General features: G+C 66.9%; 54 protein-coding genes, 1 tRNA gene and 2 pseudogenes (1 of these 57 only partly in view). 16 read left to right on the top strand and 41 right to left on the bottom strand.

Going from position 1 to position 56,585, the window contains the following annotated elements:
• Positions 1 to 52: 52 nt before the first annotated feature.
• A tRNA-Leu gene (locus tag ACH49N_RS18475) sits at positions 53 to 126 on the top strand.
• A 117-nt stretch (positions 127 to 243) separates the two neighbouring features.
• On the opposite strand, the gene ACH49N_RS18480 is transcribed toward ACH49N_RS18475, so the two are convergent.
• Positions 244 to 1,056: a DUF427 domain-containing protein gene (locus ACH49N_RS18480; RefSeq protein WP_358273904.1), complete on the bottom strand. Its 813-nt coding sequence runs from the start codon at positions 1,054 to 1,056 to the stop codon at positions 244 to 246.
• A gap of 148 nt (positions 1,057 to 1,204) precedes the next feature.
• Between ACH49N_RS18480 and ACH49N_RS18485 the strand changes: the two genes are divergently transcribed.
• Complete coding sequence (locus tag ACH49N_RS18485) at positions 1,205 to 1,708, top strand: SRPBCC family protein (RefSeq protein ID WP_159921845.1); 504 nt, start codon at positions 1,205 to 1,207, stop codon at positions 1,706 to 1,708.
• Positions 1,709 to 1,801: 93 nt separating this feature from the next.
• Here ACH49N_RS18485 and ACH49N_RS18490 read toward each other — a convergent pair whose 3' ends face one another.
• The 13 genes from ACH49N_RS18490 to ACH49N_RS18550 all read right to left on the bottom strand — a co-directional run bounded on the left by ACH49N_RS18490 (position 1,802) and on the right by ACH49N_RS18550 (position 20,066).
• Positions 1,802 to 3,589 (bottom strand): ABC transporter ATP-binding protein/permease, encoded by a 1,788-nt coding sequence (locus ACH49N_RS18490; protein WP_358273902.1) that lies wholly within the window; start codon positions 3,587 to 3,589, stop codon positions 1,802 to 1,804.
• A gap of 116 nt (positions 3,590 to 3,705) precedes the next feature.
• A complete protein-coding gene (locus tag ACH49N_RS18495) occupies positions 3,706 to 3,990 on the bottom strand; it encodes a hypothetical protein (RefSeq protein ID WP_109329392.1) in 285 nt (94 codons plus the stop codon).
• A gap of 52 nt (positions 3,991 to 4,042) precedes the next feature.
• Positions 4,043 to 4,921 (bottom strand): acyl-CoA thioesterase II, encoded by an 879-nt coding sequence (locus ACH49N_RS18500; protein WP_159921841.1) that lies wholly within the window; start codon positions 4,919 to 4,921, stop codon positions 4,043 to 4,045.
• Complete coding sequence (gene pyk / locus ACH49N_RS18505; protein ID WP_159921839.1) at positions 4,922 to 6,340, bottom strand: pyruvate kinase; 1,419 nt, start codon at positions 6,338 to 6,340, stop codon at positions 4,922 to 4,924. It lies immediately after the preceding gene.
• Positions 6,341 to 6,377: 37 nt separating this feature from the next.
• Positions 6,378 to 7,880 (bottom strand): glutamate synthase subunit beta, encoded by a 1,503-nt coding sequence (locus tag ACH49N_RS18510; RefSeq protein ID WP_358273900.1) that lies wholly within the window; start codon positions 7,878 to 7,880, stop codon positions 6,378 to 6,380.
• Positions 7,873 to 12,456: a glutamate synthase large subunit gene (gene gltB, locus ACH49N_RS18515; protein ID WP_358273898.1), complete on the bottom strand. Its 4,584-nt coding sequence runs from the start codon at positions 12,454 to 12,456 to the stop codon at positions 7,873 to 7,875. Before gltB ends, ACH49N_RS18510 begins: the two co-directional genes overlap by 8 nt.
• 285 nt (positions 12,457 to 12,741) lie before the next feature.
• Positions 12,742 to 13,665: a TM2 domain-containing protein gene (locus tag ACH49N_RS18520; protein WP_358273896.1), complete on the bottom strand. Its 924-nt coding sequence runs from the start codon at positions 13,663 to 13,665 to the stop codon at positions 12,742 to 12,744.
• Complete coding sequence (lgt, locus tag ACH49N_RS18525; protein WP_317768170.1) at positions 13,658 to 14,695, bottom strand: prolipoprotein diacylglyceryl transferase; 1,038 nt, start codon at positions 14,693 to 14,695, stop codon at positions 13,658 to 13,660. Before lgt ends, ACH49N_RS18520 begins: the two co-directional genes overlap by 8 nt.
• Positions 14,692 to 15,495, bottom strand: coding sequence for a tryptophan synthase subunit alpha (gene trpA, locus ACH49N_RS18530; protein WP_159921834.1), 804 nt, complete (start codon positions 15,493 to 15,495; stop codon positions 14,692 to 14,694). Before trpA ends, lgt begins: the two co-directional genes overlap by 4 nt.
• Positions 15,492 to 16,814, bottom strand: coding sequence for a tryptophan synthase subunit beta (trpB, locus tag ACH49N_RS18535; protein ID WP_159921833.1), 1,323 nt, complete (start codon positions 16,812 to 16,814; stop codon positions 15,492 to 15,494). The genes trpA and trpB overlap by 4 nt, the downstream gene beginning before the upstream one ends.
• A 62-nt stretch (positions 16,815 to 16,876) precedes the next feature.
• A complete protein-coding gene (trpC, locus tag ACH49N_RS18540; RefSeq protein ID WP_109329383.1) occupies positions 16,877 to 17,686 on the bottom strand; it encodes an indole-3-glycerol phosphate synthase TrpC in 810 nt (269 codons plus the stop codon).
• An 86-nt stretch (positions 17,687 to 17,772) separates the two neighbouring features.
• Complete coding sequence (locus tag ACH49N_RS18545; RefSeq protein ID WP_159921832.1) at positions 17,773 to 18,483, bottom strand: TIGR02234 family membrane protein; 711 nt, start codon at positions 18,481 to 18,483, stop codon at positions 17,773 to 17,775.
• The gene (locus ACH49N_RS18550; protein ID WP_358273894.1) at positions 18,480 to 20,066 is read right to left on the bottom strand and encodes an anthranilate synthase component I; all 1,587 of its coding nucleotides are present in this window, start codon (positions 20,064 to 20,066) and stop codon (positions 18,480 to 18,482) included. The genes ACH49N_RS18545 and ACH49N_RS18550 overlap by 4 nt, the downstream gene beginning before the upstream one ends.
• A gap of 59 nt (positions 20,067 to 20,125) precedes the next feature.
• Between ACH49N_RS18550 and ACH49N_RS18555 the strand changes: the two genes are divergently transcribed.
• Entirely contained in the window at positions 20,126 to 20,590 is a 465-nt protein-coding gene (locus ACH49N_RS18555) for a peroxiredoxin (RefSeq protein ID WP_358273893.1), read from the top strand.
• On the opposite strand, the gene ACH49N_RS18560 is transcribed toward ACH49N_RS18555, so the two are convergent.
• Positions 20,578 to 21,357 carry a class III extradiol ring-cleavage dioxygenase gene (locus ACH49N_RS18560; RefSeq protein ID WP_358273891.1) on the bottom strand — a complete coding sequence of 260 codons (780 nt, stop codon included), beginning with the start codon at positions 21,355 to 21,357 and terminating at the stop codon, positions 20,578 to 20,580. The two genes, ACH49N_RS18555 and ACH49N_RS18560, sit on opposite strands and share 13 nt — an antisense overlap.
• Positions 21,358 to 21,528: 171 nt before the next feature.
• On the opposite strand from ACH49N_RS18560, the gene ACH49N_RS18565 reads away from it, so the two are divergent.
• Positions 21,529 to 22,038 (top strand): MarR family transcriptional regulator, encoded by a 510-nt coding sequence (locus ACH49N_RS18565; RefSeq protein ID WP_358273889.1) that lies wholly within the window; start codon positions 21,529 to 21,531, stop codon positions 22,036 to 22,038.
• 18 nt (positions 22,039 to 22,056) lie between these two features.
• Here the strand turns inward: ACH49N_RS18565 and ACH49N_RS18570 are convergent, their stop codons facing one another.
• From ACH49N_RS18570 to ACH49N_RS18630, 13 genes are all read right to left on the bottom strand, one after another.
• The gene (locus ACH49N_RS18570) at positions 22,057 to 22,236 is read right to left on the bottom strand and encodes a 4-oxalocrotonate tautomerase family protein (RefSeq protein WP_159921826.1); all 180 of its coding nucleotides are present in this window, start codon (positions 22,234 to 22,236) and stop codon (positions 22,057 to 22,059) included.
• A gap of 30 nt (positions 22,237 to 22,266) precedes the next feature.
• Complete coding sequence (gene hisI, locus ACH49N_RS18575) at positions 22,267 to 22,611, bottom strand: phosphoribosyl-AMP cyclohydrolase (protein WP_208961783.1); 345 nt, start codon at positions 22,609 to 22,611, stop codon at positions 22,267 to 22,269.
• On the bottom strand, positions 22,608 to 23,381 hold the full coding sequence (gene hisF / locus ACH49N_RS18580; RefSeq protein WP_159921822.1) for an imidazole glycerol phosphate synthase subunit HisF: 774 nt from the start codon (positions 23,379 to 23,381) through the stop codon (positions 22,608 to 22,610). Before hisF ends, hisI begins: the two co-directional genes overlap by 4 nt.
• A complete protein-coding gene (locus ACH49N_RS18585) occupies positions 23,381 to 24,211 on the bottom strand; it encodes an inositol monophosphatase family protein (RefSeq protein ID WP_358273887.1) in 831 nt (276 codons plus the stop codon). The genes hisF and ACH49N_RS18585 overlap by 1 nt, the downstream gene beginning before the upstream one ends.
• 7 nt (positions 24,212 to 24,218) lie before the next feature.
• Positions 24,219 to 24,953 carry a bifunctional 1-(5-phosphoribosyl)-5-((5-phosphoribosylamino)methylideneamino)imidazole-4-carboxamide isomerase/phosphoribosylanthranilate isomerase PriA gene (priA, locus tag ACH49N_RS18590; protein WP_109335048.1) on the bottom strand — a complete coding sequence of 245 codons (735 nt, stop codon included), beginning with the start codon at positions 24,951 to 24,953 and terminating at the stop codon, positions 24,219 to 24,221.
• A gap of 19 nt (positions 24,954 to 24,972) precedes the next feature.
• Positions 24,973 to 25,233, bottom strand: coding sequence for a hypothetical protein (locus tag ACH49N_RS18595; protein WP_358273885.1), 261 nt, complete (start codon positions 25,231 to 25,233; stop codon positions 24,973 to 24,975).
• Positions 25,230 to 25,865 (bottom strand): imidazole glycerol phosphate synthase subunit HisH, encoded by a 636-nt coding sequence (gene hisH / locus ACH49N_RS18600; protein ID WP_159921816.1) that lies wholly within the window; start codon positions 25,863 to 25,865, stop codon positions 25,230 to 25,232. The genes ACH49N_RS18595 and hisH overlap by 4 nt, the downstream gene beginning before the upstream one ends.
• A gap of 37 nt (positions 25,866 to 25,902) precedes the next feature.
• Complete coding sequence (locus ACH49N_RS18605; protein WP_358273960.1) at positions 25,903 to 27,018, bottom strand: MFS transporter; 1,116 nt, start codon at positions 27,016 to 27,018, stop codon at positions 25,903 to 25,905.
• A gap of 65 nt (positions 27,019 to 27,083) precedes the next feature.
• The gene (locus tag ACH49N_RS18610) at positions 27,084 to 27,236 is read right to left on the bottom strand and encodes a hypothetical protein (protein WP_201453564.1); all 153 of its coding nucleotides are present in this window, start codon (positions 27,234 to 27,236) and stop codon (positions 27,084 to 27,086) included.
• A gap of 13 nt (positions 27,237 to 27,249) precedes the next feature.
• Entirely contained in the window at positions 27,250 to 27,864 is a 615-nt protein-coding gene (hisB, locus tag ACH49N_RS18615; protein WP_109329368.1) for an imidazoleglycerol-phosphate dehydratase HisB, read from the bottom strand.
• A complete protein-coding gene (locus ACH49N_RS18620) occupies positions 27,861 to 29,003 on the bottom strand; it encodes a histidinol-phosphate transaminase (RefSeq protein WP_213572370.1) in 1,143 nt (380 codons plus the stop codon). Before ACH49N_RS18620 ends, hisB begins: the two co-directional genes overlap by 4 nt.
• On the bottom strand, positions 29,000 to 30,322 hold the full coding sequence (gene hisD, locus ACH49N_RS18625; RefSeq protein ID WP_358273882.1) for a histidinol dehydrogenase: 1,323 nt from the start codon (positions 30,320 to 30,322) through the stop codon (positions 29,000 to 29,002). The genes ACH49N_RS18620 and hisD overlap by 4 nt, the downstream gene beginning before the upstream one ends.
• Positions 30,323 to 30,879: 557 nt before the next feature.
• The gene (locus ACH49N_RS18630; protein ID WP_358273881.1) at positions 30,880 to 32,823 is read right to left on the bottom strand and encodes an acyl-CoA dehydrogenase family protein; all 1,944 of its coding nucleotides are present in this window, start codon (positions 32,821 to 32,823) and stop codon (positions 30,880 to 30,882) included.
• Positions 32,824 to 32,911: 88 nt separating this feature from the next.
• On the opposite strand from ACH49N_RS18630, the gene ACH49N_RS18635 reads away from it, so the two are divergent.
• A complete protein-coding gene (locus tag ACH49N_RS18635; RefSeq protein ID WP_358273880.1) occupies positions 32,912 to 34,189 on the top strand; it encodes a family 1 glycosylhydrolase in 1,278 nt (425 codons plus the stop codon).
• A gap of 49 nt (positions 34,190 to 34,238) precedes the next feature.
• Here ACH49N_RS18635 and nadC read toward each other — a convergent pair whose 3' ends face one another.
• The 3 genes from nadC to nadA are packed head-to-tail and all read right to left on the bottom strand — an operon-like array spanning position 34,239 to position 37,710.
• Complete coding sequence (nadC, locus tag ACH49N_RS18640; protein ID WP_250774302.1) at positions 34,239 to 35,108, bottom strand: carboxylating nicotinate-nucleotide diphosphorylase; 870 nt, start codon at positions 35,106 to 35,108, stop codon at positions 34,239 to 34,241.
• Positions 35,108 to 36,676, bottom strand: coding sequence for an L-aspartate oxidase (locus tag ACH49N_RS18645; RefSeq protein ID WP_250774301.1), 1,569 nt, complete (start codon positions 36,674 to 36,676; stop codon positions 35,108 to 35,110). Before ACH49N_RS18645 ends, nadC begins: the two co-directional genes overlap by 1 nt.
• Positions 36,673 to 37,710, bottom strand: coding sequence for a quinolinate synthase NadA (nadA, locus tag ACH49N_RS18650; protein WP_358273879.1), 1,038 nt, complete (start codon positions 37,708 to 37,710; stop codon positions 36,673 to 36,675). The genes ACH49N_RS18645 and nadA overlap by 4 nt, the downstream gene beginning before the upstream one ends.
• 76 nt (positions 37,711 to 37,786) lie before the next feature.
• Here nadA and ACH49N_RS18655 point away from each other — a divergent pair, with 76 nt between their 5' ends.
• Positions 37,787 to 38,521, top strand: a complete 735-nt coding sequence (locus tag ACH49N_RS18655; RefSeq protein WP_358273877.1) for an NUDIX domain-containing protein — start codon at positions 37,787 to 37,789, stop codon at positions 38,519 to 38,521.
• Between the two features lie 84 nt (positions 38,522 to 38,605).
• Here ACH49N_RS18655 and ACH49N_RS18660 read toward each other — a convergent pair.
• Positions 38,606 to 38,698: pseudogene (locus ACH49N_RS18660) on the bottom strand (TetR/AcrR family transcriptional regulator); the annotation flags it as partial.
• Here ACH49N_RS18660 and ACH49N_RS18665 point away from each other — a divergent pair.
• A pseudogene (locus ACH49N_RS18665) lies at positions 38,692 to 39,109 on the top strand (SDR family NAD(P)-dependent oxidoreductase); the annotation flags it as partial. The pseudogenes ACH49N_RS18660 and ACH49N_RS18665 sit on opposite strands and share 7 nt — an antisense overlap.
• Here ACH49N_RS18665 and ACH49N_RS18670 read toward each other — a convergent pair.
• The 3 genes from ACH49N_RS18670 to bioB are packed head-to-tail and all read right to left on the bottom strand — an operon-like array spanning position 39,099 to position 40,937.
• Complete coding sequence (locus ACH49N_RS18670; RefSeq protein WP_159921799.1) at positions 39,099 to 39,656, bottom strand: DUF2567 domain-containing protein; 558 nt, start codon at positions 39,654 to 39,656, stop codon at positions 39,099 to 39,101. The pseudogene ACH49N_RS18665 and the gene ACH49N_RS18670 overlap by 11 nt on opposite strands.
• A gap of 10 nt (positions 39,657 to 39,666) precedes the next feature.
• Entirely contained in the window at positions 39,667 to 39,924 is a 258-nt protein-coding gene (locus tag ACH49N_RS18675; protein WP_358273875.1) for a hypothetical protein, read from the bottom strand.
• On the bottom strand, positions 39,924 to 40,937 hold the full coding sequence (bioB, locus tag ACH49N_RS18680) for a biotin synthase BioB (protein ID WP_109329346.1): 1,014 nt from the start codon (positions 40,935 to 40,937) through the stop codon (positions 39,924 to 39,926). Before bioB ends, ACH49N_RS18675 begins: the two co-directional genes overlap by 1 nt.
• A 144-nt stretch (positions 40,938 to 41,081) precedes the next feature.
• Between bioB and ACH49N_RS18685 the strand changes: the two genes are divergently transcribed.
• The 4 genes from ACH49N_RS18685 (at position 41,082) to ACH49N_RS18700 (ending at position 44,428) form a co-directional block, all read left to right on the top strand.
• Complete coding sequence (locus ACH49N_RS18685; protein WP_358273873.1) at positions 41,082 to 41,711, top strand: TetR/AcrR family transcriptional regulator C-terminal domain-containing protein; 630 nt, start codon at positions 41,082 to 41,084, stop codon at positions 41,709 to 41,711.
• A 94-nt stretch (positions 41,712 to 41,805) separates the two neighbouring features.
• Entirely contained in the window at positions 41,806 to 42,933 is a 1,128-nt protein-coding gene (locus ACH49N_RS18690; RefSeq protein WP_358273871.1) for a lipase family protein, read from the top strand.
• Between the two features lie 95 nt (positions 42,934 to 43,028).
• Entirely contained in the window at positions 43,029 to 43,760 is a 732-nt protein-coding gene (locus ACH49N_RS18695) for a GntR family transcriptional regulator (protein ID WP_358273869.1), read from the top strand.
• The gene (locus ACH49N_RS18700; RefSeq protein WP_358273868.1) at positions 43,757 to 44,428 is read left to right on the top strand and encodes a sterol desaturase family protein; all 672 of its coding nucleotides are present in this window, start codon (positions 43,757 to 43,759) and stop codon (positions 44,426 to 44,428) included. The genes ACH49N_RS18695 and ACH49N_RS18700 overlap by 4 nt, the downstream gene beginning before the upstream one ends.
• A 61-nt stretch (positions 44,429 to 44,489) precedes the next feature.
• Here the strand turns inward: ACH49N_RS18700 and ACH49N_RS18705 are convergent, their stop codons facing one another.
• Genes ACH49N_RS18705 through ACH49N_RS18720 form a run of 4 tightly spaced genes read right to left on the bottom strand, consistent with a single transcriptional unit; the run spans position 44,490 to position 48,314 of the window.
• Positions 44,490 to 45,239: a succinate dehydrogenase/fumarate reductase iron-sulfur subunit gene (locus ACH49N_RS18705; protein ID WP_109329337.1), complete on the bottom strand. Its 750-nt coding sequence runs from the start codon at positions 45,237 to 45,239 to the stop codon at positions 44,490 to 44,492.
• A 1-nt stretch (position 45,240) separates the two neighbouring features.
• Positions 45,241 to 47,172: a fumarate reductase/succinate dehydrogenase flavoprotein subunit gene (locus ACH49N_RS18710; protein ID WP_358273866.1), complete on the bottom strand. Its 1,932-nt coding sequence runs from the start codon at positions 47,170 to 47,172 to the stop codon at positions 45,241 to 45,243.
• A gap of 36 nt (positions 47,173 to 47,208) precedes the next feature.
• Positions 47,209 to 48,033 carry a hypothetical protein gene (locus ACH49N_RS18715; RefSeq protein ID WP_159921783.1) on the bottom strand — a complete coding sequence of 275 codons (825 nt, stop codon included), beginning with the start codon at positions 48,031 to 48,033 and terminating at the stop codon, positions 47,209 to 47,211.
• On the bottom strand, positions 48,030 to 48,314 hold the full coding sequence (locus ACH49N_RS18720) for a hypothetical protein (RefSeq protein WP_109329332.1): 285 nt from the start codon (positions 48,312 to 48,314) through the stop codon (positions 48,030 to 48,032). The genes ACH49N_RS18715 and ACH49N_RS18720 overlap by 4 nt, the downstream gene beginning before the upstream one ends.
• A 173-nt stretch (positions 48,315 to 48,487) precedes the next feature.
• On the opposite strand from ACH49N_RS18720, the gene ACH49N_RS18725 reads away from it, so the two are divergent.
• Together ACH49N_RS18725 and ACH49N_RS18730 are read left to right on the top strand one after the other, a co-directional pair.
• On the top strand, positions 48,488 to 48,874 hold the full coding sequence (locus ACH49N_RS18725; RefSeq protein WP_159921781.1) for a VOC family protein: 387 nt from the start codon (positions 48,488 to 48,490) through the stop codon (positions 48,872 to 48,874).
• Positions 48,871 to 49,278 carry a VOC family protein gene (locus ACH49N_RS18730; protein WP_397504740.1) on the top strand — a complete coding sequence of 136 codons (408 nt, stop codon included), beginning with the start codon at positions 48,871 to 48,873 and terminating at the stop codon, positions 49,276 to 49,278. Before ACH49N_RS18725 ends, ACH49N_RS18730 begins: the two co-directional genes overlap by 4 nt.
• A 36-nt stretch (positions 49,279 to 49,314) precedes the next feature.
• Here the strand turns inward: ACH49N_RS18730 and bioD are convergent, their stop codons facing one another.
• Together bioD and ACH49N_RS18740 are read right to left on the bottom strand one after the other, a co-directional pair.
• Positions 49,315 to 50,025, bottom strand: a complete 711-nt coding sequence (bioD, locus tag ACH49N_RS18735; protein WP_358273863.1) for a dethiobiotin synthase — start codon at positions 50,023 to 50,025, stop codon at positions 49,315 to 49,317.
• Entirely contained in the window at positions 50,022 to 51,164 is a 1,143-nt protein-coding gene (locus ACH49N_RS18740; protein WP_358273862.1) for an 8-amino-7-oxononanoate synthase, read from the bottom strand. The genes bioD and ACH49N_RS18740 overlap by 4 nt, the downstream gene beginning before the upstream one ends.
• A 77-nt stretch (positions 51,165 to 51,241) precedes the next feature.
• Between ACH49N_RS18740 and ACH49N_RS18745 the strand changes: the two genes are divergently transcribed.
• The 3 genes in view from ACH49N_RS18745 to treY are tightly spaced (at most 32 nt apart) and all read left to right on the top strand, a layout consistent with a single transcriptional unit that may run on beyond the window.
• Positions 51,242 to 52,555: an adenosylmethionine--8-amino-7-oxononanoate transaminase gene (locus ACH49N_RS18745; protein WP_358273860.1), complete on the top strand. Its 1,314-nt coding sequence runs from the start codon at positions 51,242 to 51,244 to the stop codon at positions 52,553 to 52,555.
• A 32-nt stretch (positions 52,556 to 52,587) separates the two neighbouring features.
• On the top strand, positions 52,588 to 54,849 hold the full coding sequence (gene glgX, locus ACH49N_RS18750) for a glycogen debranching protein GlgX (RefSeq protein WP_358273858.1): 2,262 nt from the start codon (positions 52,588 to 52,590) through the stop codon (positions 54,847 to 54,849).
• A gap of 12 nt (positions 54,850 to 54,861) precedes the next feature.
• Positions 54,862 to 56,585 carry the 5' portion of a malto-oligosyltrehalose synthase gene (treY, locus tag ACH49N_RS18755; protein ID WP_358273857.1) on the top strand. 664 nt of this gene lie beyond the right edge of the window, so 1,724 of the gene's 2,388 nt are visible here — the first part of the coding sequence; the start codon lies at positions 54,862 to 54,864; its stop codon lies off the right edge, out of view.

Genomic DNA, 56,585 nt, shown 5'->3' on the forward strand with positions numbered 1-56,585 from the left:
TACCGGTGGTTGACTCCCGACGACGATCTTCTACAGTGGTACAGCGCAACACGCCCTCGTATCCCAATTGGCAGAGGAAACGGATTCAAAACCCGTCCAGTGTGAGTTCGAGTCTCACCGAGGGCACTGCCGGACAGTCGCATCAAGTGCAGGTCAGGGTCATCCCTGACCTGCACTTCGCGCAATGGACTGCTATCGCACCGTCCGCACCACTGCCTGCGGGCTGCGTATCGCCGCGGACGGCTACGACCACGGGGTGACGGGTCTTATCTGTGCCTTGCCGTCGAGGACGACGTCGACACGTTCCTGATAGAAGCACACCATCCCCGCGATCTGGGCGAGCTCGAGCGGGGGATGTTCATAACTCCACGCGATGTCGACGCCCTTGTCACCGCCTCCCACCAGCGACCAATGTGACGCGTGGCCTTTGTACGCACAGACCGTCGAGGTCGGACTCGGTTCGAGCGCCGCGACGACGTCGGCGCGGGGCAGGTAGTAGCGCGCAGGGAGCACGAATTCGAAGAGGATCAGCGGGCGGGCCGACTCTGCGACGAGTCGGCCGTCGAGTTCGATGCGGATGGGCGTCGAACTCCGCCGCACATCGATTCGGGAGAACGGGTCGTGGGGGTGCCCGAAGATCGATTCGTCCTCCTCGAGCCAGTCGAAGCCGTCGAAGTCGAGGATGACCATCGAGTCGAGTTCGGCCGGCCGGAACGCCTGCCCGGTGGCGGCACCGGCAGTGACCGTCATCGGCGTCCCTGCGGTCGTGTGGAACCCGAAGGCCGTCCGCGGGTCGATGACCGGTGGGCCGCCCTCTTCCAGCGATACCGGCAGCTCCGAGGCGGCATCGTCGGACGCCTCCGCCAGGGTGCCCGTCACGTCGGAGATCGGTACCGCATAGGACGGGACGACGCGTCGTGGCTCCCACACCAGCACGGCGTCACGCGTGTCGACGACCGTGGCGCCGCCGAGACGCGCACGCACACGCTTGGGAGTCGGCTGGTATCGGAGCTCCTGCCGAGCCTGCATCAAGTGGTCGATCATTCTGACGGCCATCCGCTGTACCTCCTTGTCGACCTGCGTACGCGCGAAGAGAACTGAGCCGCAGGTAGTGGCGGCTTTGTTGTGCCGGAACCCTGTGGTTCGGCGTGTGCCTGCCAGTACCATGGTGGCACGGTTCCGCCCTCGAGCACGGAGGTCACCCATGGATCTCGGCACCGTCAACTTCACGTACGACGGGCGCGTAGCTCTTCGATTCCAGCAAGCGTTGTCGCATTCGCCGGAGAAGGTGTGGCGGGTACTGACGGACCCCCAGTATTTGAAAGTCTGGTTCCCCGCCGACGTCGATTTCGACCTCACTCCCGGCGCGGAACTGGTGTTCCGCGTAACCCCGGAGCAGGTCCGCCGGTTCGGATTACCCGAAGACCACACGACCACCGGCACGGTCATTTCGGTGCACCCGGGCCACATCCTCGAGTATCTGTGGGACGCGGAGACCCTGCATTGGGAGCTGAGTCCCGACGGAAGCGGCGGTTGCTGGTTGACGCTCACGCACACGGTGGAAGAGGAAGACTCCGCCTATGCACACGCCGCGGGCTGGCACGCCGGCCTCGAGGTGGTGGAAGCGCAACTCGACGGCCGCGAGGTGAACTGGTCACCGTGGGATCGGGCCGACGAACTCGCATCGGCCTACCGCAAGGCCAACTGACAGTCCGCCCGGGTGCCGCCGAGACACCCGGGCGGAGCCGTTCAACCCAGCACCCGGGCGGAGCCGTTCAACCCAGCACCCGGGCAAGGCCGCTCAACCCACGAGCGAAGTTTCGGTCCACTGCCCCTCGCCTTCCAGTTCCACTCCGAGCGAGTGGAATTGGTTGAGCGTGCTGCGGTGCCCGACACTGACCACGATGCTGTCCGGCAATTCGGACCGCAGGAGTGTGTAGAGCGTGTGCTCGAGCCCCTCGTCGATCGCCGAGGTGGCCTCGTCGAGGAAGATGACGGCCGGCCGCGCGGTCAGGACCCGCGCGAAAGCCAGCCGCTGCTGCTCCCCCGGGGACAGGATGCGGGTCCAGTCGGCTGTCTCGTCGAGTCGGTCGCCGAGATTGCCGAGCGATACCTTCGACAGCGCCTCACGGAGAGTGCCGTCCGCTGCTGTCGGTTCGCTGGGGTACGCCAGCGCTGTCCGGAGCGAACCGAGCGGCAGATACGGCCGCTGGGACAGGAAGATGGCATCCCCGGATGGTCGCGACACCGTGCCGTCCGCGTAGGGCCATAGATCGGCGAGGGTCCGGAGCAGCGTCGTCTTGCCGGAACCGGACGGGCCCTTGACCAACAGCGACTGACCGGGGCCGACGGTGAGATCGAGACCCTCGATGAGGGTCGCTCCGGACGGAGTGCGCACGTCGAGCTTGTCGACGTCGAGTTCGTTCCCGGACTTGCCCGTCTTCAAGATCGGGAGTGCGGCGGCGTGCATGTTGTCGTTGGCCAGACCATTGAGTCGGATGAGGGTGGCGCGGAAACTCGCGAAGTCGTCGTACGACTCACGGAAGAAGGACAGTGAGTCGTGCACCTGTGAGAACGCCGTCGAGGTCTGCATGACGTCACCGAGTGAGACCTGACCGCTGAACAGCCGCGGCCCCTGAATCAGGAAGGGGAAGATGACCGCTGTCTGGTTCACCGAGAGGTTCCAGCCATTGAATTTGAGAGTCCGGAAGACGATGTGCCACATGTTGCGGATGACGTGCGCGAACCTGCCTGCCAGCGTTCGCCGCTCGACGTTCTCGCCGCGATAGAACGCGATGCTCTCGCCGTACTCACGGACCCGGATCAGTGCGTAGCGGAAGTTCGCATTGAGCTTCTCGTTGAGGAAGTTGAGCCTGATGAGCGGCTTACCGATCCAGAACGCCACGAGCGTGGTGACGAGAACGTAGACGAAGACGAGGAAGATCATCGCCCGCGGAATCTCGGTGCCGAAGATGGTCATCGGACCGGACAGGTCCCACAGGATTCCGGTGAACGACACGATCGACAGCACCGCGGTGACCGCGCCCATGGACAGCACCCGGGCCGTGGTCACGAAATTGGTGATGTCGGCCTGGATCCGCTGATCGGGGTTGTCGATCGCGTCGTCGAGGAAGCGGTCGCGGTAGTAGGCGCGACTGTCGAGCCAGTCGTCCGTGAGGTGGTGGGTGAGCCAGACACGCCAATCGATGTCGAGGGTCTGGCCGATGAGGAACTCGATCAGGGCGCGTACGACGTGGATGGCCGCGAGGAACGCGAATACCCGCAGAAAGTGCCAGAACGCGGTCTCGTCGAGGTTCTGGATCGAGTCGTAGAAGTCGTTGGACCAATAGGAGAACAGTACGTTCATCCGCACGGCGAACACGGTGAACAGCAGCAGGACCGCGAGGATCACCAGCGGCTTGGGACTACGCCGCGGATTGAAATACGCCGCCGCGAAACGCCAGAACTGCCTGCCCCACTTGGTGAATCGAGCGAGCAGCACGATGACGACGACAAAGACGACGGCAGTCATCACGTAGGCCTTCAACAGCCATACCGTGCTGTCCCACACCACGTTGTTCCAGTCCACGACCCAGGTCCCCGATCACGAGATGAAGCTCAGGAGAAAAGATGGCGAAGTCTAACCCTGGTTCGGCGTGATCGGCGAGAGAAACGTGAACGACACGTCCGTCGTCGCCCGGAAAGCTACCCGTCTTGTGCAGGTTCCTGCTTTTCTTCGGTGTCCGGATCTCGGTCTCGATACTCTTCCTTGAGGTTGCCCTCGTCGTCGACATAGTCGTCGAAGGCGGTGCCGGAGACCGTGCCCCCGGAGCCGGGGAGCACGACCGTCTCCCTGGCTCCCGGATCGTACCGAGCGTCGATTTCTTCGGCCTTCTTCTTGGCCTTCTCGATCGCTTCGTCGTCGGGACGGGGCACTTCGCCCTCGGTCTGCTCGCCGGTGTTCTTCTGCTCGGTGTCGTCTGCGCTCATGGTGCACGTCCGTTCCGTCGGAGATCCGGAATCGACGATACGCCCCGAACCGTCACTTCCTGGGCGGGAAATGACGAATCAGCCCTTCCTGCACCACGGTGGCGAGCAGTTCGCCCTCGAGCGAGAAGAAGCGCCCGGTCGCAAGCCCTCGTGAACCGGCGGCCACCGGCGACTCGGTGGCATAGAGCGCCCAGTCGTCGAACCGGAACGGGCGATGAAACCACATCGAATGATTGACCGTGGCCGCCACGATCCGGTCGAGGCCCCACGACAACCCGTGCGTGGTGATGATCGAATCGAGCACCGTGGTGTCCGACGAGTAACCCATGACGGCGACGTGGATCAGCGGATCGTCCGGAAGATCGCCGTCCGCCCTCATCCACACCCGGTTGTGGGTGAGCTTCTCCCCCGTACCCTTCATGATCCAGGACGGGTCGTTCGCATACCGCATGTCGATCGGCTTCAGGGCGTTGACGAACATCTTCAGCCGGTCCTCGTAACCGAGAAAATGATCACCCAGGGGCGGAAGTGTCTCCGGGAACGGAACATCGGGAACCGCGACCGCGTGTTCGAGTCCCTGGCCCCAGTCCTGGAACGCCGCAAGCATCACGAACAGTTCCTGACCGTTCTGCAGGGCGGTGACCTGCCGGTTGGCGAAGGCTCGGCCGTCGCGGTGACGATCGACGCGATACTCGATCGGTTCCTTCACGTCACCACCGCGAATGAAGTGGGCGTTGACCGCGTGCACCGCCCGTTCACCGGAGACGGTGCGGCCGGCGGCGACCAGAGCCTGCGAGATCAACTGGCCGCCGAACGTCCGGCTGCCCACCTGCGCGGGATGCCGACCTCGATAGGTGTCCTCCCCGATTTTCTCCAGATCGAGGAGTTCGAGAAGAGTCTCGAGATCGGTCTTCGCCGCGACTTCGCTCACCTAGTGGTCCTCTTCACCGATTCTGTGGACGTGGATCAGGTTGGTCGATCCTACGGTGCCGGGCGGCGAACCTGCCACGATGATGACCAGTTCACCCTTCTGGTAACGGCCGAGGCCCAGGAGTGCGTGGTCGACCTGACGGACCATCGCGTCGGTGCTCTCGACGGGGTCGACGAGGAACGTCTCCGTGCCCCAGGTCAGCGAGAGCTGGCTGCGCACCTCCGGGAGCGGGGTGAACGCGAGCAACGGCAGCGGGGTGTGCAAGCGAGCGAGTCGCCGCACCGTGTCGCCGGACTGGGTGAAGGCAACGAGCGCCTTCGCGTCGAGTCGCTCACCGATGTCGCGGGCGGCGTAGGAGATGACGCCCCGCTTGGTGCGCGGAACGTGGGTCAGCGGAGGCACCCGGGTCGATTCTCCCTCCACGGCCTCGACGATGCGGGCCATGGTGCGCACTGTCTCCATCACGTACTTGCCCACCGAGGTTTCCCCGGAGAGCATGACCGCGTCGGCACCGTCGAGAACCGCGTTGGCCACGTCGGACGCCTCGGCGCGCGTGGGGCGCGAGTTCTCGATCATCGACTCGAGCATCTGCGTGGCAACGATGACCGGCTTCGCGTTCTCGCGGGCGATCTGGATGGCCCGCTTCTGCACCAGCGGGACCTGCTCGAGCGGAAGTTCCACGCCCAGGTCACCACGCGCGACCATGACCGCGTCGAACGCGAGGACGACGGCCTCGAGGTTGTCGATGGCTTCCGGCTTCTCGAGCTTCGCGATGACCGGGATGCGGCGACCGACGCGATCCATGACCGCGTGCACCAACTCCACGTCGGCAGGCGAACGCACGAACGAGAGGGCGATGAAATCGACACCGAGGTTCAGCGCGAACTCGAGGTCGGCGATGTCCTTCTCCGACAGCGCGGGCACCGACACGTTCATCCCCGGCAGGGACACACCCTTGTTGTTGCTGACCGGGCCACCCTCGGTGACACGACACACCACGTCGTTGCCCTCGACACCAGTGACGACGAGACCGACCTTGCCGTCGTCGACGAGCAGCCGGTCACCCGCCTTGGCGTCCTCCGCGAGCTGCTTGTACGTGGTCGACACCCGGTCGTGCGTGCCGTCGACCTCGTCCACGGTGATCCGGACGAGCTCACCGTTGGCCCAGGTGGTGCGCTCTTCGGCGAACCGGCCGAGCCGAATCTTGGGCCCCTGGAGGTCGGCGAGGACTCCGACCGCCTTTCCCGTCGCATCCGATGCGGCTCGGACGCGGTTGTAATTTTCCTCGTGGTCGGAGTGTTCCCCGTGGCTGAAGTTAAGCCGGGCCACATCCATACCGCTTTCGACGAGTTCGCGAATACGGTCACCGGTGGCGGTAGCAGGTCCAAGAGTGCATACGATCTTCGTCCGTCGGTTCACGGCCTGAAGCCTAGTCGTCCCGCCCGCCCATCTCCATTTAGACTACGGCCAGCGGAAGCGCCGTCGGATGCACCGGCGAGGGGAGGTCGGACGCCCCTGTGAGGTACGTATCGACGGCATGCGCGGCGGACCTGCCCTCGGCGATCGCCCACACGATGAGCGAGGCACCACGATGCGCGTCGCCACATACGAACACTCCCGGTGCGGTGGTCTGCCAGTCGGGACCACAGGACAGCACGCCCCGACGGGTGGGGCTCAAACCGTAGTCGTCGAGCAGCGGACCGAGGTCGACGCCCTCGAAACCGATCGCGAAAAGCGCTAATTCACAAGGTAATTCGATTTCCTCCCCCACCGGGGTGATGATGCGCTTGCCGTCCTCCCTAGACACCCGGACCTCCGCGAGAACCATGGCCCTGACGTTTCCGTTCTCGTCACCGAGGAACCGTTGCACCGCAACCTGATACCGGCGGACGCCGCCTTCCGCGTGGGCCGGCGACGTGCGCAGCACCATCGGCGAGGCCGGCCACGGAGTCACGGACTCGTCCCGCTCGCTCGGCAACTCCGGGCGGTAGTCCAACTGGGTCACCGACAACGCTCCCTGCCGATGCGCAGTTCCGAGGCTATCCGCGCCGGTGTCACCGCCACCGATGATGACGACGTGCTTGCCCTTCGCGGTGATCGACGCAGGGCCGTCACCCTCGCACTCCTTGTTGGACGTCACCAGGTGCTCCATTGCGAGATGGATACCGCCCAGCTCCCGGCCCTCCACCGTCGTGTTGTCGCGGGCACGCAGGGCGCCGATGGCGAGGACCACCGCATCGAAGTTGGTCCGCAACTGGTCCACGGTGAGATCGACACCCGCCTCGCAATCGGTGACGAAATGTGTTCCCTCCGCGCGCATCTGGACCAGCCGCTGATCGAGAACCGACTTCTCCATCTTGAACTCGGGGATGCCGTAGCGAAGGAGTCCCCCGAGCCGGTCGTCGCGCTCGTAGACGGTGACATCGTGTCCGGCGCGGGTGAGCTGCTGGGCGGCCGCGAGCCCGGCCGGACCGGAACCGACCACCGCGACCTTCTTTCCCGTGGCGATCATCGGCGGTTTAGGCTCCACCGTTCCGGACTCCCAAGCGACGTCGGCGATCGTCTGCTCGATCCGCTTGATGGTGACGCTGCCCGTCGTGTGGGTGTCGGCGAGCGAGAGCACACACGCCGATTCACACGGCGCCGGGCACAACCTGCCGGTGAACTCCGGGAAGTTGTTGGTCGCATGCAGACGCTCGCTCGCCGCCGACCAGCGGCCGCGGCGCACGAGATCGTTCCATTCCGGAATCAGATTGCCCAGCGGGCAGCCCGCACTTCCCGAGTGGCAGAACGGGATACCGCAGTCCATGCAGCGGGTGGCCTGCTCGGCTACCTCGGCGTTGCGCTCCTCGGGACTGAGCGGACTGGTGACCTCGTGCCAGTCGTGCACCCTTTCCGCAATGGGTCGCTTGGGTGCTTCCTTCTTGGGGATGTGCAGGAAACCATGCGGATCAGCCACGAGCCGCCTCCATGATTGCGGTGTCCACGTCGAGCCCCTCGGCGCGGGCCAGCCGAGTGGCCTCGAGAACCCGCTGATAGTCCACCGGCATCACCTTGGTGAACAGCGCAGACCGCCGGGGCCAATCGGCGAGCATCGAAGCCGCGACGGTGGAGCCGGTCCAGTGCAGATGGTCGCTGACGGTACGGCACAGCCAGTCGAGGTCCTCGGGGTCGGGTGTCAGCAGGGTGACCATGGCCGGATTGACGTCGGCGGGATCGAGGTCGAGCACATATGCGATCCCGCCCGACATTCCGGCCGCCAGGTTCCGTCCGGTGGGACCGAGGACGACGACCCGTCCGCCCGTCATGTACTCGCACCCGTGATCGCCCACTCCCTCGACCACGGCGGTCGCTCCGGAATTGCGTACCGAGAACCGTTCGCCGGCCCGTCCGCGGAGGAACAGTTCACCGGAGGTCGCACCGTAGAGCAGTGTGTTGCCGGCGATCACCTGAGTCTCCGGGACGAACAGGACGTCGGCGGCCGGGCGCACCACGATTCGCCCGCCCGACAGCCCCTTTCCGACATAGTCGTTGGCGTCGCCGGTGAGGTCGATGGTGATGCCCGGCGGCAGGAACGCACCGAGTGATTGACCCGCCGACCCGGTGAAGGTGAGCCGGATGGTGTCGTCGGGGAGCCCGCCCGCACCGTAACGACGGGTGACCTCGGCCCCGAGCAGCGTCCCGACCGTCCGATTCACATTGCGCACGGGCATCTCGATCTCGACCGGATGCGCGTCTTCGAGGGCACCTTCAGCCAGCTGGATGAGCGTGCGGTCCAGCGCCCGGTCCAGCGCATGGTATTGGTCGGTCACCTTGCGCCGCTGGGTGAGCGGGGTCCCGTCGGGGCCCTTCGGTAACGCGAAGATCGGCGAGAGGTCGAGTCCGCGGCTCTTCCAGTGCGCGATTCCCTCGGCCGTCTCGAGCATGTCCGCGTGCCCCACCGCTTCATCGATGCTGCGGAAGCCGAGACGCGCCAGGTGCTGCCGGACGTCCTCGGCGATGAAGCGGAAGAACTCCTCGACGAACTGGGGCTTGCCGGTGTATCGCTTGCGCAATTCGGGGTTCTGAGTGGCCACTCCCACCGGGCAGGTGTCGAGGTGGCACACACGCATCATGATGCACCCTGCCACGATCAACGGCGCCGTCGAGAAGCCGAACTCCTCCGCCCCGAGCAGCGCAGCGACGACGACGTCCTTCGCGGTACGCATGCCGCCGTCGCACTGAACGGTGATCCGATCGCGCAGACCGTTGAGCACGAGTGTCTGCTGCGCATCGGCCAGTCCGATCTCCCACGGCGTACCCGCGTGCTTCATCGACGTGAGCGGAGTCGCGCCGGTGCCGCCGTCGTTGCCCGAGATGAGGACCACGTCCGCGTGCGCCTTGCTGACACCGGCCGCCACCGTCCCCACACCCACCGAACTGACCAGCTTCACATGGACACGGGCCTGGTCGTTGGCGTTCTTGAGGTCGTGGATCAGCTGTGCGAGGTCCTCGATCGAGTAGATGTCGTGGTGCGGCGGAGGTGAAATCAACCCCACGCCCGGAGTCGAGTGCCGGGTCTCCGCCACCCATGGGTACACCTTGTAGGCGGGCAACTGCCCGCCCTCGCCCGGCTTGGCGCCCTGGGCCATCTTGATCTGGATGTCGCTGGCGTTGACCAGGTAATCACTGGTGACGCCGAATCTTCCGCTCGCCACCTGCTTCACGGCGCTGCGACGGGACGGGTCGTAGAGGCGGTCGACGTTCTCCCCGCCCTCCCCGGAGTTGGATCGCCCACCGAGATTGTTCATGGCCACGGCCATCGTCTCGTGCGCCTCGGCGGAGATGGACCCATAGCTCATCGCGCCGGTGTTGAAACGAGTGACGATCCGCTCCGCCGGCTCCACCTCCTCGAGCGGCACCGGAGGCCGGAGGCCCTCCCGGAAGCTGAAGAGGCCGCGCAGTGCACCTCCCGCCGCGGCGAGCCTGTTCACCTCGTCGCTGTACTGGGCGAAAACCTCATGCCTGCCGGTGCGGGTGGCGTGCTGGAGGAGAAACACGGTCTCGGGCGTGAACAAGTGCAGTTCGCCGTCGCGGCGGAACTGGTACTCGCCGCCGTGGGCAAGCCGGCGGTGCGCGTACTCGGTGGGATTGTCGGGGTAGGCCTGCCGGTGCCGGAGCAGCACTTCCCGCGCGATCTCGTCGAGTCCCACGCCACCGAGTTTGCTGGTGGTCCCCCGGAAATACTCGTCGACGAGGCCGCGGTCGAGGCCGAGTGCCTCGAAAGCCTGGGCGGCGGTGTACGAACCAACTGTCGAGATGCCCATCTTCGACATCACCTTCAGCACACCCTTGCCGAGTGCCGTCAAATAGTTGCGCACCGCGATCGTGTGATCGACTCCCGTCAGCTCGCCCTCCGACACCAGATCCTCGATCGACTCCATCGCGAGGTATGGATTGACCGCGGCCGCTCCGTAGCCGATGAGCAGCGCCAAATGATGCACTTCGCGCGCGTCGCCGGACTCGACGACCAGCGCCACCTTCGTTCGTTCCTTGGTGCGGATCAGGTGGTGATGCACTGCGCCCACGGCCAGCAACGACGGGATGGGTGCGCGGGTGTGGTCGGAGTCGCGGTCCGAGATCACCAGTGTCCGGTATCCCTGCGCGATCGCAGCGCTCGCCTGGGTGCGCAGTTCTTCCAGCGCATCGGCCATGCCCGCACCGCCGCGCTCCACCTCGTAGAGACCGCGCAGAACGGTCGCCGCCAGACCGGAGTGGTTGCCGTCCGCGTTCACATTGATGATCTTGTTCAGGTCGTCGTTGTCGAGCACTGGCCACGGCAGCACTATCTGACGACACGACGCCGCAGTGGGCTCGAGCAGATTCTGTTCCGGACCCATGACCCGGGACAGCGACGTCACGATCTCTTCGCGGATGGCGTCGAGCGGCGGATTGGTCACCTGGGCGAACAGTTCGACGAAATAGTCGTACAGCAGCCGCGACCGGGCGGACAGCACAGCGATGGGGGTGTCGGTTCCCATCGAGCCGAGCGGCTCCCCGCCGGACGCCGCCATCGGCGACAACAGGATCCGCAGATCTTCCTCGGTGTAGCCGAACGCCACCTGTCGCCGGACCACCGACTCGTGGTTGTTCTGGGCGTGCGGTCGCTCGGGCAGCGTCCTCAGGTCGAGCAACCCTGCATAGAGCCACTCGGCGTACGGCTTCTCGGCTGCCAGCCGCGACTTGATCTCGTCGTCGGGAACGATACGTCCCTCCGACGTGTCGACCAGGAACATGCGCCCCGGCTCGAGGCGCCCCTTCGCCACGACCTCGTCCTGGGGCACGTCGAGGACTCCGCTCTCGCTCGCCAGGATCACCCGCCCGTCGACGGTCTGCCACCAGCGGCCGGGCCGCAGACCGTTACGGTCCAGCACTGCCCCTACGACGGTTCCGTCGGTGAACGTCACACACGCCGGCCCGTCCCAGGCCTCCATCAACGAAGCGTGGAACTGGTAGAAAGCGCGCCGGTCGGGACACATCCTCGTGTCGTTCTCCCACGCCTCGGGCACCATCATCATCACCGCATGGGGCACGCTGCGTCCCGCGAGATGCAGCAGCTCGAGCACCTCGTCGAACGAGGCAGAGTCCGACGCCTCGGGTGTGCAGATGGGGTACAACCGTCGGAGGTCGCCTGGGATGGCGGCACTCGACAGCATCGCCTCCCGCGCCCGCATCCGATTCCGGTTGCCTCGAACGGTGTTGATTTCCCCGTTGTGCGCCACGAAGCGGAACGGGTGCGCAAGCGGCCAGGACGGGAACGTGTTGGTGGAAAACCTGCTGTGCACCACCGCGAGCGCACTCATCGTGCGGGAATCCCGCAGGTCCACGTAGTAGAGAGGCAGCTGGGGAACGGTCAGCATGCCCTTGTAGACGATGGTGCGGCTCGACAGCGACGGGAAGTAGACGCCCGACCCGCTCGACTCGACCTCCGGAGTGATCTGCTCGGCGCGCTTGCGCAGCGGGTAGACGAGGCGATCGAGGTCGAGACCACTGGGCCGCCGTCCGCCGGTCGGCGGCGCCGCGACGAACAGCTGACTCATGTGGGGCTCGCATCCGCGTGCCGTAGCCCCGAGGTCGGCGCCCTGCGAATCGATCGGCACGTCCCGCCACCCGAGGATGTCGAGCCCCTCCTCGTCGGCGAGGTCCTCGATCCGCTTCCGGGCCGTCGATCGCGCCTCCGGGTCGCGAGGAAGGAAGCAGAAACCCGCGGCGTAGGTACTACTTCCGTCCGGGGCGGGCGAAGGAAGGTCGAAATCGACGACCTCCTCGAAGAGCTCGGTGGGCAGCTGCACCAGGATTCCGGCACCGTCTCCGCTGTTCGTCTCGGCGCCGGCAGCACCGCGATGCTCGAGGTTGTCCAGAGCGACGAGACCATCCGCGACGATGGAGTGCGAACGGCGGCCGTGCACGTCCACCACCATGGCGACACCGCACGAATCGACTTCGCGATCCGGGTCGTAGAGACCTTGCGGACCGGGCGACTGAGAGAACAGCACCGATATACCTCCACATCGGCCGAGGGGACCACCGGTGGCGCTTGCGCGTCCCTGCCGGCGGCCTCCGCTAGCGGGGTCGCCACGACGGGCGCTAACTGCATTTCGGGGGTCTACCGGGACAGCCTCGGCCCGTGAAGGTTGTTACCGGACATACATCCGGCGCGCTCAGCTTACCAGCACCGATAAGCGTCGGATATGCCGATTTCCGGACAGGACAGCGCTGTGGCCCCCGTCGCACGAGCAACAGGGGCCACAGCGGTGGAATCGAGCGGCGACGCTACGTCGTCACTGGTCCCGGAGGGGTCGTCCGTACTTGTCCTTCACGCTGCCCGTCAGCATCATGATGCCGTCGATCAGCGGCCAGAGCCCGCCTAATCCGCACGTCAGCCAGGTGACGGCGATCTGCGCGACCGCGATGCCGGGCTGGTTCAGGTAGAACCGTCCGACACCGAAGGCACCCAGGAAAATTTGCAGGAGTCCCGCGGTGAGCTTCGACTTGTCGGAGTACGGCTCACCGCTGACCGGGTGCCGGCCGAACGGCGCAGACGGATCGACGTAGGCGTTGTACCCGGCCGGGGCATATCCGGGCTGCGGGTATCCCTGCTGTCCGTACCCCTGCTGGCCATACTGCTGTCCGGGATTCTGCTGGCCGTAATTCTGCTGGCCGTAGTCCGTCTGACCGTAACTCTGGGGTGCGGCACCCTGCTGACCGTAACCGGCCTGCGGGTAGCCGGGCTGCTGATAGTCCTGCCCGGACTGCGGCGACGTTCCGTACTGCGCGTTGTAGTAAGGATCGGGGGTGCCGTACGTCGGGCCGTCCGCAGGCTGCTGCGGCTTGTCGTAACCGGTGTATGGGGCGGTCGGCGGCGGGGTGTCGCCCACATTAGGCAGTGCGGTGGTGGGTTCGGTTCCGCTCGGCGACGGGTAGGTGGGGGTCGAACCCCAGCCGGGACCATTGCCGACCCCGGAGTAGGTGTCCCATCCGGGCCCGGTTCCCGACGACGCCGGTGAGGGCGTTGCGTCCGAGGTGGCGGGTGGCTGCGACAGCGATGCCTCGGCGGTGGCGTCGTAATCGAAGGGCGAACCGAACTCGGGCGGAAGGCTCGACTCACCGCTCCCGCCCTTCTTCCCCAGATCCACCCGCTGGGTGTCGTCGCCGGAGGTGTCGGCCTTGGCGGAATCGTCGGATGCTTTCCCCGGATCAGTCATTCGCGTCATCCTTCTTGCTGTCGGTGGTCGTCGTGCCCGCGTCGGTGCCGGCACTCGCAGTACTCACAGCCTTGTCGTCACCCGCAGGCTTGTCTTTCTCCCCGTTGTCCTGTTCGGTCGTCTCCTGATCGGGCGTCCCCTGTTCCGCCGCGGCAGGATGATGCGGTTGCAACTCCGCCGGGTCTTCCCGGCCCTTGGTCGCGGCGAAGACATACACCACCGCTGCGACGAAGACGATCGCCGAGGTGAACGAGTTGACGCGGACGCCGGCGATGAGGCTGGCGTGATCGCTGCGCATCAGCTCGATCCAGAACCGACCCGCGCAGTACCCGGCCACATACAGGGCGAAGAGGCGGCCGTGCCCGATACGGAAGCGGCGGTCCACCCACACCAGCAGGATCACGATCAGCACGTTCCACAGCGCTTCGTACAGGAAGGTGGGGTGCACCACGAAAGCGACCTGCCCGGTGGAGACACCGTCGATCAACTCGGGGTGCACCTGCCCGGCGTCGTTGCGGCGCTCGAAGATCTCGAGCCCCCACGCCACGTCGGTTTCCCGTCCGTACAGTTCCTGGTTGAAGTAGTTGCCGATTCGTCCGATCGCCTGGGCCAGCAAGATGGGAGGCGCTACCGCGTCACCGAGCGCAGGCAGCGGTATCCCACGCCTGCGACAGCCGATCCACGCGCCGACACCGCCGAGCGCCACCGCGCCCCAGATACCGAGCCCGCCCTGCCAGATCTTCAGGGCGTCGACGGGATCCCCGCCCTCCCCGAAGTAGGTGGGCCAGTCGGTCAGGACGTGATACAGCCGGCCACCGATCAACCCGAACGGCACCGCCCAGATGGCGATGTCGAGCACGGTGCCCTTCTCGCCACCGCGGGCGACCCAGCGGCGGTCGCCCCAGAAAATCGCGACGACGATGCCGACGATGATGAACAGCGCGTACGCGCGCAGGGCCAGTGGGCCGACGTACCAGACGCCTTGAGGCGGACTCGGAATATACGCCAGCACGTCCACAGTGGAAGTCACGACGCCACGGTAGCGGAGCGAACGCCCTCGGCGAGTTCCCTCGTCAGCGAGCGCACAGCGTCGAGCCCGGATTCGACCGCGGTGACGAGGGCAGACCCGACGATGACTGCATCCGCGTAGGCGGCGATCTCGGCGGCCTGCGCCCCGGAACGGACACCCAGACCGACACCCACCGGAATGTCGGAATGGGCGCGGATGCGCGCGGTCAACTCGGGCGCCATCGACGACACCGCGTCACGCGCGCCGGTCACCCCCATCGTCGACGCCGCGTACACGAATCCGCTGCTCGCCTTCAGGGTCATCGCCAGTCGTTCTTCGGTCGACGACGGGGCAACAAGGAAGATCCGGTCGAGGTCGTGTTCCTTCGACGCCGTGATCCACTCGCCGGCCTCCTCGGGGATCAGGTTCGGAGTGATGAGTCCGAGGCCGCCGGCGTTCGCGAGGTCACGGGCGAACCGGTCGACACCGTACTGCAGAACCGGATTCCAGTACGTCATCACCACGGCCTTGCCGCCCACCGACGCGATCTGCTCGATGATCGTGAACACGTCACGCACCTTGACGCCGTTGCTCAGCGCCTTCTCGGCGGCCGCCTGAATGGTGGGTCCATCCATCACCGGGTCCGAGTAGGCGATACCGACCTCGACGATGTCACAGCCCGAGTCGACCATGGCCTTGAAGACGTCGATGGATTCGGGGACGGTGGGATACCCGGCGGGTAGGTATCCGACGAGAGCGGCACGCTTCTCCTCACGGCACTGCGCGAATGTCGGGGCGAGGCGCGAGAGTCGTTCGCTCACTTGGCCGAACCTTCCTTGTCGGTGGTCGTGGGGGTTTCGGTGGCGGCGTCGGGGTCGAAGAGCCCGAACCACTTGGCCGCCGTGTCCATGTCTTTGTCGCCGCGCCCGGAGAGGCTGACGACGATGATCGCGCCCTCCCCCAGCTCACGGCCGAGTCGCAACGATCCTGCGACGGCGTGCGCTGATTCGATGGCCGGGATGATTCCCTCACGCTCGGACAGCAGGCGCAGGGCATCCATGGCCTCCGTGTCGGTGACGGGCTCGTAGGTGGCGCGGCCGATGTCCTTGAGCAGGGCGTGCTCAGGTCCGACGCCCGGATAGTCGAGACCAGCCGAGATGGAATGCGATTCGATGGTCTGCCCGTCCTCGTCCTGCAGCAGATACGAGTACGCACCCTGGAAGGCGCCCGGGGTGCCGGCCGCGAAGGTCGCGGCGTGGCGCCCCGTCTCGACTCCGTCACCGGCAGCCTCGTACCCGACCAGCCGCACCCCGGGGTCGTCGAGGAAGGCGTGGAAGATTCCGATGGCGTTGGACCCACCACCGACACACGCGGTGACCGCGTCGGGCAGCCTGCCCGTGAGCGCCTGCACCTGCGCCCGCGCCTCGAGCCCGACGACACGCTGGAAGTCGCGGACGATGGTCGGGAAGGGATGCGGTCCGGCCGCGGTGCCGAAGCAGTAGTACGTGTTGTGGGCGTTGGTCACCCAGTCTCGCAGCGCCTCGTTGATGGCGTCCTTGAGCGTCCGGGAGCCGGACTCCACCGAAACCACCGACGAACCGAGCAACCGCATACGGGCCACGTTCAGCGCCTGCCGCTCGGTGTCGACCGCGCCCATGTAGATGACGCACTCGAGCCCGAACAGTGCACACGCCGTCGCCGTGGCCACACCGTGCTGACCGGCACCGGTCTCCGCGATGATGCGGGTCTTGCCCATCTGCTTGGCGAGCAGCACCTGACCGAGCACGTTGTTGATCTTGTGCGAGCCCGTGTGATTGAGATCTTCGCGCTTGAGGATCAGCCGCGCGCCCCCGGCGAATTCACTCATCCGAGTGGCCTCGAAGATGGGCGACGGGCGGCCCGTGTAATCGCGCTGCAACCGATCGAGCTCGGACAGGAAGGTGTCATCCGACCGCGCCTTGTCGTACGCGGCCGTGACCTCCTCGATCACCGCCATCAGAGCCTCGGGCACGTGGCGTCCGCCGTAGACGCCGAAGTGTCCTCCGGAGTCGGGGTCGTGCGACGTGCGTTCGGCGATTCCGGCGCTGGCAGTCGGCAGATCGCCACCCTTGAAGACGGTGTCCTGATTACGTGAAGTCACAGGTCCAGTCTGCCCCAACGCCGGGCGCTGCCGCCGTCCGGGTCAATACGGCCGCAGTCGGTTCAGCGCGACGGCTTGGGGCAGGAGGGGTGCGCCCCGGCATTGACCAGATCGGCCACAGCCTTGCGTGGATCTCCGCTGGTGACGAGGCCTTCGCCGACGAGTACGGCGTCCGCTCCGGCACCCGCGTAGGCGAGGAGGTCGGCGGTACCCCGGACACCGGATTCGGCGATCTTGATGGTTTCGGTGGGCAGTCCGGGTGCAATCTCCCCGAAGGTGTTCTTGTCGACCTCGAGTGTCTTGAGGTTTCGGGCGTTGACGCCGATCACCCTGGCGCCGGCCTCGAGTGCCCGGTTGGCTTCCTCTTCGGTGTGGACCTCGACCAGCGCGGTCATTCCCAGCGACTCGGTGCGGTCGATCAACGACGCCAGCGCATGCTGCTCGAGAGCGGCGACAATGAGCAGGACGACGTCGGCGCCGTGCGCGCGGGCCTCATGGATCTGGTACGGCCCGACGATGAAGTCTTTACGCAGGATCGGGATGCTGACCGCACGCCGGACGGCGTCGAGGTCGGCGAGGGATCCCTGAAAGCGTCGTTCCTCCGTGAGCACGCTGATGACCCGGGCGCCTCCGGCCTCGTAGGCCTTGGCGAGTTCGGCGGGGTCGGTGATCTCGGCGAGCGGGCCCTTCGACGGGCTTGCACGCTTGACCTCGGCGATGACTCCGATGCCAGGCTCGAGCAGAGCAGCCGCAGCGTCGAGCGCAGGCGGTGCGGCAGCCGCGGCGGCCTTGACAGCGGCGAAGTCAAGGACGGCTTCGCGGGCGGCCACATCGGCGCGCACTCCGTCGAGAATCGAGTCGAGAACGGTCATCGTGGCCCGAGTCCTTTCTGGGCAGGAACCCGATGTGAGGAACATCATCAGGAGTGAAGCAAGCGTAGATGGCACTCTGATTCTGTTTACGATCGGGTACCCGGCTCGTTGGTGTCGCCGTCCAGCCGGTCGACATCATCGGCTTTCTTGTCTGCGCGGGAGCCGTCGACCGTCGGATCTTCGCCCGCGTCGAGCGCGTCCCACAGCATGCGTTGTGTGAGGGGCTCGTCGGCGGAATCAGCGCTGGTCTTCTTGGCCGCCGCGCGCCGGGCGGCCGGGCTGTCGTACTTCGAGGAGAGCCCGGCGCGTACCCGTGGACGGCGGGCCAGTTCGACGGCGGCGGCGAGGGCGGCGACAGCGCCGGCGAGAGCCAGCACTGCGGGCCCCTGATTCACCGTCACGGAATCGATCACCGCACGGCCCGGCAATTCCGCCAGCCGTCCCGCCTGCTCGTCCGTTGCGCCGGAAACGAGCACAGTTGCCGCCGGGACGGCCGCTACGACGGCCACGGCGGCGACGAGTACGCCGAGAATGCGGAGCGCCCAGCCCTTGACGGCAAAGGATGCTGCGATGGCGGCAACAAGGGTCAGGGCCAGCGGCGTGAGCGCCGCCGCCCAGGTGCCCCCGTCGAGCGCCGTGGTGCGCTGCTCACCGAGTCCGTCGGAGGAGGTGACCTCCACCCACGTCATCCGAGATGCTCCCCACAAGCACACCGCCGCGACGGCGAGAAGGAGCACCGCGAGGATCGACCGGCGGCGTCCTGGAGCCTCGGTTCCCGCTCCGGTCCCTTCGGTCACTGCGTGCCGCCTCCCAGGGTCTTCATCGTGTGCGCCGCGGCGATGGCGCTGAGCACGGCCATGGCCTTGTTCCGCGCCTCGGTGTCCTCGTATTCGGGATTCGAATCGGCCACCACACCGGCACCGGCCTGGACGTACCCTATGCCGTCCTTGATCAACGCCGTCCGGATGGAGATCGCCGTGTCTGCGTCGCCGGCGAAGTCGAGGTATCCGACGATGCCGCCGTAGATCCCGCGCCTCGTCGGTTCGAGTTCCTCGATCAACTGCATGGCCCGGACCTTCGGCGCGCCAGACAGCGTGCCGGCCGGGAAGCAGGCGGTGACGGCGTCGAGTGCCTGCTTGCCGGCCGTGAGGTGGCCCGTCACCGTGGAGACGAGGTGCATCACGTGGCTGTACCGCTCGATGTGCCGATAGTCGTGCACTTTCACCGTGCCGGGTTCGCACACGCGGCCGAGGTCGTTGCGGCCGAGATCGACGAGCATGAGGTGCTCGGCGTTCTCCTTCTCGTCGGCGAGGAGATCCTTCTCCAGGAGGATGTCGTCCTCCTCGGTGGCACCGCGCCACCGGGTGCCGGCGATCGGGTGGGTGGTGGCGACACCCTCCTTGACCGTCACCAGTGCTTCCGGGCTGGAGCCGACGATCGAGAACGCGGTCTCGCCGTCACCACCGGGAACGTTGAGAAGGTACATGTACGGGCTGGGATTCGAGGCGCGCAGCATGCGGTACACATCGATAGGTGCAGCAACACAATCGATTTCGAAACGCTGCGACAGCACGACCTGGAACGCCTCGCCCGCCTCGATCTCCCCCACCAGGCGCTGTACGTCCGCACCGAATCCCTCGGTGGTGCGCTGCCGGCGGTAGTCGGGTGCGGGTGTGGCGAACGTGGACACCGTGGACGGCGCGGGCGCCGACAGCGAGGCCGTCATCCGGTCGAGGCGCTCGACGGCATTGTCGTACGCCTCGTCGACCCGCTCGTCCGTGCCGTCCCAGTTCACCGCATTGGCAATGAGGGTGATGGCCCCCTCGTGGTGATCGACGGCCGCCAGATCCGTGGCGAGCAGCATGACCATTTCCGGGATCTGCAGGTCGTCCACGGCGTGTTCACCGATGCGTTCGATGCGCCGCACGGCGTCGTAACCGAGGAAGCCCACCATGCCGCCGGTCAGCGGCGGCAGATCGGGCAGCCGTTCGCTCCGCAGGAGCTCGAGGGTCTGACCGAGCGCCGCGATGGGATCCCCACCCGACGGCGCTCCCGCCGGAACGTTTCCGTACCAGGCCGCCTCCCCGTCGACGACGGTCAACGCGGCGGGACTTCCTGCGCCGATGAACGACCATCGTGACCACGACCGACCGTTTTCCGCCGATTCCAGCAGGAACGTGCCGGGCCTGTTTCCCGCCAGCTTCGTGTACGCCGACAGCGGAGTTTCGGCGTCCGCCAGCACCTTACGAGTCACCGGGACGACCCGATGCTCGGCGGCGAGAGCGTGGAACTGCTCGCGCGTGGTGGTCGAGTCGGATCCGCCACCCGGCAGGGTGGCGGCGGATTTGGGCGCGGACATCGTGGTGGGCTCACCGTGCATGCCGACCATCATCCCAGGCGCGTTCGGCGCGTCTGCGTGCGCGGGTAGCCTCGGCTGTCATGAAGCCAGGTCAGCTCGCACCGGAATTCACCCTGCCCGACCAGGACGGCAACGAACGTTCGCTGTCGAGCCTTCTGGAGGACGGTCCGCTGGTGCTCTTCTTCTATCCGGCGGCGTCCACCCCGGTCTGCACTGCCGAGGCATGCCATTTTCGCGACCTCGCCGACGAGTTCGCAGCCGTCGGGGCTTCCCGCGCCGGGATCAGCACCGATGCGGTGGCCAAGCAGGAATCGTTCGCGCAGGCGCAATCGTTCGACTACCCCCTTCTGTCGGACCGCGACGGCGTGGTCGCCGAGAAGTTCGGTGTCCGGCGCGGACTGCTCGGCAAACTCGCACCCGTCAAACGGTCGACGTTCGTCATCGACACCGACCGCACGGTGCTCGAGGTGATCTCGAGCGAGTTTCGCGCGAATGCCCACGGCGATCAGGCGCTGACCTTCCTCCGTGCCCGTCAGGCCACCTGAAAAGACCGCTTCGCCAAGCCCATCCAGAACCCGTCGATCAGTTGGCGGGGAATCTGCTCGGGGTCGCTGGAGGCGCCGAGCGTCACGAACAGCGGAGCGAAATGCTCGATCGTCGGATGCGCATAGGGCATGCCCGGGGCGAGTGAGCGGAAGCCGATGAGCGAGTCGACATCGCCTGCGGCCAGGCGCTCGTTCGCCCACGCGTCGAACTCCGCCGACCATCCCGGGGCCTTCGCCTCCGGCGAGGGGTCGCGCAGAAACGGCAGCCCGTGGGTGGTGAACCCGGAGCCGACGATCAGGACTCCCTGCTCCCGCAGTGGGCGCAGCCGCTCACCCAGGTGCAGCAACCGTTCGGGGTCGAGCGTCGGCAAGGAAATCTGCAGGACGGGGATGTCGGCGTCCGGATACATCACCGTGAGCGGCACGTAGGCGCCGTGATCGAGGCCCCGATCCGGTTGATGCGCCACCGTCTCGTTGTCGGGCATAAGTGCCGCGACCAGCGCGGCCAAATCCGGAGCACCCGGTGAGGCGTACGTGGCCCGGTAGAAACGTTCGGGAAAACCGCCGAAGTCGTAGACGAGGGGGGTCCCCGTGGTGGTCGATCCGATGGTGAGCGGCGCGGACTCCCAGTGCGCCGAGACCATGAGGATGGCTTTCGGCCGCGGCAGGTCGCCGGCCCACTTCGCCAGTTGCGCCACCCACAGTTCGCTGTCGACCAACGGCGGCGCTCCGTGGCTCAGGAACAGCGCGGGCATGACGTTCGTCATCGTGACTCCTCGAGGTCCGACTCGCAAGGCCCTAAGTTGAACCTTCAAGCTAGTATAGGAGTCAACACGCGGATGCGACAACTATTCCCGGGTACCGTTCCGCAGGCGGCGGGCTGCCTATGGTGAAGAGGTCGCACAGCGGTTCGACGCACGAAATGGAGGACACCACTCATGAGTGGGTACGACGAGGACAGCTCGACGCAGACGGAGACACGCTGGCTCGACGCCGATCAGCAGCAGGCGTGGCTCACCCTCATCGCACTCGTCACCCGCCTGCCCGCGGCCCTCGACGCCCAGCTGCAGCGCGACTCGGCGCTCACCCATTTCGAGTACTTCGTCCTCGCCTCCCTGTCCGGCGAAGACAACCGTCGACTTCAGCTCTCCTTGCTCGCGCAGCGGGCCAACGCGTCACTGTCGCGGCTGTCCCACGTCATCACCAAGATGGAAAAAGCCGGCTGGGTACGGCGAGAGAGCATCCGGGGAAGCCGTGGTTCCGACGCCGTCCTCACCGACGCAGGGATGGCCAAAGTAGTGGAGGCAGCACCACCCCACGTCGAATCCGTCCGCGCACTCGTTTTCGACGGCCTCTCCACGGACCAAGTACGTCAGCTCTCCGAACTCGGCAGCGCCATGCTCACCCAACTCGACAAGGGCATCGCCGCCGGCACCGGAAGAGCGTGACGCGCCGAAACAGCCACCTCACCCCAGCGGCGACCCGCCGACACCCCAGTTCTCGGCCGGCACGTCCGCAATCGTCACCCAGACCTTCGCCGGGTCCTTACCCGTCGCCTCGGCGTACGCCTTGGTGACCGCTTCGATGGTGGCGCGCTTCTGCTCGGCGGTGAGCCCGGTTGTCTGACTGATCTGGATTAACGGCATGCGGGACATTCTGCCCGAGCGCCCGGAACTCTACTGCGCGGCGAGCAGAACGTCGGTGTCGAAGCACGTGTGCGTGCCCGTATGACATGCAGCGCCTTCCTGATCCACGATCAGGAGCACCGTGTCGCCGTCGCAGTCGAGCCGCACCTCGTGGACGTACTGCGTGTGCCCGGACGTCTCCCCCTTCACCCAGTACTGCTGGCGGGAACGGGAGTAGTAGGTGCCCTTGCGGGTGTCGAGGGTGCGGGCGAGTGCTTCGTCGTCCATCCACGCCACCATCAGGACGTCACCCGTCGACCGTTCCTGAGCGACGGCGCTGAACAGGCCTGCGTCGTTGCGCTTGAGCCGCGAGGCGATAGCGGGGTCGAGACTCATCGGACGGTGATCCCTTCTTCGCGCATGGACTTCTTCACTTCGGCGATCGTCATGTCGCCGAAGTGGAAGACACTTGCGGCCAGTACCGCGTCGGCGCCCGCGTCGACGGCGGGTGCGAAATGCTCCACAGCACCCGCTCCCCCGCTCGCGATCACCGGCACATGCACGGCCGCCCGCACGGCGCGGATCATCGGGAGGTCGAAGCCCGCTTTCGTCCCGTCGGCGTCCATCGAGTTGAGCAGAATCTCGCCGACACCCAGTTCGGCGCCGCGCACCGCCCACTCGACCGCGTCGATCCCGGTTCCGCGCTTGCCGCCATGGGTGGTCACTTCCCATCCGGACGCGGTGTCCGGCTGACCCTGCGGGACCGTGCGCGCATCCACCGACAGCACGATGCACTGGGACCCGAAACGCTCGCTCAGTTCACGAAGCAGTTCGGGTCGGGCGATGGCCGCGGTGTTGACACTGACCTTGTCGGCACCGGCACGCAGCAACCGGTCGACGTCCTCGACGGTACGGACGCCGCCGCCGACGGTGAGCGGAATGAAGACCTGTTCCGCCGTCCGGCTCACGACATCGAGCATGGTGCCACGGGCCGCGGTCGAGGCTGTGACATCGAGGAAGGTCAGCTCGTCGGCACCCTGTGCGTCGTAGGCGGCCGCCAACTCCACCGGATCACCTGCATCACGCAGATTCTCGAAGTTGACGCCCTTGACGACGCGTCCTGCATCGACGTCGAGGCAAGGGATAACCCGCACTGCCAGAGTCATTACGAAAGCCCTTCCGAGAGCTCGGCGCGGGGGTCACCCAGCGATCCGAGAATGTCGAGAATCTCACCGTGCACTCCGGGGGCACCGGCCAGCACAGAACCCGAAGCGATCGTCCACGGCTGACCGGCGAGATCCGTGACCACGCCACCCGCCGCCCGCACCAGAGCCACACCGGCGGCGTTGTCCCACGCATTGTGGCCGAACACCACCGTGCCACCGAGTATTCCCGCCGCGGTGAAGGCGAGGTCGACGCCGGTCGAGCCGTGGATCCGGATCCGCGACGACACCCGGCTGAGCTGAGCGAGAACCTGCAGCCGATAAGGCCCGGGGATGCGTCCCCGGCTGTCGATGTTCAGTGCGCCCATTCCCACGATCGACGACGCCAGCGACGTCTCGGTGAGACGCGGCAGCGGCAGACCGCCCTCGAGGAGCGGCCCATCCGCCACGGCCGCGTACCGTCGCCCGACGAGCGGCAGCCACGTGAGACCGAGGATCGGGACACCGTCGTCGAGCAGGGCGAGAAGTGTGCCCGCCGTCGGCAATCCCGCCGAGTAGTTGAAGGTGCCGTCGATGGGATCGAGAACCCACACCAATCCCGCGTCGAGATCGGGGCCACCGAATTCCTCGCCGTGAACCGCGATGCCGGTCCGATCCTGAAGTTCCCCGGTCAGCCGTTTCTCGAGTTCGAGGTCGAGAGCAGTCGCGAAGTCGTCGGGTCCCTTGTGCACGGCACTCGGCGACCCCACCCCGGCAACGAACCGGTCGTGGACGCCGTCGAGCAGCTCACCGGCAACGGCGAGCAGTTCCTGAGGATCGTGGTCCGGGCTCATGTCCGGATCAGCCCGAGACCGCGGCGAGCGCCTCGGGGAGCGTGAAACGTCCCGCGTAGAGCGCCTTGCCGACGATGGCGCCCTCGACACCCTGATCGACGAGTCCGGCGATCGCCGTCAGATCGTCGATGGTGGACACACCACCTGACGCCACGACGGGCGCGTCGGTGGCCGCGCACACCTGCGCGAGGAGTTCGAGATTCGGGCCGGTCAGTGTGCCGTCCTTGCTCACATCGGTGACGACGTAGCGCGAGCAACCGTCCCGGTCGAGGCGCGCGAGGGTCTCCCACAGGTTTCCGCCCTCGGTGACCCAGCCGCGGCCACGGAGCTGATACTCACCGTCGATCAGCCGGACATCGAGGCCGACGGCGATCTTGTCGCCGTACTTCGCGATCGCGCGGGCGCACCAGTCGGGATTCTCGATGGCGGCGGTACCGAGATTCACGCGGCCGCACCCGGTGGCCAGAGCGGCCTCGAGCGACTCGTCGTCGCGGATTCCCCCGGACAGTTCGACCTGGATGTCGAGCTCACCCACCACGTCGGCGAGGAGTTCCCGATTGGAACCGCGACCGAATGCGGCGTCGAGGTCGACGATGTGCACCCACTCGGCGCCGTCGTTCTGCCACGCAAGGGCGGCATCACGAGGCGAGCCGTACCCGGTCTCGCTCCCTGCCTCCCCCTGGACGAGGCGAACAGCTTCACCGTTGACGACATCTACAGCAGGCAAAAGGACCAGGCTCACGTGCGACAACCCTAGTCGCTCAGCGCCCGGAACCCGGCTCGGGGTCCTGCGGATCGTCACCGTAGGCGTTGCGGGTCATGCGCTTCGACACGTACCCCATGGACGCGATCGCCCCCGCGACTCCCAGAAGTCCGACGACCAGGCCCACGACCGGCCCCGGCTTCACGACGAGAATGACGGTGGTGGCGAGCACCAGCACCACGGTGGCCGCACCCAATGCGCACACGGCGAGCCGGCCGATCGACAGGTCACCGCTCCCCGCACCGGGTGATGGCGTCACAAGCTGCGCACCCAGTTCCGGAGCAGCTCCGCTCCCGCGTCACCGGATTTCTCCGGGTGGAACTGGGTGGCGGACAATGCACCGTTCTCGACGGCCGCGAGGAACTTCCCACCGTGATCCGCCCACGTCAGCGCGGGCGGTGCCAGCCGCTCCGGTGTGGGCATCTCCCACTTCTGCACCGCGTAGGAGTGCACGAAGTAGAACCGGGTGTCGGGATCGATTCCCTTGAACAAGGTGCTGTCGTCGGGCGCCTCGACCGTGTTCCATCCCATGTGCGGCAGGACAGCGGCCTGAAGGCGTTCGACCGTGCCCGGCCATTCACCGCAGCCCTCCGCCTCCACACCGAATTCGACTCCGCGTTCGAACATGATCTGCATGCCCACACAGATGCCGAGAACGGGCCTGCCACCGGCGAGGCGCTGGCCGATGAGTCGCTCACCGCGCACCGCGCGAAGCCCGTCCATGCAGGCGGCGAAAGCGCCGACCCCGGGAACCACCAGGCCGTCCGCCGCGAGAGCCACCTTATGGTCTGCCGTCACCTCGACCTGTGCACCGGTGCGAGCCAGCGCGCGGGTGGCCGAATGCAGATTGCCGGAGCCGTAATCGAGGACTGCAATGGTGGGGACGGTCATGAATCGATTCTATCCGGCCGTGTCCGGCCTCCTGATTCTATCCGGGCCGTGTCCGGCCACCCAGGGCGCGGCCGACCAGCATTCCCGTCGCCGGGACGACGGCCACCGCCATCGCCGCCACCGCAAAGACCCACGAATACCCCGCCACCGAAGCGACGGCCCCCAGGGTGAGGGACCCGAATCCTGTGCCGGCGTCGAATCCGATGTTCCATCCGGCGCTCGCGGCACCGAATCGGGCGGGCCCGGCTGCGGTGAAGATCATGACCAGCGATTCGTTCTGAACGGCGCCGAATCCGAACCCGAACATCACTGCTGCACAGACCAGGACGATCCCGTCCCCGTTCCGTGCCGCCGCGACCGCGAACAGCGCCAGACCGCCGCAGGTGAACGCAAGCGCGGGCATCAACGCCCGGCCGACTCCGACCCGGTCGGAGAACGACCCCGCCGCGTAACGTCCGCACACTGCGGCGCCGCTGACCACCGCGAGGACCCCGCCGGCGAGGGACGCCCGCTCGGCAATCGCGATCGGCAGGAGACTCGACACACCGCCGAACGCTGCAGCCGCCGTGGCAATGGACAGCCACGGCACGAGCAGGACCGACAGCGGAAGACGCCCTCGTGCGGTACCGGCCGGGCGTGGATGCAGGTGCGGCAGCCGAGTGACGGCGCCCACCGCCAGCAAGGGAATCAGCGCACCGAGTACGAAAACCGGCGTGGCGGACCAGTGCTGCATGATCGCCAGCCCCGCGGGCAGGCCCACCATCTGCGCGGCAGCCACCGCGATCCCCTGCGCGCCTGTGGCCCGGCCGAGCATCTCCCGCGGAACCAGTTCGGCGACGAGAGCGCTGCCCGCCACCGTGAGCATCCCGAAACCCGCACCCCGCACCGCGGACACGGCGAGAACCGGAATCGCCTCGGTGGACAGCAGGAACAGTAAGGACGGCGGCCCCAGGAGGAGGCATCCGGCCGCGAGCACCCATCGGTAGCCCCACTTGCGCAAGAGCCGGGGCACGCCGAATTGGGTCAGCACCGTGGCGGCCATGAAAACGGCAGTCACACCACCGGCGAGGGTGTCCGACCCTCCCGACAGGGACACGATCAGCGGCACCACAGGGAGCAGTACCGCCCACCCACCAAACGCCGCCGCACCCATCACCAGCGCGGCGAGCAGACCAGGAGTGCGTAGCAACCGGGGTCCGGTCACGGAGGCGACAGGCACTACAGCAGCCTGACGACGCCCGCCACTGCCGCCAGCACAGCCAGTGCCAGCAGCACACCCGAGGCCAGTTTGTTGAACTTCCACATCGAGTACGCGCCGCCCGCCGCTATTCCGGCGGCGATGAACAGCACGTACACCAGCACGACGCTCACGAAGGCGAGCCGATCACAGGCTGCCCTTGGTCGACGGCACCCCGGACACCCGGGGATCGGGTTCGACGGCCTCCCGCAGGGCGCGGGCGACGGCCTTGAACTCGGCCTCGGTGATGTGATGCTGGTCGCGGCCGTAGAGCACCCGCACGTGCAGGGCGATCCGGGCGTTGAGTGCGATCGACTCGAACACGTGCCGATTGATTACGGTCGCGTAGGGAACTCCGGGATAACCGCCGATGACGGCATGCAACAGGTGTTCCGGTTCGCCGGTGTGGACGCAGTACGGCCGCCCCGACACGTCGACCGACGCGTGGGCGAGCGTCTCGTCCATGGGAATGAACGCGTCACCGAACCGCCGGATGCCCTTCTTGTCGCCGAGCGCCTGACCCAGGGCCTGGCCGAGCACGATCGACGTGTCCTCCACCGTGTGGTGCGCCTCGATCTCGACGTCACCTTGCGCCTGAACACTGAGGTCGAAACTCGCGTGGGAGCCGAGCGCGGTCAGCATGTGATCGAAGAACGGGACACCCGTGGAGATGTCGACGATGCCGGTTCCGTCGAGGTTCAGTTCGACGGTGATGCTGGATTCCTTGGTGGTGCGCTCCACCTTGGCGATGCGGTCGGTCATCCTCGGTCTCCTGAGGTCGTGAGTTCGGTGGCGGCGATCGCGTCGCTCGCCACGATGAAGGCGTCGTTCTCGGAGGCCAGTCCGACGGTGGCACGGAGGTATCCGGGGATCCCGACGTCCCGGATGAGCACTCCGCGGTCGAGGTAGGCCTGCCAGGCGTGGGCGCTGTCGGTGAACTCACCGAACAGGATGAAGTTGGCGTCGCTGGGAATGACACGGAACCCCGTGTCCTCCAATGCCTTCGACACCCGCACCCGCTCCGTGGCGAGCGCGTGCACGCTGCCGAGTGTCTCGTTCGCGTGCCGCAGCGCCGCGCGGGCGGCGGCCTGGGTGACCACCGACAGGTGATACGGCAACCGGACCAGGAGCAGCGCCTCGATGAAGGCCGGTGCGGCGGCGAGGTATCCGAGCCGGCCGCCGGCGAACGCGAACGCCTTGCTCATCGTCCGCGACACGACGATCTTCGACGGGTACTCGTCGATCAATGTCAGGGCGCTGGGGGCGTCGGAGAATTCGGCGTATGCCTCGTCGACGATCACGACGCCCGGCGCGGCGTCGAGGACCCGGCGCAGTTCCGCGATGCCGACGCTGTGCCCCGTCGGGTTGTTGGGGCTGGTGACGAACACGACGTCGGGACGGCGTGCCCGAATCGCCTCCACCGCAGCGTCGACGTCGAGGGCGAAATCGGCGCGGCGGAAGATCGGCAACCAGTCCGTCTGCGTTCCGTCCGCGATGATCGGGTGCATCGAGTACGACGGCACGAATCCCATCGCGCTACGCCCAGGACCTCCGAAGGCCTGCAGCAGCTGCTGCAGGATCTCGTTCGAGCCGTTTGCCGCCCAGACGTTGTCGACCGTGACCGGCACACCCGTCTGGCCGGCGAGGTAGGCGGCGAGATCGGTGCGCAACGCCACCGCGTCGCGGTCCGGGTAACGGTGCAGTTCCCGCGCCGCCTCCCGCACGGATTCCGCGACGTCGTCGACGAGCGCCTGCGTGGGCGGGTGCGGGTTCTCGTTGGTGTTCAGCTGCACCGGCACGGCGAGCTGCGGCGCGCCGTACGCCGACTTGCCGCGCAGACTTTCCCGGATCGGCAGCGCGTCCACGCCGATGGACGAACCCGGCACGTTCGCCGCGGTCACTTCAAGGCCTCGAAACGCAGCCGGACAGCCTCACCGTGCGCGGGCAGGTCCTCGGCGTTGGCGAGGGTGATGACGTGGCCGGAGACCTCCTTCAGCGCGGATTCCGAGTAGTCGACCACATGTATGCCCCGCAGGAACGTCTGCACGCTCAGACCCGAGGAGTGCCGGGCGCAGCCCGCGGTGGGCAGGACATGGTTCGATCCGGCGCAGTAGTCGCCGAGGCTGACCGGCGCCCACGGCCCGACGAACACCGCACCCGCGCTGGTCACCTTCGCGGCAACGGCAGTGGCGTTCTCGGTCTGGATCTCGAGGTGCTCGGCGGCGTAGGCGTTGACCACCCGCAGTCCCGCCTCGACATCGGAGACCAGGACGGTGCCCGACTGCGTGCCGGACAGCGCGGCAGTGACGCGCTCCTTGTGCTTGGTGATCTCCAGTTGCGCGACCAGCGCCGTGTCGACGGCGTCGGCGAGCTCGGTGCTCGTGGTGACGAGCACGCTCGCCGCCATCACGTCGTGCTCGGCCTGGCTGATCATGTCTGCCGCAACCTGCACCGGGTCTGCCGTATGGTCGGCAAGGATCGCGATCTCGGTGGGTCCGGCCTCGGCGTCGATGCCGACGAGACCACGGCACAGGCGCTTGGCCGCCGTGACGTAGATGTTGCCGGGACCGGTGATCAGGTCGACGGGGGCGAGTTCGGCGCCGTTCGTGTCGGTGCCGCCGTAGGTGAGCAGGGCGACGGCCTGCCCGCCGCCGACGGCCCAGACCTCGTCGACGCCCAGCAACGCCGCCGCCGCGAGGATGGTCGGGTGCGGGAGCCCGCCGAACTCCGCCTGGGGCGGCGAGGCCACCACGAGAGAGCGCACACCGGCGGCCTGCGCCGGCACGACGTTCATGACGACACTGGACGGGTAGACGGCGTTGCCGCCGGGCACGTAGAGGCCGACCCGGTCGACGGGCACCCACCGCTCGGTGACGGTGCCGCCGGGGACTACCTGGGTAGTGGTGTCCTTGCGGCGCTGGTCGGCGTGCACCTTGCGGGTGCGTTCGATCGCGACTTCGAGAGCGGCCCGGACTGCGGGATCGAGTTCGGCCAGCGCACGGTCGAGTTCTGCCTGCGGGACACGTATCTGCGCAGGCCGGACGCCGTCGAACTGCTCGCTGAAGTCGAGGGCGGCAGCGGCGCCACGCTCACGCACGGCGTCGACCACGGGGCGAACCTGATGCAGCACCGCGTCCACATCCACTCCACCTCGAGGAAGTGCGGCACGAAGTTCGGCCGTGGAAGGGGTACGACCACGAAGGTCGGTGCGGGCGAGCATGAGAGGTCCTCTCTGCGACTGGCGGGACACGGTGTCACTGACACGCAGGTCACGGATGAGCCGGCAGGTCACTGACGAGCTGGCTGTCCTACGGAGAACAGGGCTCTGCACCGATTATCCAGGATAGGCGTACCGCGTTTTCACCGGTCGGTGGCTGCCGTGGCGGGCCGGGCTTGCAGATCCCGCTCGCCCGGTCGATGGAGATCGCGCGCAGAGAATTTCTCGGGCCGGCAGCACACCGAACTTCGAATCGGCGGGCCTGCCGCGCGAGTTCGTCATCGGTGCCCCCCGGCGAGTCGTATCCCGGAATGCCCAGTCTCGACCCGACGGGATACGGCCCGCACCTCCACGTTAAACCACCCCCGGACGGACCTCAATGGCCCAGTTCGACGGCCGTTTCGTCCATAGGCGGAAGACACTGCCGACCGTGGGTCGCACGACAAGGCCGACCGTGAAGACGGCAAGAGTCGACCTCAGTTCCACCCGTTACGCAAAGTCGGGGCACCCCCGGGTCGGAGTCGTGGCAGCCCGGGGGTCAGCGTCGTGGCATGCTCCGGTCAGAGACGGGTCGATTCGACGAACCTCCTGGCGAGATTCTCTTCGGTGGACGCGCCGGGCGTCCATTCGGTGATCCACGGACCGGTGCCCTCGCTGGGGTCGACCACTCCCCGTTCGAGCCATGCATACCGTCCTTCGAGAAGAGACTGCGCGACCTGCCGATCGACGTCGTCGGTGTTGTGCCACAACCCGTCGAACAGTTTCTCCACACGGAGTGCGGCCTGCCGGCAGAACACGTCGGCGAGTTCGTAGGCCGCGGCTCCCTCGGCCTCGTTCTCCTCGCGCTGCATCTCCGCCTTGACACAGCTGGCGGACATCGCGAACAGTTCTGCGCCGATGTCCACCACCCGGCCGAGGAATCCCTGCTGCTTCTCGAGCGCCGCCTGCCAGCGGGCCATGCCGTAGAACGTGGAGCGGGCCAGTTTGCGGGAATGCCGCTCGACGAAGCGCAGATGTTTGGCCAGAATGCCGAAGTCGCCGTATGCCATCGGCATTTGTCCCTTGCCGGCGACGAGCTGCGGCAACCACTTCGCGTAGAAGCCACTCGCCTTGGCCGCCGCCCGGGCCTTCGCGCCGGTGTCGGCGTGGGGGTCGGCGAGATCGCCTGCCGCCGTGAGATGGGCGTCGACGGCCTCGCGCGCGACGAGCAGACGCATGATCTCGCTCGAGCCCTCGAAGATCCTGTTGATGCGCAGATCTCGGTCGAGTTGCTCAGCGGGAACTGCCCGTTCTCCTCGGGCCGCCAGCGACGCCGCAGTCTCGTATCCCCGACCGCCGCGCACCTGGATGAGCTCGTCGGACAGAACGCAGGCCATTTCGGACGACCACAGCTTCGCGAGCGCCGCCTCGATCCGGATGTCGTTGCGGCCCTCGTCGTTCATCTGTGCCGACAGGTCCACCACGGCTTCGAGGGCGTAGGTGGTGGCGGCCATGAATGACAGCTTGTTGGCGACGGCCGCGTGCTCACCGACCGGCTTGCCCCACTGCACCCGGACACCGGACCATTCCCTGGCGATCTTCAGCGACCATTTTCCGGCGCCGGCGCACATTGCGGGTATCGCGAGCCGGCCGGCGTTCAGTGTGGTGAGCGCGATCTTGAGTCCGTCGCCTTCCCGCCCGATGAGATTTTCCTTGGGAACGCGAACCTTGTACATGCGGGTCACGCCATTCTCGATCCCGCGTAGCCCCATGAAGGCATTGCGCCGTTCCACGGTGATGCCCGGGGTGTCGGCCTCGACGACGAACGCCGAGATCCCGCCGCGGTGACCCTCACTCTTCGGAACCCGTGCCATGACGACGAGCAGTTCCGCGACGACGCCGTTGGTCGTCCACAACTTCACGCCGTCCAATTCGTAGGCCGCTCCGCCTTCGATGGGAGTAGCCGACGACGCCAGCCTGGCCGGGTCGGAACCGACGTCCGGTTCGGTGAGGAGAAACGCGGAGATGGCACCTCGGGCACACCGCGGCAGGAACTCGGCTTTCTGCTCGGGTGTGCCGGCGAGCTTGAGCGGTTCCGGTACCCCGATCGACTGGTGCGCCGACAGGAGTGCGCCGAGGCTCGGGTGCACCGACGCGACCAGCATCAACGCCCGGTTGTACGCGACCTGGGAAAGCCCGAGTCCGCCGTACTCCTCGGAGATCTTCAGCCCGAAACATCCCAGGTCGGCGAGGCCACGAACGTACTCGTCCGGGATTCGCGACTGGGATTCGATGACACTGCCGTCCATCTCCTCGCAGTGGGCGCGGAGACGAGTCAGGAATTCGTCGGCTTTGGCAGCGTCCTCGGCCGCGGGCCGGGGAAATGGGTGAACCAGATCCAGCCGGAACCGTCCCAGAAACAGTTCCTTCGCGAATGAGGGTTTGTCCCAACCGGATTCCCTCGCCTCCTCCGCTACAGCTCGTGCTTCTTCCTCGGTGACCTTCGGAGCTGATGTGTCGACCATGACGCGCCTCCTACTGGCGGGTAGTCCTACTGACGAGTATCCCCCAAATCGACGGAGTCGACACAGCATTTCGGTTACTCTTCGGCCGATGCGGACTCCGTCGACTCTCCTGGGCGCCGGCGCGCTTCTCCTGTGCTTCGTGACGCCCCCGGCCACATCGGGCGCCGAACCGCTACCGGACGAGTTCCTCTGGGGCGTCGCCACTTCCGGCTTCCAATCGGAGGGTTCGTCGCCCGACAGCAACTGGGCGCGCTACGCGGCGTCGGGCAGGACCGACGATGCAATCGGCGACTCGGTCGACTTCCGTCACCGCTACCGCGAGGACATCGCCCGCGCGGCAGATCTCGGTGTCGACGTGTTCCGCTTCGGCATCGAATGGGCGCGGGTACAGCCGTCGCCCGGCTCCTGGGACGACACCGAACTCCGGTACTACGACGACGTCGTCCGGGAGATCACCGGCCGAGGGATGACACCGATGATCACCCTCGACCACTGGGTGTATCCGGGCTGGGTCGCAGACAAGGGTGGGTGGACGAATCAGGCGACGGTCGACCACTGGCTCGCGTACGCCCGCAGGGTCGTTCCCCGCTACTCCGGGTCGGGCGCTCTCTGGATCACCATCAACGAACCGACCGTGTATCTGCAGAAGGAACTGACGTTCGGCGGCGTCACCGCCGCTCAGGGTCCCCAGATGCTCGACCGCCTGGTCGAGGTGCACCGGCGCGCGTACGACCTGATTCACGAGTACGACCCGGACGCCCGCGTGAGCAGCAATCTCTCCTACATCCCGGCCGCCACCGACGCCGTGGATGCAATCTTCGTGGACCGGGTTCGCGAGAAGCTCGACTTCCTCGGTGTCGACTACTACTACGGACTCGCTCTCGACAACGTCACCGCCGTCAACGCAATCACCGACGACTTCTACCGCATCGATCCGCAACCGGACGGCATCTACTCCGCGCTGATGCGCTACACCCGCAAGTTCCCCGGACTGCCGTTGTACGTCGTGGAGAACGGTATGCCGACCGACAACGGCCAACCGCGACCGGACGGGTACACCCGTTCGGATCACCTCCGCGACCACATCTACTGGATGGAACGGGCCCGACAGGACGGAGCACCGGTCATCGGCTACAACTACTGGTCGATCACCGACAACTACGAGTGGGGAACGTACCGGCCCCGGTTCGGCCTCTACACCGTCGACGCGCTCACCGATCCGACCCTCACCCGCCGCCCCACGGATGCGGTCGCGACCTACCGCGACATCATCGTGGCAGGGCTGCCGGACAGCTACGTCCCGGCACGGAAACCGGGATTCTGTTCACTGGTAGATCTGCCCACCAGCTGCATCGACCCGCCCTGACCCGTGAGTACTTCTTCACCGCCCGCGGTGAACAAGTACTCACGGGGCGTTACATGTCGAGCCCGAGATCCAGCACCGTCACGGAGTGGGTGAGAGCCCCGACCGCGAGATAGTCGACGCCCGTACCGGCGTAGTCCGCCGCTACGTCGAGCGTGAGACCTCCGGAGGACTCCAGCTTGGTGCCCGGCGCCTTCGCGTCGCGGCGCTGCACGGCGATCTGCGTCTGCCACAGCGGGAAGTTGTCGAGGAGGACGAGTTCGACATTTTCGGCCAGTACCTCGTCGAGCTGCTCGAGGCTGTCGACCTCGACCTCACACTCGATGTCCGGGGCCGCCGCACGCACCGCCCGCAGCGCCGCCACCACCGAACCTGCTGCGGCGACGTGGTTGTCCTTGATCAGCGCCGCGTCCCCGAGCCCCATCCGGTGATTGACGCCACCCCCGACGCGGACCGCGTATTTCTGCAGCGAACGCAACCCAGGCAGCGTCTTGCGGCTGTCCCTGATCCGCGCCCCGGTTCCCTCGACCGCGTCCACCCACGCCGCCGTCGCGGTCGCGATGCCCGAGAGGTGGCACACCAGATTCAGCATGGTCCGCTCGGCAGTGAGCAGCGCTCGCGTAGGGGCGGACACGCTCAGGACCGGTTGCCCGGGGCTCACACGGGTGCCGTCGGCAACGCGCTCGAGCACCTGGTAGCTACCCTCACCGATCACCTCGTCGAGCACCAGAAGGCCCACCTCGAGACCAGCCACGGTGCCGTGCGCGCGGGACACGACCGACGCCTTGGCCACCGCGTCCGCCGGAACCGTCGACGTCGACGTCACGTCCGGGCCGTACCGCAGGTCCTCGTCGAGCGCGAGTCGCACGAGTGCCCGCACCTCGTCCGCGTCGAGACCGTTTGGAAGGACATGGCCGGACATCACAGCACTCCTGTCAGTTGGGGTTCGAGCAGTTCGAGTTCGCCGTCCCGGGAGCGGATGTGCGTGCTCCGCCGCCACTGTTCGCTGGACTCCGGATAGTCGCTGCGGGTGTGGCAGCCCCGGCTCTCGGTTCGCGCACCTGCAGCGAGCACCAGGGCAGAGGCCGTAGTGGTCAGCGCGGCGTCCTCGAGTTCGGTCGGGCCGTCGGGAAGACTTCGGGGTGCGTCGGCGAGCGCAACCGCCGCCGACGCGAGGCCCGCTCCGTCGCGGACCACAGAGGCGTGCGCGGTCATCACCTGCTGCACCAGTTCACGAGACGCGTACGACAGTCCGGGCCGGACCGTGTCCGTCACCTCCACGCGCAGACCGGCACGCTCGGCCGCCGCGACGCCGACACGTTCACCGACCACGAGACCCTCGAGCAGACTGTTCGACGCCAACCTGTTGGCTCCGTGCAGCCCGGTGCGCGCCACTTCACCGGCGGCGTAGAGGCCCGGCACCTCGGTACGTCCGGAGACGTCGGTGACCACGCCGCCGCACGAGTAGTGCGCAGCCGGTGCCACCGGAATCAGGTGCTCGCGGGGATCGATCCCGGCTTGCAGGCAAGACGCCGTCACCGTTGGGAAACGCTCGGCGAACCCCGGCAGGTGCCGGGCGTCGAGATAGACGTGGTCGTGCCCCAGTTCCCGCAGCCGGGAGGCGATCGCCCGGGAGACGACGTCTCGGGGAGCGAGATCACCGCGGGCATGGACGCCCTCGGTCACCGAATCGCCGTTCGCATCGACGAGCAGTGCCCCCTCCCCTCGAACGGCCTCACTGATGAGCGGACGCCGCCCGAGGCCGCCCGGGGTGAACAGGACGGTCGGGTGGAACTGCACGAATTCGAGGTCAGCCACCGCTGCGCCCGCATCCAACGCGAGTGCGATGCCGTCCGCGGTCGCGCCGGGCGGGTTGGTGCTGCACGCGTACAGCTGACCGAGTCCGCCCGTTGCCAGGACGACTGCGGGCGTGTGGATCACGCCGAGGCCATTCGGTGCATCGACGAGCAGACCCGTGACCCCGCGCACATCGGTGAGGACCCGCACCGCGGACGCGCCGAAGAGCACGGGCAGACCCGCGGCGCCCAGTGCCCGTTGCACCTCGGCCCCCGTGGCGTCGCCGCCGGCGTGGATGATCCTGCGGGTGCTGTGCCCACCCTCACGGGTGCGGGAGACGACGCCGTCGCGTCCACGATCGAACACCGCACCGAGGTCGGTGAGGGCGGCGACCGCATCGCGACCACCGGCCACGATCGACCGCACGGCGTCTTCGTCACAGAGACCGACTCCGGCCTCGCAGGTGTCCGCCACATGTGAGGCCACCGAGTCGGTGAGCGCATCGCCCACCACCGCGATCCCACCCTGCGCATACTGCGTCGCCGTGTCCGTGGGACCGCCCTTGCTGACGGTGAGGACCCTCAGCCCCCGCAGGGAGGCGGTGCGGGCGGCCGTCAGTCCGGCCACCCCACCGCCCACCACGACCAGGTCGGCATGCTCTTCCCAGGAGATCCCCCGGGCCGGGCTGCTCACTCGCCGCCGCCAGGGTTTCCGATCTCGATCATGCGCTGCACCGACTTACGGGCACGCTCGGCAGTCTCGAGATCGACGTGAACCTCGTCCTTGCCTTCGAGCAGGCACCGGAGGAGCGCCGCGGGGGTGATCATCTTCATGTACGGGCAGGAAGCGCGGTCGTTGACAGCCTGGAAGTCGACGTCCGGCGCCGCCTTGCGCAGCTGGTGCAGCATCCCGACCTCGGTCGCGACGAGAACCTGCTTGGCGCCGGTCGCTCGTGCGGCGTCGAGCATGCCACCCGTCGACAGGATCTTCACCTTGTCCTCGGGGACGAACCCTTCTCCCGCCAGGTACAGAGCCGAGGTGGCGCAGCCGCACTCCGGGTGGACGAACAGCTCGGCGCCGGGGTGCGCCTTCGCCTGGGCGGTGAGTTCGTCGCCGTTGATGCCGGCGTGGACGTGGCATTCGCCCGCCCAAATCTGCATGTTCTTGCGCCCGGTGACGCGCTTGACGTGTGCGCCGAGGAACTGGTCGGGCAGGAAGAGCACCTCACGGTCCGGGTCGATCGACGCCACCACGTCGACGGCGTTGGACGACGTGCAGCAGATGTCCGTCAGTCCCTTGACCTCGGCGGTGGTGTTGACGTACGAGACGACCACGGCGTCCGGGAATTCGGCCTTCCATTCCCGCAACTGTTCGGCGTTGATCGAGTCCGCAAGCGAGCACCCCGCGCGCTCGTCGGGGATCAGCACGGTCTTGGCCGGGCTGAGTATCTTCGCCGTCTCGGCCATGAAGTGCACACCGCAGAACACGATGGTGTCCTCGGGCGCCTCCGCCGCGATGCGCGAGAGCGCGAGGGAGTCACCCACGTGGTCGGCGACGTCCTGGATGGCGGGCAACTGGTAGTTGTGCGCCAGCAGGGTTGCCCCCCGCTCACGCGCCAGCCGTTTGATGTCGGCAGCCCACTCCTCGCTCGCCTCGACACCCCCGTAACCGCCGGGACCGTCCTGAATCTGCGGGTGCGTTCCCGCCCACAACGTGCTGGTCGTCATGGCTGCTCCTTCACCGTGGCCTCGGGCGGGCTGGCCCGAATTCCTAAATCGAGGTTTTCGACTTAGGATCGAAAACATGCCCCATAGTAACACCAGGCACGAAGTGCTCACCGCGGTGTTCCAGGTTCGCCACTTCGCCGAACGTATCTGCGCAGGTCAGCCCGGTGATGCGCGTCACGCGACGGGCGCGGGCGAACTCGCCGTGTTGTTGTGGCAACGCGCCCTCGACCCCCAGGCGGGCGCCTGGTCGCTTCCGGGCGGCCTGCTGGGCGAAGACGAAGACCTCACCACCTCCGCCCGACGGCAACTCGCCGAGAAGGTGGACGTGCGAGAGGTGTCACACCTCGAGCAGCTGTCGGTGTTCAGCGATCCACATCGCGTCCCCGGGCCGCGCACCATCGCCTCGACCTTCCTCGGGCTCGTTCCCCTCCCCGCCGATCCGACCCTCCCTCCGGACACTGCGTGGCATCCGGTCTCGGAATTACCCGAGATGGCGTTCGACCACGGCACCGTCGTGCAGCATGCGCGTACACGCCTGGCCGCCAAGCTCTCCTACACCAACATCGCGTTCGGGCTGGCGCCCGGCGAATTCTCCATGTCAACGCTGCGCGAAATCTACTGTGCGGCACTCGGTTACCAGGTGGACGCCACCAATCTGCAACGCGTCCTCGGGCGGCGCGGGGTCCTGACGCCCACCGGTAACACCGCGCCGTCGGGCCGCACCGGGGGACGCCCCGCCGCGCTCTACCGGTTCACCGACGCCACTTTGCGGGTCACCGACGAATTCGCGGCGCTTCGACCACCGGCCTGACCCGCTTGCAATCAGGGACCCACGACGTCACCGCGAGTCGGCGTCGGTCCTCGGTCCGAGCCCCCGCCAGAACGTGTCCGATGCGTCGACGCCGTCCTGCTCGAGCGTGCTCTCGGCGCGCGCGAGCAGCACCTGGCGAAGACTCCCGTGGTGATAGGGCTGTTCGGCGACGGACATGCCGCAAGCTCGTGAACGTAGCGAGCACCGCCGCGTTCCAGCCGACTCCCGGCATGGCCGTGTACGGCGCGACCAAGGCGTTCGTTATGAGTTTCACGGAGGCATTGTGGGCAGAGGCCCGAGGCACGGGCCTCACCGTGCTCGCCGTCTGCCCGGGCCCCACCCGCACCGAATTCTTCGACGTCGTCGGTTCGGAGGACGGCCGCCGTCGGCCGCATGCAGACCGCGGATCAGGTGGTAACGACAGCACTGCGCGCGCTGGATCGGCGCAGCACACCACCGAGCGTCGTATCTGGGCTGATGAACTGGGTGTCGTCGGTCAGCACCCGGTTCGCGACTCGCCGCATCGGCGCTCTCGCCAGTGGGCGTCTCCTCGGGGACGTCCGGATGCGAATCGCGGTCATGAAGTAAGTGTCGCGTCGCGCTCGTCCCATTCGTCGAGCTCGACCGGGGAATCGCTGATTCCGAGGTCGTCGAATGGGTTGAGCGCGGCGAGTACCAACGTGACGACGCAGGCAGCCAGCGGCTGGAACACCAGCACGAGCAGCGTCCCGATCCCCGGTGCCGTCGCGACGATCGTTCCGGGCGTCGACACGTCGTCGCCGGGGAACCGCAGTGCAGCGACGCCGAGTCCGGCGAGTGCCATGACACCCGCTCCGACGATGTTGCCGGCGAGGACAGCCGCGACAGCTACCGGACCACGACTCCGCCGCGCCGTCCACGCCGCAACCGCGGCGAGGATGCCCACGACCAGCCCCGCGCACGCGAACATGCCGATCGCATCGAACCGGTGCACACTCTCACCCGTCAGCGTCACGCCGCGGTCGGGCGCAACGACCAACAGGTGTTCTGCCGGCGCGAGCACTCCCCATATCGCCCCCACGAGTGCACTTGCCACGACCGTTCCGCAGACGATTCCGGCGGCAGATCGAAGCCTGATGCGCGGGAAGTTGGTCACACCGACGACGCTACCGCCGGGCGAGCCCGATCGAGTCGAACACACCGTGGCGTGAGCATTTTGCCCACCAGCCGTCGGGACTGATCTGTACGACCATGCGCCGACCGCACGACTCGCAGAAGCGCGGCGGTTCGAGCCCGAGCTGCGCCGCGGTCGGGACACTGTCCTCGACTCCGGGAACGACTCGGCGGCCCGTATACGGATTGTACCGCTCCTCTACAGCGCGCTCGTCAGGCACACTGCCCGGTGAAACGTCGGTGCCGGTCATCACAAGGTGTCGTTCAGTGCCTTGATCGGCATCTGCAGGTCGACGAGCAGGTCGAGGTCCTGTTCCGCGGGCCGTCCGAGCGTCGTCAGGTAGTTGCCGACGATCACGGCGTTGATTCCGCCGAGGATGCCCTGTTTTGCGCCGAGGTCGCCGAGGGTGATTTCACGACCACCGGCGAAGCGGAGGATGGTGCGCGGTAGCGCGAGCCGGAAGGCGGCCACCGACTTGAGCGCCTCGCTCGCGGGCAGCACCTCGAGGTCGCCGAACGGCGTGCCCGGACGGGGGTTGAGGAAGTTCAGCGGAACCTCGTCGGGTTCGAGTTCGGCCAGATTCGCGGCGAACTCCGCGCGCTGCTCGAGGCTCTCGCCCATCCCGAGGATGCCGCCGCAGCACACCTCCATACCCGCCTCACGAACCATCCGCAGCGTGTTCCACCGCTCCTCCCACGAGTGGGTGGTCACCACATTCGGGAAGTGCGACTTCGCCGTCTCGAGATTGTGGTTGTACCGGTGCACACCCATGGCGGCCAGCTGGTCGACCTGCTCCTGGGTGAGCATGCCGAGCGAGCAGGCGATCTGGATGTCGACCTCGTTGCGGATGGCCTCGATACCGGCCGCCACCTGGGCGAGCAGCCGTTCGTCGGGTCCACGGACCGCGGCGACGATGCAGAACTCGGTGGCGCCGGACTTGGCGGTCTGCTTGGCAGCCTCCACCAGCGAGGGGATGTCGAGCCAGGCGGCTCGCACTGGCGACTGGAACAGGCCGGACTGCGAGCAGAAGTGGCAGTCCTCGGGGCAGCCGCCGGTCTTGAGGCTGATGATTCCCTCCACCTCGACCTCGGGACCGCACCATGTCATCCGCACGTCGTGCGCCAGCGCGAGCAGTTCCTCGAGACGTTCGTCCGGCAGTTGCAGGACCTCGAGTACCTGGCTCTGCGTGAGCCCTTCCCCGCGTTCGAGAACCTGGTCACGCGCCAGGGCGAGAATGTCTGTCTGTACCGGGGCCGACGTCACACGTATCTCCTGAAGAGCGGGCCGATCACGCGTCGTGGATCGACATGAGCAAGAATTGAACACCGTACAAGTTGAACGGCGTTCAGGTTAGATCGGTGATGGAATACTGTCAAAGCAAGGACCGAATACCTGAGGAGAACAGCAGTGCAATTGCGACGCGGCGACGTACTCGACGGCGCACTGGCCATCCTCGACGAATTCGGCCTCGCCGACCTCACGATGCGGAGGCTCGCGACCGCCCTCGGCGTCCAGCCCGGCGCCCTGTACTGGCACTTTCCCAACAAGCAGACGCTCCTCGGCGCTCTCGCTGACAAGATCCTCGAAGACGTCGACGCGCCCACCACGGTTACTGGCTGGAACGAGGAGTTCACCGAGCTGGCCCACCGCCTGCGTGGTGCCCTGCTGTCGCACCGTGACGGTGCCGAGCTCGTCTCCGCGACCTACGCCTCGCGGATGACCAACTCCCGCGTGCGGGAAACGTTCGCCGCCGTCGGGCTGCGATCCGGACTTTCCCGCGAGCACGCCGAGCTGGCGTCGTACTCGCTCCTCTACTACGTCCTCGGACACACGGTCGACGAGCAGTCGCGCGCGCAGATGGAATCCGTCGGCGCCCTCACCCGCGCTGCGCTCTCCCCCGACGCACCGGCATCGGAGATCGGCGCCTACGACGACGACCTCCTCGACGGTGATCCCGCGGTCCGATTCGACTTCGGACTCTCGCTGTTCGTCGACGGCATCCGTGCACGGCTGAAAGACCCCGCGCAGCACTCCTGAACGGGCACACTGAGTGGGCACACTCGTATCGATACTGAGTGGGCACACTCACATCCGAGACCGAGTGGCTGCCCGGTCAGGCCAGGGGGTGACGATGAGGTGGACAGTCGGCCGCCGTGCCGGAATTGTTGTCGCGACGGTACTGGCCTTCTCCCTTTTCGCCGGTCCGGCTCCGAGCCCGTCGCAACCCGTCGGCGCACCGGGTGACGTGGTCGCGTCCTCGTCGGTCCCGCAGCAGATGTGGCCGCCGGGTGCCGCCACGGGTTCATTCTTGACCTACTGGACGACGGGGCCGTTGGACCGGCCCGCGCTCAGTACCGGCGCAACGTTTCTGCCCCCAGGCGGACCGCCGCCTGGCGGGTGGCCCGTGGTGTCGTGGGCGCACGGAACGGTCGGGCTGGCCGACGCGTGCGCTCCCACCGCCACCGGGAACTTCGGCGGGCAATATGTCGAGCATTGGCTCCGCGAGGGATATGCCGTGGTGGCCACCGACTACGTGGGCCTCGGCACACCCGGTGTCCATCCCTATCTGGACGGTCCGACCGAGGCGCACAGCGTGATCGACATGGTGCGCGCCGCTCGCAGCGTGACGCCGTCACTGTCGAACCGCTGGCTTGCGCTCGGACAGTCTCAGGGCGGACACGCAGCGCTGGTCGCCGCTTCGATGGCGACCAGATATGCGCCCGAACTCGACTTTCGGGGCACGGTCGCAACCGGGGCGCCGTCGAACCTCGAACAGCTGGCACCTCTGGTGGGTCCGAATTTCCCACCGCTTCCCCTCACCGGGAGCACCGTGTTCGTCGCGTATGCCCTGGCCGGACTGCGGGCATCTCGCCCCGACCTCGACGTCGACAGTTACCTCAGCCCCCTCGGCGTCTCCGCGCTCGACCGCCTCGAGGAACTCTGTTACCAAGACGCAGCGCCGCAGCTACAGGGCGTCACCATCGGACAACTGATGTCCCGAAACCTCGACGACCCTGCCATCCTCGACGCGATTCGGGGCACCCTTGGAGTTCCCGTCCGTGGATACGACCGGCCACTCTTCATCGGCCAGGGACTGCTCGACGACATCGTCCCCGCAGCGTTCAGCTGGAAGTTGACCGCCGACCTTGCCGCCAACGGGCAAACTTTCGTCTACCGCACCTACCCGACCGGGCATCTGCAGACCATGCCGGCGTCCCTGCCCGACACCACGCCGTTCGTCCGGCAGGCCTTCTCGTAGCTGCAGACCACGCCAGCGGCACCGTGCTCGTGCGCCCTTCTCCGCACTGGTCTTACCACTTGACCTCTTACCTATGCCCACTCTATCGTGACTGCATGATGTTCGAGCCGATCGCGCGGAAGTCCGCATCCACCGAGGTTTTCGACCAGATCACCGCACGCGTGTTGGGCGGGGATCTCGCCGCGGGCGAATCGCTGCCCAGCGAGCGGCGACTCGCCGAGGCGTTCGGTGTGTCCCGGCCGGCCGTGCGCGAAGCGATCCAGAAGCTCGCCCAGGCCGGCCTCGTCGAAGTTCGTCAGGGCGATGCGACGTCGGTGCGCGACTTTCGGCACCACGGTGGGCCCGAATTGCTGTCGCAGCTGCTGATCCGGAACGGACAACCCGAGTGGCCGGTCGTGCGGAGCGTCCTCGAGGCACGCCGGATGATCGGCACGCAGGTGGCCCGACTCGCCGCGAGCAGGGCCACACCTGACGCGGCGGTCGCAGTGCAGAACGCGGCCGAGACCCTGGCAGCGGCGAGCGACCCTGTCTCGCAACAGGTGCACGCCCTCACATTCTGGGAGAGGGTGGTCGACGCGGCCGATTCGATCGCCTTCCGGCTCATCTTCAACAGCCTGCGCAACGCCTATGAGCCGACCATGACGGCCATGGCCGGCGTCATGGTTGCCGAGGTCGGGAGATCCGACCTCTATCACGCTCTCGCCGAAGCCGTCGCCGCGCACGACGAGGACGGCGCCACCGGTGTCGCCGCCACCCTTCTCGACCTCGGGACCGCTGCGGTGACCACCGCCATCGACCAACTCCAACAACAGGAGCAGCACTCATGACGACACATTCTTCGGCAGATCGCCGCCGACGTCGGTCACTCACCCTGCGTGACGCTGCCGATCAATTCCGGCGCCACCCGTCCCCGTGGATGGTCGGCGGCATGCTGGCGGTCGCTGTCGCGGCACGACTGGCGGTGGGCGACTGGCACCTGAGCGATGCCGTCCTGCCGGTGGTGATGCTGGCGCTCTTCCCATTCGCCGAATGGGTCATTCACGTCTGCATCCTGCACTGGAAGCCCCGCAAAGTCCTGGGCCTGACCGTCGACTCGCTGCTTGCCCGTAAGCATCGCGAGCACCACGTCGATCCCCGGGACGTGCCCTTGGTCTTCATCCCCTGGCAGACCCTGACGTGGCTCATTCCGGTTCTCGCCGGTCTGTCCGTGCTCACTTTCCCGCGCCTCGGCCTGGGGCTGACGTTCCTCGTCACACTGAGCGCCCTGGGCGTGGTGTACGAATGGACGCACTATCTGATCCACAGCGATTACAAGCCGAAATCCCGGTTCTATCGGGCGATCTGGCGCAGCCACCGGCACCATCACTACAAGAACGAGCACTACTGGTTCACGGTGACCACCACCGGAACGGCGGACCGCCTACTCGGCACCGCGCCCGACCCCGAGTCGGTGGAGAAGTCGCCGACCGCTCGCAGCCTCCACACCGTGCCCTGACGCCCCTGTGAGTACTTGTCAACCTCGGGATGTTAATAAGTACTCACGGGCGCCGGAGGCGCTAGCCCCGGCGAAAGAGCTTGTTACCCAACCACACCAGCGGGTCGTATCGATGATCGACCACCCGTTCCTTCATCGGGATGATGGCGTTGTCCGTGATTTTGATTCCCTCGGGACACACCTCGGTGCAGCACTTGGTGATGTTGCACAGACCGAGACCGAACTCGTCCTGCGACGCGTTGCGGCGGTCAGCAGTATCGAGTGGGTGCATTTCGAGTTCCGCGACGCGAATGAAGTATCGCGGACCCGAGAACGCCGCCTTGTTGTCCTCGTGATCGCGCACGACGTGGCAGGTGTTCTGGCAGAGAAAGCACTCGATGCACTTACGGAATTCCTGAGACCGTTCCACGTCGATCTGCTTCATCCGGTACTCGCCCGGCGCCAGTCCGGGAGGCGGGGTGAACGACGGAACTTCTCGTGCCTTCAGGTAGTTGTACGACACGTCGGTGACGAGGTCGCGGATCACCGGAAAGGTCCGCAGCGGCGTTACCGTCACCACCTCGTCCTGGGTGAAGGTGGACATCCTCGTCATGCAGAGCAGCCGGGGGCGACCGTTCACCTCGGCCGAACACGACCCGCACTTACCTGCCTTGCAGTTCCACCGGACAGCCAGATCGGGTGCCTGCGTGGCCTGAAGCCGGTGGATGATGTCGAGGACCACCTCGCCCTCGTTGACGGGAATCGAGTAGTCCTGCAGGGCGCCCCCGTCGACGTCACCGCGCCAGACCCGGAACTGTGCGTCGTACCCCATGTCAGGCCTTTCTCCCGGGATGCCCGGCGAGTTCCGCGTCGGTGTAGTACTTGGCGAGTTCGTCGGCCTCGAAGAGCTCCAGCAGGTCTGATCGCATCGGCTCCTGCTGCTCCCGCGTGACAACCACATCGGGGATCACGGCATCCGGATGGGATGCCATGTCGCCGTCCACACTGCAGACGAGCAGGGTGTTGCGCCATTGCGCATCCATGGCGGGGTGGTCGTCCCGGGTGTGCCCACCGCGACTTTCGGTGCGGGTCAATGCCGCCCGCGCCACGCACTCGCTGACGAGGACCATGTTGCGCAGGTCGACGGCAAGGTGCCATCCGGGATTGAACTGACGGTGCCCTTCCACGACGACGGCACCGATCCGGCTCTTGATATCGGCGAGCTTGTCGAGTGCGCGCTCGATTTCGTCGGCCTTGCGAATGATGCCCACGAGGTCGTTCATGTTCTGTTGCAACTCGGTGTGCAGGGTATACGGATTCTCGACCGCTTCCCCCTCCTGCCCGGAGTCGAATGGCGACAGCAACATTCGTGCGGCCGCATCGACGGCTTCGTCCGACACGGTCGGCCGGTCCGTCAGCGAAGACACGTACGTCGCGGCGCCCAGCCCGGCGCGACGTCCGAAGACGAGGAGGTCGGAAAGCGAATTTCCGCCGAGCCGATTGGACCCGTGCATTCCGCCCGAGCACTCCCCCGCCGCGAAGAGACCCGGAACACTGGCCGCGCCGCTGTCGGGGTCGACCTCGATGCCTCCCATGACGTAGTGGCAGGTGGGGCCGACTTCCATCTGTTCCTTGGTGATGTCGACGTCCGCGAGTTCCTTGAACTGGTGGTACATAGACGGGAGCCGGCGCACGATCTCGTCGGCGGGCATCCGGGAGGCGATGTCGAGATACACGCCGCCGTGCGGTGTCTGCCGCCCGGCTTTGACTTCTGAATTGATTGCTCGCGCGACCTCGTCGCGGGGCAGCAGATCGGGGGTACGGCGATTGTTGTCGGAGTCCTTGTACCAGCCGTCGGCCTCCTCCTCCGTCTCCGCGTATTGGCCCTTGAAGACCGGGGGAATGTAGCTGAACATGAACCGTTCACCCTCGGCGTTCTTGAGGACCCCGCCGTCGCCGCGCACGCCCTCGGTGACGAGGATGCCTTTGACACTCGGCGGCCACACCATGCCGGTCGGGTGGAACTGGACGAATTCCATGTTGATGAGGTTGGCCCCCGCACGCAGTGCGAGAGCGTGTCCGTCGCCGGTGTACTCCCAGGAGTTGGAGGTGACCTTGAACGACTTCCCGATCCCCCCTGTCGCCATCACCACGGCAGGAGCCTCGAAGAGGATGAATCGGCCGCTTTCCCGCCAATACCCGAACGCACCCGAGATGCGGTCGCCATCCTTGACCAGTTCCGAGATGGTGCATTCGGCAAATATCTTGACCCGCGCCTCGTAGTCGCCGGTGGCGGCGAAATCTTCCTGCTGCAGCGACACGATCTTCTGTTGCATCGTCCGGATCAGTTCGAGACCGGTGCGGTCACCGACGTGCGCCAGCCGCGGATACGTGTGACCCCCGAAGTTGCGCTGGCTGATCCGCCCGTCCGGGGTGCGGTCGAACAACGCCCCATAGGTCTCGAGTTCCCAGACTCGGTCGGGCGCCTCACGCGCATGCAGTTCGGCCATCCGCCAGTTGTTGAGGAACTTCCCCCCACGCATCGTGTCCTGGAAGTGGGTCTGCCAGGTGTCCTTGTCGTTCGCGTTGCCCATCGCGGCCGCGCAGCCACCCTCCGCCATCACGGTGTGCGCCTTGCCGAACAGCGATTTACAGACGACGGCGACGGACAGGCCTTGCTCGCGTGCCTCGATGACCGCTCGCAGTCCGGCGCCACCCGCACCGATCACCACGACGTCGTACCGGTGCCGTTCGACTTCCGTCATTCCACTCCCCTCCTGTTCGGCGGCTTCGATGCGCGGTCAGTTGATCAGTCGCAAGTCCGACAGAGTCCCACTGGACACGAGCATCACGTAGAAGTCGGTGATCATCAGCGTGGCGAGGGTGGTCCAGGCCAGCTGCATGTGGCGTACGTTGAGCTTGCTCACCTGGGTCCACAACCAGTAGCGGACGGGGTGCTTCGAGAAGTGGGTGAGCCGCCCGCCGACGACGTGCCGGCATGAATGGCAGGACACGGTGTACGCCCAGAGCAGGATGACGTTGCCGACCAGGATGAGTGTGCCCAGCCCGATGCCGAAACCCCCGTCCGCGCCGTGGAACGCTCGGATGGCGTCGTAGGTGTTGATCAGCGAGACGATCACCGCGACGTAGAAGAAGTATCGGTGGACGTTCTGGACGATCAGCGGAAGGCGTGTCTCACCGGTATAGGTTCGGTGGGGTTCGGCCACCGCACACGCCGGGGGCGAGAGCCAGATCGAGCGGTAATACGCCTTGCGGTAGTAGTAGCACGTGAGCCGGAACCCCAGGAGGAACGGCAACACGAGGAACCCGAGCGGAATGATCATCGGCAATTCGCCGATCGGAGTTCCGAAGTCACTCGACCCGGGCACGCACGAATCACTCAGGCAGGGTGAGTAGAACGGCGTCAGGTAGTGGTATTCCTCGGCGAAGTAGGCGGTCCGTACCCACGAACGAATCGACGCGTAGATCACGAACGCCGCGAGTCCGAGCACGGTCAGCAGCGGCGCCTGCCACCACCGGTCGGTGCGTAGTGTCCGTTCCGCGATTCGGGCACGCCTCGGGGACGCAACACCCAGATTTTCGGAATTTTTCGGTGGCGCGCTCATCCGCGCTCGTAGTGGCAGCCGCCGAGACCTTCGTCGTCGACACCCGCCCACATCGAGGCGTCGTAGGGGACGTCGGGGATCTTGATCCGCTCGACGGGTTCGCGACGCGTGACATGCGGCGGCGACGTGTCGAGTTCCTGGGCGTCGATCTCGAGGCGCTCGAGATCGTTACTGAGCCGGCGCACCTGTGCAGCGTCGCCATACATCGAACGCAACGACCCGACGCACCGCCGGAGGTGGTTGATCGTGCGATTCAATTCGAGCATTTCGGAGGTCGACATTGGACCCCTCCCAACCCAGACGGATGAACCCGTGACGCGTATCACACTACCGACTTCCCGCCGGATACGGGCGGCTTTTCGGCCCGGCGAGTCCCGCAGCGATGACTTTCCGCGATCGCACGAGTCCATACCTTCGGAAAGGCAACAGCACTCTCGAACATCTGGAGGAAATCATGGCCGACGCAGCCATCGGCAGCATCTTGCTCGCCAGCACACATCCTGAGCGACTGCGGGACTGGTATGCCGCAGCCTTCTCACCGAAGGTCGATCGCACGCCGGGCGAGCCGGGGTACGACGTACTCGACTTCGACGGTTTCTACATCATGATCGACCGCCGCGACGATGTCGGCGACACGAACCCTGAACCCGGACGCATCCTGCTCAACGTGGAGGTCGCCGATGCGCGCGCCGCCGCCGGGCGTCTCGACGACCTGGGTGTCACGTGGTTGTCGCCGCTCGAAGATCGCGACGGCAGCTGGTTCGGCACCGCGATCGACCCGGACGGAAACTACGTACAGATCATCGAGCTCAGCGAGCGTGCGCGAGCGGAGATGTCATGACCACTCGACAGGAAAGCGGGCGGACCGACGTGTTGGCCCAGTCGCGAGGATTCAGTGGATTCGCGGTGAACGACATTGCCGCCGCCGAGTCCTTCTACACCACCACCTTGGGACTCGAGGTGACCGAAGAGGAGATGGGATTACTGGGGCTGCATCTGCCGAACGGACCAGTGGTGCTCATCTACCCGAAACCCGACCACACACCGGCGACGTACACCATCGTGAACTTTGCCGTCGACGACGTCGACAAGACGGTCGACGCCCTGACCGAACGCGGGGTGCACTTCCTGCGGTACGACGGTTTCGAGCAGGACGACAAGGGGATCATGCGCGGCAACGGCCCCGACATCGCCTGGTTCACCGACCCCGCCGGGAACATCCTGTCGGTGTTGTCCGAGTCCTGACCCGGCACCATGGCGTCGCTCGCCCGGTGCGCCCGATCAGTGTCCGGTCAGGAAGTTTCCGGTGAGCACCGACGTCCGCCAACCGCTGTCGAACCAACCCGGTGCTGCTGCGGAGAACGTCTCCGCGTCGAGGCTGCCACTGCCCGCGGGCACACTGCCGACCACGCCGCTTCCCGTCACGACGGGCAGGTCGACGAGGTTGCAGCGCTCGGCGAGCCCGGGGTGATCGGGCCACGACCCGATGATCGTGCCGGCGCAGGACAGCCCGGCACCGGTGATGGCCCGGATGGTCAGTTCGGTGTGATTGAGGGTGCCGAGCCCGGCGGCCGCGACCACGACGACCGGCGCATCGAGCGCACGCGCAACGTCGACGAGCGTGAACCCGGCCTCCCCCATCCGGACCAGGAGACCACCGGCACCTTCGACGAGGACGAGGTCGTGCCCGGCATCGAGCGCCCGGACCGCCGCCACCACGTCGGCGCAGTGCAGCAGCGGCATACCGCTCCGTCGGGCCGCGGTGTCGGGGGCGAGCGGCTCGGGATAACGCGCGAGTTCCCGCACCGCGGTGACACCGGACAGCCGGGTCACCTCGGCGAGGTCACCCGGCTCTCCCGGGGCGACGCCCGTCTGCGCCGGTTTGCACACGGCGACGGAACGGCCCGCGGCCTGAGCCGTCGCAGCGAGTGCGGCGGTGACGACGGTCTTGCCCACATCGGTCGACGTTCCCGTCACCACGAGCACACTCATGCCGAGGCTCCCGCCACCACGCTGGTGAGCACCGTCTCGATCAGCGCCAATTCCTTTTCGTCCAATGTCGCCCGGGCGGTGAGTCGCAGTCGCGACGTGCCCTCCGGCACCGACGGCGGCCGGAAGCACCCGACATGCACACCCAGCTCCCGGCATGCGGCTGCCGCGTCGACCGCGCGCTGAGGATCACCGAGGATCACGGACACCACGGCGGATTCCGGAGTCGCGGCGCCGGTGAAACGCGCAAGGTCCCGCGCGCGGTCGAGCACGGCAGCCGCGCGGTGCGGTTCGCGTGTCAGCACCGACAGCGCCGCCCTCGCCGCTCCTACCGCGGCGGGCGCCAGACCGGTGTCGAAGATGAAGGTGCGGGCGGCGTCGATCAGATGGGCGCGCACCTTCTCGGAGGCCAGGACTGCACCGCCTTGGCTGGCAAGGGACTTCGATAGTGTCGCAGTGATCACGATGTCCGGTTCGCCCGCGAGCCCGAGCTCGTGGACCAGCCCCCGCCCGCCCTCGCCGCGCACACCGACACCGTGGGCCTCGTCGACCACGAGGACGGCGCCGGTGTCGCGACACACCCGGTGCATCGCGACGAGCGGTGCCAGATCGCCGTCAGCGCTGAAGACCGAATCGGTGACGACCAGGGCGCGTTCTTCCGACCGGGTGGCCAGCGCGGCCCGGACGAACTCGATGTCCGAGTGCGGCGCGACGACGACGCGGGCGCGGGAAAGCCGGCAGGCGTCGACGAGGGAGGCGTGGCTGCCCGCATCGCTGACGATCAACGACCCTGCCCCCGACAGCGCGGTCACAGCCCCGAGGTTGGCGGTGTAGCCGGACGAGAAAACCAAGCCGGCCTCTGCGCCCACGAACTCGGCGAGTTCCGATTCCAGCAGTTGGTGTTCGGTGGTCGATCCCGTGACAAGACGAGAACCCGTCGCTCCCGCACCCCATCTGCGTAGAGCTGTCATCGCTCCGTGCAGTACCTCGGGATGACGGACGAGACCCAGGTAGTCGTTCGAGGCAAGGTCGATGAGTGCGCTTCCGGCCGTCCGCGGACGCAGCTCACGGCGCAGTCCGGCGGCGCGACGTCGATGCTCGACGTCGTCAAGCCACGTGGAGAAGGTGCGATCGTTGCTCACCTCCGGAACGATACGGGACTTGAACAGTGTTCAACCCGGGTGGGCCCCCTTTTCGTCCAGTGGCTAGGGTCACGAACGTGACCCATCCCAGCCTGACCGCCGAAGAGATCACGTCCCTCGACGCCTCGCTGCTGTGGCATCCCTACGGCGCCTTTCCCTCCTCCACCACCCCGCTGGTCGTGACCGAGGCCAGGGGCACACGCCTCGTCCTGGCGGACGGGCGCGAACTGGTGGACGGAATGAGTTCCTGGTGGGCGGCAGTGCACGGCTATCGCCACCCCGTTCTCGATGCCGCGGCCGCGGAGCAACTGGGGCGGATGAGCCACGTCATGTTCGGGGGTCTCACCCACGAGCCTGCGGCGCGGCTGGCGCGACTGCTCGTCGACATCACGCCGGAGGGGCTCGACAAGGTCTTCCTCGCCGACTCCGGTTCCGTGTCGGTCGAGGTGGCCGTGAAGATGTGTCTGCAGTACTGGCGCAGCCGGGGCAAGCCGCAGAAGCACCGGCTCCTGACCTGGCGCGGCGGCTATCACGGTGACACCTTCGCCCCGATGAGCGTCTGCGATCCGGACGGCGGGATGCATTCGCTGTGGACGGACGTGCTCGCCCGGCAGGTGTTCGCAGGACCGCCCCCACGCGACTTCGATCCGCAGTACGTCGACGAGTTCGAGCGCCTCGCACGCTCGCATGCCGACGAGCTCGCGGCGGTCATCGTGGAGCCGGTGGTCCAGGGTGCGGGCGGTATGCGCTTCCACGATTCCCGCTACCTGACGGAACTACGAAGAATCTGCGACGAGCAGGGACTCTTGCTGGTCTTCGACGAGATCGCGACAGGGTTCGGCCGGACCGGTGAGCTGTTCGCCGCCGATCACGCGGGTGTCAGCCCGGACGTCATGTGTATCGGCAAGGCGCTCACCGGCGGGTACCTCACGCTCGGGGCCACCCTCTGCAGCACCGAGGTGGCCGAAACCATCAGCGCCGGGGATGCCGGTGGACTGATGCACGGTCCCACGTTCATGGCCAATCCCCTCGCGTGCGCTGTCGCCGTCGCCGCCGTCGAATTGCTGCTCGCGCGCGACTGGCGGGGTGAGGTCGCGGCGCTGCACCGCGGACTCGAGTCCGGCCTCGCTCCTGCCCGCGACCTGCCCGGCGTGCGGGATGTGCGGGTGCTCGGCGGTATCGGCGTCATCGAACTCACCGACCCCGTCGACATGCAGGCGGCGACCGACGCGGCGGTGGACGCCGGGGTCTGGCTTCGACCGTTCCGCAACCTGATCTACGCCATGCCTCCCTACGTGTCCACCGGGGACGACGTGCGGAACATCACAGCCGGAATGCTTGCCGCGGCAGGTAGCTCGCGCGACGCCGGAAGCCCTCTCGCCTCGAGCTGAGCGCCCGGGCGCCGCGGGCTAATGTTCTTCTCATGACTGCCAGCGACGAGATCGGCACCACACACATCCCCGTGTGGCCCGGAACGGCCTACCCACTGGGCGCCACCTATGACGGCGCAGGGACGAATTTCGCGGTCTTCTCCGAGGTCGCGGAGGCGGTCGACCTCTGCCTCATCGCCCGGGACGGAACCGAGACCAGGGTGCGTCTCGACGAGGTGGACGGGTACGTCTGGCATGCCTATCTGCCGACCGTCGAACCCGGACAGCGGTACGGATACCGCATCCACGGCCCGTGGGATCCCGCGGCGGGACATCGCTGCGACCCCAGCAAGCTACTCCTCGACCCGTACGGCAAGGCGTTCGACGGGGAGTTCGACGGGGATCGGTCGTTGTTCTCGTACGACATCGATCTGCCCGAGCCGGCGGAAGACGCCGACCCCGGGGCCGGCACCGACGCCGAGGGCGTTGCCGCGGCCGACAGTGGCCAGGACGAAGACGTGCAGAACGGCGCCGAGCAGAACGAGGACGACCCCGGTTCTCCCCTGCCCGGGCACGATTCGCTTGGCCACACCATGACGACCGTGGTGATCAACCCGTTCTTCGACTGGGCCACCGACCGGGCGCCGAAACGCCCCTATCACGAGACGGTCATCTACGAAGCCCACGTCAAGGGGATGACCGCGACGCACCCCGATGTGCCCGAAGAGCTCCGCGGCACGTACGCCGGTCTCGCCCATCCCGCGATCATCGATCATCTGGTCGATCTCGGCGTCACCGCGATCGAACTGATGCCCGTGCACCAGTTCATGCACGACCAGACGCTGCTCGACAAAGGTCTGCGTAACTACTGGGGCTACAACACCTTCGGCTTCCTCGCCCCCCACACGGGCTACTCGTCCGCCGAGAAGCCCGGTGGCGCGGTGTCCGAGTTCAAGGCGATGGTGCGTGCCTTCCACGAGGCCGGCATCGAGGTGATTCTCGACGTCGTCTACAACCACACGGCCGAGGGAAACCATCTCGGCCCCACGATCAGCTTCCGCGGCATCGACAACGCCGCCTACTACCGGCTCGTCGACGGTGACCTCGAGCACTACATGGACTACACGGGAACGGGCAACAGCCTCAACGCCCGCCATCCCCACACATTGCAACTGATCATGGATTCGCTCCGCTACTGGGTGACCGAGATGCACGTCGACGGTTTCCGTTTCGACCTCGCCTCCACGCTGGCCCGGGAACTACATGACGTCGATCGACTGTCCGCCTTCTTCGACCTCGTGCAGCAGGATCCGATCGTCAGCCAGGTGAAACTCATCGCCGAGCCGTGGGACGTCGGCGAGGGTGGTTACCAGGTGGGCAATTTCCCAGGACTGTGGACCGAGTGGAACGGCAAGTACCGCGACACGGTTCGGGACTACTGGCGCGGTGAGCCCGCCACCCTCGGCGAGTTCGCCTCCCGCCTCACCGGCTCCTCGGACCTCTACGAGGCGACGGGCCGCCGTCCCGGTGCGAGTATCAACTTCGTCATCGCCCACGACGGATTCACCTTGCGCGACCTCGTCTCCTACAACGAGAAGCACAACGAGGCCAACGGCGAGGACAACAACGACGGCGAAAGCCACAACCGTTCGTGGAACTGTGGTGTCGAGGGACCGACGGACGACCCCGAGGTGCTCGACCTGCGCGGCCGTCAGAGCCGCAACATCCTGGCCACCCTGATGCTCAGCCAAGGCACTCCGATGATCGCGCACGGCGACGAGATGGGCCGGACTCAGCAGGGCAACAACAATGTGTACTGCCAGGATTCGGAATTGTCGTGGATGGACTGGTCGCTCGTCGACACCAACGCCGACCTCGTCGAGTTCACCAAACGAGTGATCGACCTGCGCGCCAAGAACCCGGTGTTCCGCAGGCGACGTTTCTTCGATGGCACCCCCATCCGCAGCGGGGACCAGACTCGGGACATCGCCTGGCTCACCCCGTCCGGTGAGGAGATGACACCCGCGGACTGGGACAGCGGGTTCGGCAAGTCCCTGGCCGTGTTCCTCAACGGCGAGGGGATCCCTGAGCCCAATCATCGCGGCGAGCGGGTCGTCGGGGATTCGTTCCTGATGTGTTTCAACGCCCACGACGACGCCATCGAGTTCTCGACGCCGAACTCCGATTACGCGAACGAGTGGACCGTGGTGCTCGACACCGCGGTGCCGACGGGGTCGAACGACGCGGTGATCGAGGCCGGGAAGCCGCTCGAGGTCGAGGCGCGCTCGCTGGTCGTGCTGCGACGGACCGCCTGAGGCCGGGCGAGCATGGGGAATCCGACGATTACCGCGACCTATCGGCTCCAGTTGCGCGGCGACGCCTTCACCTTGACGGACGCCGCTGCGGTCGCCGGCTATCTCGACGACCTCGGCGTCTCGCACGTCTACCTGTCGCCGATCCTCACCGCCAGCGAGGGTTCGACACACGGGTACGACGTGACCGATGTGACGACCGTGTCCCCGGCACTCGGTGGTCGGGAGGCTCTCACAGCCCTGTCCGAGGAGCTACGCCGGCGGGGAATGGGACTCGTCGTCGATCTCGTTCCCAACCACGTGGGCGTCGCCAACCCCCGCGAGAATGCCTGGTGGTGGGACGTTCTCACCCACGGACAGCGATCCGACTACGCCGACTTCTTCGATATCGACTGGCGGCCGGACAACGGTGCGGACGGGAAGCTGGCGCTCCCCGTTCTGGGATCGGACTCCGACCTCGACTCGCTCACGGTCGACCACACAGGCGAAGAACCGCTTCTCGCGTTCTATGAGCACCGCTTCCCGATCGCCCCGGGCACCGACTCGGAAGACGCGCGGGCCGTGCACGAGGCGCAGTCGTATCGCCTGGTCCCGTGGAACTCGGGAATCATCGGCTACCGGCGGTTCTTCGCGGTCAGTGATCTCGCCGGGATCCGACAAGAGGACCCACGCGTGTTCGACGCCTCACACCGCGAGCTGCAGAGCTGGATCGCGGACGACCTCGTCGACGGTGTGCGCATCGACCATCCCGACGGGCTGGCCGATCCGGCGGGTTACCTCGACCGGCTCCGCGCCATGATCGGCCCGGATCGGTGGCTCGTGATCGAGAAGATCCTGGGTCATGAGGAACCACTCGACGATCACCTGCCGATCGACGGCACCACCGGATACGACGCGCTGGCCGAACTGGGTGGGGTGTTCCTCGATTCGTCCGGGGCGCCCGCGCTGACTGCGCTGTCTGCGGCCCGAACCGAAGAGCGGGGAGACAGCGCCTGGCTTCGACAGCGCGAACCCGAGATCAAACGAGAAGTGGCGAGCACGATGCTCGCTCCGGAGGTCCGGCGGCTGGTGCGGGCGATCCTTCGGGAAGCCGACGGCGACTACGTCGTCGAGGACGTTCGAGACGCGGTCATCGCGGTGGTCGCGGCCATGCCCGTGTACCGGTCCGACTACAGTCCCCTCGCCGGCCTGGCGCACCGGGTTATCGGGAGCGTGGTCGCCGAAGCGCCGCGCATGGCGGAGCCGTTGGCGGCATTGGCGTCGGCCCTCATTCGTGGGGGTGAGGCGGCCACGCGGTTCCACCAGGTGTGCGGTGCGGTCATGGCGAAATCCGTCGAGGACTGCCTGTTCTATCGCACCGCTCGCCTCGTCTCGCTCCAGGAAGTGGGTGGTGATCCCGCGACGGTGGGCGTGTCCCCCGCCGAGTTCCACCTGGCGTTCGCCGGGCGGGCGACGCGGTGGCCGAGGGCGATGACCACCCTGTCCACCCACGACACGAAGCGCGGTGAGGATGTCCGCGCACGTATCGGCGTCTTGTCCCAGGTGCCGAGCCTGTGGGCAGAGTGCGTGGATCAATGGGAGCGCATCGCCCCCAGTCCCGACCCGGCCCTCGGATTGTTTCTGTGGCAGAACCTGTTCGGGGTCTGGCCGGTGGACGGCCGCGCGGCCGCGGACGTTCCGGACTTCCGCGATCGCATCCACGCCTACGCCGAGAAGGCGGTCCGCGAGGCCGGCACCCG

It is taken from the genome of Rhodococcus sp. NPDC019647, from assembly GCF_044389235.1.
GTDB classification, from domain to species: domain Bacteria; phylum Actinomycetota; class Actinomycetes; order Mycobacteriales; family Mycobacteriaceae; genus Rhodococcus_F; species Rhodococcus_F oxybenzonivorans.

Bases quoted from the DNA above. Each gene is read 5' to 3' on its own strand.
- ACH49N_RS18560 (WP_358273891.1), bottom strand. From the start codon at position 21,357: ATGACGAACGTCATGCCCGCGCTGTTCCTGAGCCACGGAGCGCCGCCG.
- ACH49N_RS18690 (WP_358273871.1), top strand. From the start codon at position 41,806: ATGAGGTGGACAGTCGGCCGCCGTGCCGGAATTGTTGTCGCGACGGTA.
- ACH49N_RS18705 (WP_109329337.1), bottom strand. From the start codon at position 45,239: ATGGGGTACGACGCACAGTTCCGGGTCTGGCGCGGTGACGTCGACGGG.
- ACH49N_RS18730 (WP_397504740.1), top strand. From the start codon at position 48,871: ATGACCACTCGACAGGAAAGCGGGCGGACCGACGTGTTGGCCCAGTCG.
- ACH49N_RS18700 (WP_358273868.1), top strand. From the start codon at position 43,757: ATGACGACACATTCTTCGGCAGATCGCCGCCGACGTCGGTCACTCACC.
- nadA (WP_358273879.1), bottom strand. From the start codon at position 37,710: ATGACGACCAGCACGTTGTGGGCGGGAACGCACCCGCAGATTCAGGAC.
- ACH49N_RS18555 (WP_358273893.1), top strand. From the start codon at position 20,126: ATGAAGCCAGGTCAGCTCGCACCGGAATTCACCCTGCCCGACCAGGAC.
- ACH49N_RS18635 (WP_358273880.1), top strand. From the start codon at position 32,912: ATGCGGACTCCGTCGACTCTCCTGGGCGCCGGCGCGCTTCTCCTGTGC.
- ACH49N_RS18630 (WP_358273881.1), bottom strand. From the start codon at position 32,823: ATGGTCGACACATCAGCTCCGAAGGTCACCGAGGAAGAAGCACGAGCT.
- ACH49N_RS18710 (WP_358273866.1), bottom strand. From the start codon at position 47,172: ATGACGGAAGTCGAACGGCACCGGTACGACGTCGTGGTGATCGGTGCG.
- hisI (WP_208961783.1), bottom strand. From the start codon at position 22,611: ATGAGTCTCGACCCCGCTATCGCCTCGCGGCTCAAGCGCAACGACGCA.
- ACH49N_RS18495 (WP_109329392.1), bottom strand. From the start codon at position 3,990: ATGAGCGCAGACGACACCGAGCAGAAGAACACCGGCGAGCAGACCGAG.
- hisD (WP_358273882.1), bottom strand. From the start codon at position 30,322: ATGCTCGCCCGCACCGACCTTCGTGGTCGTACCCCTTCCACGGCCGAA.
- hisB (WP_109329368.1), bottom strand. From the start codon at position 27,864: ATGACCGACCGCATCGCCAAGGTGGAGCGCACCACCAAGGAATCCAGC.
- ACH49N_RS18695 (WP_358273869.1), top strand. From the start codon at position 43,029: ATGATGTTCGAGCCGATCGCGCGGAAGTCCGCATCCACCGAGGTTTTC.
- ACH49N_RS18655 (WP_358273877.1), top strand. From the start codon at position 37,787: ATGCCCCATAGTAACACCAGGCACGAAGTGCTCACCGCGGTGTTCCAG.
- nadC (WP_250774302.1), bottom strand. From the start codon at position 35,108: ATGTCCGGCCATGTCCTTCCAAACGGTCTCGACGCGGACGAGGTGCGG.
- ACH49N_RS18605 (WP_358273960.1), bottom strand. From the start codon at position 27,018: ATGGGTGCGGCGGCGTTTGGTGGGTGGGCGGTACTGCTCCCTGTGGTG.
- ACH49N_RS18715 (WP_159921783.1), bottom strand. From the start codon at position 48,033: ATGAGCGCGCCACCGAAAAATTCCGAAAATCTGGGTGTTGCGTCCCCG.
- ACH49N_RS18675 (WP_358273875.1), bottom strand. From the start codon at position 39,924: ATGACCGGCACCGACGTTTCACCGGGCAGTGTGCCTGACGAGCGCGCT.
- ACH49N_RS18480 (WP_358273904.1), bottom strand. From the start codon at position 1,056: ATGGCCGTCAGAATGATCGACCACTTGATGCAGGCTCGGCAGGAGCTC.
- ACH49N_RS18520 (WP_358273896.1), bottom strand. From the start codon at position 13,665: ATGACTGATCCGGGGAAAGCATCCGACGATTCCGCCAAGGCCGACACC.
- glgX (WP_358273858.1), top strand. From the start codon at position 52,588: ATGACTGCCAGCGACGAGATCGGCACCACACACATCCCCGTGTGGCCC.
- bioD (WP_358273863.1), bottom strand. From the start codon at position 50,025: ATGAGTGTGCTCGTGGTGACGGGAACGTCGACCGATGTGGGCAAGACC.
- ACH49N_RS18720 (WP_109329332.1), bottom strand. From the start codon at position 48,314: ATGTCGACCTCCGAAATGCTCGAATTGAATCGCACGATCAACCACCTC.
- hisF (WP_159921822.1), bottom strand. From the start codon at position 23,381: ATGACTCTGGCAGTGCGGGTTATCCCTTGCCTCGACGTCGATGCAGGA.
- hisH (WP_159921816.1), bottom strand. From the start codon at position 25,865: ATGACCGTCCCCACCATTGCAGTCCTCGATTACGGCTCCGGCAATCTG.
- ACH49N_RS18565 (WP_358273889.1), top strand. From the start codon at position 21,529: ATGAGTGGGTACGACGAGGACAGCTCGACGCAGACGGAGACACGCTGG.
- trpC (WP_109329383.1), bottom strand. From the start codon at position 17,686: ATGACCGTTCTCGACTCGATTCTCGACGGAGTGCGCGCCGATGTGGCC.
- ACH49N_RS18570 (WP_159921826.1), bottom strand. From the start codon at position 22,236: ATGCCGTTAATCCAGATCAGTCAGACAACCGGGCTCACCGCCGAGCAG.
- ACH49N_RS18725 (WP_159921781.1), top strand. From the start codon at position 48,488: ATGGCCGACGCAGCCATCGGCAGCATCTTGCTCGCCAGCACACATCCT.
- ACH49N_RS18485 (WP_159921845.1), top strand. From the start codon at position 1,205: ATGGATCTCGGCACCGTCAACTTCACGTACGACGGGCGCGTAGCTCTT.
- ACH49N_RS18550 (WP_358273894.1), bottom strand. From the start codon at position 20,066: ATGCACGGTGAGCCCACCACGATGTCCGCGCCCAAATCCGCCGCCACC.
- ACH49N_RS18585 (WP_358273887.1), bottom strand. From the start codon at position 24,211: ATGAGCCCGGACCACGATCCTCAGGAACTGCTCGCCGTTGCCGGTGAG.